Genomic DNA, 57,671 nt, shown 5'->3' on the forward strand with positions numbered 1-57,671 from the left:
ATTACAAAACTTCTTACCCGTATTGGACTTGTATTTCTCATTCTCGTCGTTTTTTCAATATTGATTTTATTGATAAACAAATTGAAAAAATATGGTACGCAACGTATATTGACGGAAAGAACACAACGGATCAAAGATATTAAGATCAAAAATTACGTACTTGTTACTTCTGTACAAAAAACGCGTATGTTTATTAATGCAATTAATATCTTGCGCTGGGCATTAATTATCCTAATTGCCTTTATTATGCTGCCGATTGTCTTTAGTGTTTTCCCTTTTACACAGAGCTGGGCATCCAACCTCATTGGACTCTTCACAAAACCTTTGAAGACAGCAGTTCTGGCAATCTGGGACTATATTCCAAATCTGATTACTGTATTTGTCATACTAGTTGTCATGCGTTATGCCGTTCGATTCGTAAAATACATATTTAGCGAAATCGACAAAGGGAAATTGGAGGTCAATGGCTTTCATCGTGATTTTGCCATGCCAACTTTTACCATTGTCCGCTTTCTGCTTCAGGCTTTCACACTCGTGCTTATTTTCCCTTATTTACCCGGAGCCAATTCAGATATCTTTAAAGGAATCTCCGTATTTATTGGCGTCTTGTTCTCTTTAGGATCATCGTCTGCAATATCCAACATCATCGCTGGTTTAGTGATCACTTATATGCGCCCTTTTCGTATCGGGGATCGCATCACTATTGCTGATAAAACTGGGGTTGTTATTGAAAAGTCACCGCTGGTAACGAGACTTAGAACAATAAAAAATGAAGAAATCACCATCCCCAACTCGTCGGTTCTTTCCGGAAATACGGTCAATTATTCAACCTTCTCGGAAGACGGAATTTGTTTCCAGGTAGAATTAACAGTCGGTTATGAAGAACCTTGGCAGCGTATACACGAGTTGTTGCTAAACATTCCACCTCGAATAAAACGTGTAAACCTCAGCCCAGCGCCGTTTGTCTTACAAAAAAAACTAGATGACTTTTATGTGTTGTATGAACTCAATGTCTATATCGCTAAATCTGCAGAAATTGAACTGGCAAAATCAGAGATTTTTCAATCGATCCTTGATGACTTCTTAGCTGCGGGAATTGATATGAATGGTCCACATATATTTGCCAAAGTGGATCACGTCCAGCAATACAATCCAAAAATGACCAACAATTAGTCTGCATTAACCCGAACATCACATTTGGGATTTTCAAGCAAAGCTATCCACTCCTCATCACTGTAGGCAGATTCCTTCTGATAATTGCTCCCGAAAACCTCCGGAGTAGAAAATAACGTCTCAGCTCATAGTTTTCCATATGCAACAAATTACGTGATCTTTTAACGTAAATATAGTTAAGAAAGCACAACATACTGCCACTGGACTATCTGCTTTATTCAATTTGGACTAGCTTTCTCCAAGCTATTGGCCGTAATTTTGAACTAAATCAAGAAATAGTTATTTGCATGTATGTACCCAAACATTTCCAATTTGAAGGCTACGCCGAGAAGATTGCATTTATGCAACAATATAGCTTTGCAACCATCGTATCGATAAAAAATGGCATTCCGATAGCAACACAACTTCCCTTCCATATCCGTATGGACAAAGACCAGCTGATTTTGACATCACACTTCGCCCGCGCCAACGAACAAGCAGATTATATCGAAAATTCACCATCACTGGTTATATTCTCCGAACCTCATGCCTATATTTCTCCGCAGCACTACGACAAAGTGGAAAGCGTGCCAACCTGGGATTACATCGCAGTACATGCCTATGGTCTTGCATCAATCCTAACAGACGAACAGGCAAAAAACAAAGTATTGGAGCAGATGATCCTCAGTTATGATGAAGCCTATCTGACACAATGGAATGAACTCTCCGATCGATTTAAAAGTGGAATGATGCGGGGTATTGTCGCATTTGAACTTGTCGTGACGGATTTGCAGGGACAAAAAAAATTAAGTCAAAATAAAAGCGAAACAGAAAGACTGCGGATCAGTGATTTTTTGGAAAATAGTAATAGAACGCACGAACGCGATATTGCAACATCGATGAAAAATCAATCCCATGAATGAATAAAAAAATGAAAAAAAATAACATCGACATCAATATCACAAAAGTAAAACTAACAGATATTGACCTTCTGCAGGATATAGGAAAAAAAACTTTTGTCCAAACTTTTTCGGATACGAATACCGAAGACAATATGAAGGCTTATCTGGCAGAAGGTTTTTCAAGGGAAAAATTATTGTCTGAACTCTGTAACGACGAATCGGAATTTTACTTTGCCGCAGCGGAAAATAAGATTGTTGGTTATCTGAAAGTAAATACGGGCCAGGCCCAGACCGAACAGCAATCCTCACAAGCGCTAGAAATTGAACGTATCTATGTATTACAGGAATTTCATGGAAGAAAAGTAGGACAATTATTGTATGAAAAAGCACTCAGCCTGGCACAGCGGAAAGAAGCCCCATTTGTTTGGCTGGGTGTCTGGGAGAAGAATCTGCGTGCAATCAATTTCTATCAGAAAAATGGTTTTGTCGCATTTGATCAACATATTTTTCAATTAGGTGATGATCAGCAAACAGATGTCCTGATGAAAAAAATAATACCGCCCTACCATGAATGAGACAATTACAGAAAATATACGCATAATTCAACAGCGTATAGACAAAGCCTGCAAGGCAAATAACCGAAATCCACAGGAGGTAAAATTATTGCTGGCAACCAAAACCGTTCCCGCCGAACGTATTGAAATCGCATTGCGCACAGGACAAACATTGATTGCCGAGAATAAAGTACAGGAACTGAAAGACAAATTTGAGTATTTAAATACCATTCCCCATATCAATCATTTTATTGGACATCTGCAAACCAATAAAATCAAAGATATCCTCAAATACAATGTATCCTGCATTCATTCGATAGACCGTTTCGATCTTGCTGAAAAATTGCATCAGCGACTTTTAAAGGAAAATAAAACCATGGAAGTGCTTATTCAGGTAAACACCTCTTTTGAAGAAAGTAAATACGGAGCTTCCCCCACGGAGGTGCTTGACCTCGTTCGGCAAATTGCCACATTAAACACGCTGCAGATTAAAGGGTTGATGACAATAGGTCTCCTGAGTGCAGAAGCAAAAAAAATACGACAGTGCTTCCAATTGCTCAAACATATTCAACAAGAAATCATAGCTTTACATATCCCTCAGGTTTCGATGGAAGAATTGTCAATGGGCATGAGCGGCGATTTAGAAATAGCAATAGCAGAAGGCGCAACAATTGTCCGAGTGGGCACGGCAATTTTTGGACAGCGACCGACGCCAGATAATTATTATTGGAATGAGCACATTTAACGTAAAAAAGATGCACATACATTTTATACAGCACGAAGTTTTTGAGGCCCCCGGAGCCTATTTGCATTGGGCAGAAAAGCGCCAACATCAGGTTACTTTTTCCCGCGTTTACCAGCAGGACCTTCTTCCAAAAGAAATCGACTCCATCGACTTTTTGATCGTTATGGGCGGACCTCAAAGTCCAGATTCATCCCAAACCGAATACCATTACTTTGACGCGAAGTCCGAAATTGCGCTTATCCGGCAATGCATTATCGCCGGAAAGGCTGTTGTGGGAGTTTGCCTGGGGGCTCAATTGATTGGCGAGGCACTCGCTGCGCCGTATGCGCATAGCCCGGAAAAAGAGATTGGAGTCTTCCCGATCAAGCTCACGACCGAGGGAATGAACGATATCAACATAGCCCATTTTGGCAATATATTGGAGGTCGGACATTGGCACAATGATATGCCCGGACTAACAGAAGAAAGTAAAATATTAGCAAACAGCGCAGGCTGCCCCAGACAAATTGTGCGCTATGCAAAGCTCGTTTACGGATTTCAATGCCATATGGAATTTACACCAGAGGTTGTCTCCCTTTTGATCGATTCGGAAACAGATCTTCGGCGCCAAAGCCAAACGCATCAATTTGTACAATCTGCTAATGAAATTCAAAGCTACAACTACAAAGAAATGAACAGCAAGCTCCACACTTTTTTAGATTTATTTGAATCCGAATATGTTGAAACCTTGATCAAACCAGAAAGTACACATTCCTAAACAAAGCTGTTAAATCCGCATAGTTAATTCATTAATCAGATAAAAATAGTAGCTTTGGTTATAACGTAAAAAACTATTGATGGACCTTAAGCGCAGTCGACTTTTAAAAATGGGCTACCTCTTTTTTTTGGGGCTGCTCCTATTTTCTTGCATTTCCAAAAAAGAAAACACAGATCTGGTCTGGTATCAGCACCAGGTTATTGAACAGGTTGTACGGGAAAATGACTCCATCTACAGGGTGCAGATCGGTATTATGGCAGCGTCATTCTGGTTAGATAATCTAGATGGCCAACTGAGCAGCGAATTAACTCTACTGCAGCAGAGCCTCACCCAACGCAACAAGGTGAACGTCGCCGTACAGCAGGGTACCAACAAAATCATTCGCGTCACTAACTCAGAGTAAAGAATGTTTTACTAAAAGTAACACAAATGATTTTGGTACCCACCACTTCAATTTTTATTTTAATACTTTCACATCCTTTCCACACAGACATCCCCCCCAGAGCTATTTCATCTGCAATACGTTCTTCAATAAAGTCTTTGCAGACGAAAGGGTCACTTATGCAAGTTTATTCATTAATAAAATTTGGGGCGCTTCCTGCAGTTTTTCTCCAGCAACTTTTCCGAATTCCACGATATAAGATTGTTGATTATGCGCATCCAGTCCAGCCTGGTCTTTCCAGATTTCATAAAAGATAAACTGGTTCTCATCATCATTCACCTGATGCAGATCATATTGTATACAGGCCGCTTCTTTCCTACTTGCTTCAACCATCTCTAGCAATAATGCCAATACCTCTTCGCGATGCGAAGGAACTGCTTTTAAAATTGCTGTTAAATATACTTTCATCGTTTTGATTTTGTTTTGGTAATAGTTGCTGTAATAATAACAATAAAGCCATGAATAAGCACTATTCCCTTTCGTTTAATTTTTAATTCAAGGTAGTTTCCAGTTGAAACACTTCTTCCAGATATTGCTTATACACTTTCTCGTAGTTAGCAACACGCTCTGCTGATGCACCTTTCTCCATATCATGAAAATGGAAACTGCCTATACGCTCCAACCCGGCAAATTGATTCATCTTATGAAAACCAAATAAAACTCCTTCATCAACAGAATGCTGATCGAAAAACTCATTTTCTAATGTAAATGCAGTGTCAGGCGCATTCCAGCTTGAGGTTACCATATATTTTTTACCTTGCATCAAACCTCCCGTACCATAGTTAATTGCCGGATTTTTACGTGATCGGCCATCACTTTTATAGATACCATTGTTGTGCCCTGCCGTAAAGACTTCATCGATATAGAGCTTTAGACGATTGGGAACCTGAAACCACCACACCGGAAAATGATAAACAATAATATCTGCCCATTTAAAGTTTTCAACTTCCGCCATTGGCTCAAAATCATCATTGATATTGGTAACCCGTGTTTCGAATCCATTTCCTGCCAGTGTTTCGACAGTCCAATTTGTTATTGTGGTATTAAAAGAACCACCTGAGTGAGCGAAGTTCTGTCCGCCATTAATGATAAATATGTTCATTTCTATAATTTTTCTTATTGATAACACAAATTTCTATCATATTTTTAAATAACACAAATAATTTAAATTGTATATTTGTATCATAAAAATAATAACTATGAAATGGAACTTAGAATGGCTTCGAACATTTAAGGCGATCTATGAAACAGGAACACTTTCAGCTGCTGCACAGGAATTATTTATTTCACAACCTGGAGTCAGCCTGCATCTAAATTCACTCGAAGCATTTACCGGGCATAAACTTTTCGATCGTTCCGCACGAAAAATGGTACCGACCGAAAAGGGAAAGATCTTATATAATTATGTTATTGACCCACTAAAGAAACTGGAAACGGGCGAGCAACATTTTCACAAACGCGCTTTGGACGAACGTGCTACAATTAGCATCGGCATGTGCTTTGAGACCTTTCAATATACGCTTGAAGAACATATTGCCCAGCTTCCGTTCAATCTGATCATTAAATTTGGGGAATATCCACAGATGCAGCAGGATCTTGACAACGGTTTGCTCGACCTCATTATAACTCCTCAAAAAGGGAACCAGCAGAATCTCCAGTATGAAGCTTTTTCAAAAGAACGCATCGTCCTGATTGCCGGCTGCCAAACCGATACTACCGAGCTAGAGAAACTCTTGGCGGGCAACAAGATTAAGGAAGCTGCTCAGCTGCTGAAAAAACAATTGTGGTATAGTACTGCTGCCGATATGGATCATTTAAAAAACTATTGGTCAACACACTTCGGTGAACATCCTGATTTCAGTCCCAATTATATTGTTCCAAATATAAGCTCTATTATACGTTGTCTGAGCAATAATACAGGCTTTTCTATTGTGCCGGACTTCCTTTGCGCCGAAGCAATAGCATCGGGAAAAATTAAACTGATCTGGGAAGGGACTTCCCCCGTGGAAAATATACTTTATTTTGGAACGAGAAAGAAAACCATGTACCAAGAGGAAATTGTTCAGTTAGAGGCCCTGCTCAAAGAGAAGTGGTAGATCATCGGGCTGCTTGACGTAATAGCCCGGTGTATATCACTGATGAAGCATTTTACTCAAAAATTCAGGCGTTACACCAATGTAGGCAGCCACTTGTTTTTGCGGCAAGCAATCGATCAATGTAGGATAGCGTGCGCAGAACTTTTCATAACGTTCCTTGGCGGCTAAACTGAGATTCTCCATCGATCGGCTTTGATAATAAACCAGTGCATTTTCGGCGAGTATCCGAAAATAAACATTCAATTTCGGAATCTCCTGATAGAGTCGGTTTAGATCCGTTTTGGAGATCATCCATAGTTCCGATTCAAATACCGCATCAATGTATAGGTTTCCGGGGTTGCCAGTCACCAGACTATACATATCTCCAATCCACCAACCGGCTGGAGCAAACTGCTGGATATATTGAAACCCATTCTCATCCACACAGTAACTTCTTAGACAGCCAGAAGCAACAAAGATAGCGTACCTGCTTAAATCCCCTTCCAATAGCAAATATTGTTTCTTCTTCACTTTCTTGGACTTCAGCACTGACAATAGGCCTACGATTTCGTCTTCAGTAAGTTTGATCTCTTTCTGGATACTGTCTAACAATAACTGCTGGTCCATAAATTTAAGTATGATACACAACAAACATAAAGAAATTGATTTTTGTATCCAAACTATTGTCTCTCCGAAAAATCAGTCTCATTTCTATTGGAGCTTCCACCTTCGCCTCCATTTTGAGCAACCTTGGAACCTTACACAAATAGCGTCTTTTCTACGAAATAAAACAAGCGATATTTTCCGTAGAAAAGACGTGCAATTTGTTTAGATATTAACCGATGGCCGTCCTGAAGCCAAGGTATGTGCCTCCTTCATTACTTCTGAATACGTAGGATGGGCATAAGATACCCTAGACATACTATCGGCAGTAATCTCATACTCCAAACCCAAAACACCCTGAGCAATCAGGTCGGCCGCTCGTGCGCCGATCACGTGAACACCCAATAATTCGCCATATTTTGGATCTGCGAGCACCTTTACAAAGCCTTGCGTATCCATTCCCGCACGCGCACGCGCATTTGCCGAAAAGGGAAACTTTCCAATAGTATAAGCGATGCCTTTAGCTTTGAGATCTTCTTCTGTCGCTCCCACAGACGCCACCTCAGGCCAGGTATAAACCACACTGGGTATCCGGTCATAATGTACCTTTGGTTTTTGGCCGTCCATATGCTCCACAACAAATATCGCCTCTTCCTCAGCCTTATGAGCCAACATCGCTCCACCTATTACGTCACCAATAGCATAAATGTGGGGAACTGCAGTCTGCAATTGCTCGTTTGTAACAATCATCCCTCTGGCATCCAGACGAACATCCGTATTTTCAAGCCCAAGTCCAGCTGTAAATGCCTTTCGTCCAACAGCAACCAGAATATAATCTGCCTGTAATTCTTGTTCCTTACCCCCTCGATCTCTAAAAAAAACTTTAGCTGTATTGCCCGTATTTTCTGTTTTGTAAACAGCCTGTTCAAGCAAAATTTTAATGCCATCATGCAGCAGTATCTTTTTCAAGGCGTCCCCCAATTCATGATCCATATTGGCAAGGAGGCGATCGGCATATTCGATAATAGTGACCTCACAACCCAATCTATTGAATATGGATGCCATCTCTACCCCAATTACACCGCCGCCGATAATAACGATTTTATCTGGCTTTTCTTTCAAAGACAACGCCTCTGTTGAGCTGATGATACGTTTTTTATCTATGGCTACTCCCGGAACTGTTGCTGGCTTGGAACCGGTCGCAATGATAAATTTCTTTGCCCCGAGTAACAAACTCTCATGGGCCGATGTAACAACCTGTACGCTTGAATTATCAACGAAAGAGGCCGTTCCATGAATCACTGTAACCTTATTCTTTCTCATCAGAAAATTTAATCCCTGCGTATTTTGCAGCACAACCTTGTCTTTGCGATCATATAAACGTTCAAAGTCCATCGATAGCCCCGCTACCTGAATCCCGTGTGCAGCAAAATGATGCTGTGCTTCATGATAGTGATGTGTACTATCCAAAATTGCCTTTGTGGGAATACAGCCTACATTGGTACAGGTACCACCCAATGTATCATATTTCTCTACAAGTGCGGTTTTATACCCCAATTGGGCACTGCGAATCGCCGCAACATAGCCGCCTGGGCCAGAGCCTATAACCACTAAATCATAGTGTTCCATATATAAATTATTTTTAGTTAACTGATTAATTCACATCCAAAACAGGCCTTCCGTTTATCTCCAGAATACCTTCTTTCCAAAAACCTCTTATAAAAACCGTCCTATATGCGCCAATCATAGTATAAAATAAAATACCAAAAGGTATATTTAAAAGCAATAAAATACATCTCATTTGCAGAAATTAAATACACAAATTAAATTACACACAAATCTACAAATAAAATACCAATCAGTATATTATTACAAATAAAAAAAATAGAAGGCTATAAAATAATATAAAAGTCAATTCTAGCGAACAGGCTTTCTACGCATTCTTAAATTCAAGCTATATTTTTTAACTTGTACCTAGATTGGCACAACAAGTCAAATAGCTACTTTTAGATGAAACAGCATAATTACACAGCCACCATTGAGTGGACAGGAAATCGCGGCAGTGGCACCGATCACTACAAAAACTATGAAAGAAGCCACCGCATTGTCATTGACGGCAAAGCCGATATTGAAGGCTCTTCGGACCCTGCATTTCTCGGAGATCCAACCAAACATAATCCCGAAGATTTATTGTTAAGCTCCCTATCCTCCTGCCATATGTTATGGTACCTTCATTTCTGCTCAGTCCATAAAATTATTGTGGAAGAATATGTAGACCAGGCAACAGGTATCATGGTCGAGGAAGAAAGTGGAAAAGGCTATTTTAAAGAAGTTACACTAAATCCTGCAGTCTGTGTAAAAGATTCTGCAATGATTGCCCTAGCCATGGAATTACATCAAAAGGCTAACGAATATTGTTTCATTGCCAATTCTGTAAACTTTCCGGTTTTGCACCGGCCCAAGGTCACTGCGAGCACATCTCAAAGATAATGAAATTAACTCCTCCAAATGATCTCGAACGGCCAATCCTATTTATTCGCTAGCCGCTCTTGCAATTCCCTGCGAAAAGTAATACCAACAGGTATTGATGTATTATTGATCTGCACCATTCCATGTTCATACTTACTGACCTTATTGATTGAGGCAATATAAGACTTGTGAATACGAATAAATTTTGATGCCGGCACCTGTGTGAGAATTTGCTGTGTGGTACTTGCCGTTAAAAAAGTCTGGTTTGGGGTGACGATTTTCACATAATTGCCAAAGCTCTGGATAAAATCAATCTGGGATAATTTAACATCTATAACACGTCCATCCATCCGGATACTGATGGATTTTGGTTCGTCCTCCTGTGGAGTCACGACCGTATTATTATAGGACAGAAAACGTTGCACGGCTTTAAAAAACCTGGGAAATGAGATCGGTTTAAGCAAGTAATCGACAACGCCATAATCATAGCTCTCCAGTGCATATTCGGAATAAGCGGTTGTCAAAATAGTTTTGGGCGGGTTATCCAGCATTTTCAGAAACTCTATCCCATTTATTTCAGGCATTTCAATATCCAAAAAAATTAAATCAACTTTGTTCTCCCGAAGAAACTCCAATGCCTCAAATGCATTATAACACTGGGCGACCAACTGCAAATTAGCACTTCTTTCAATATAATTTACCAGTACATAATGTGCGGCAGGTTCATCATCGACTACGATACAGCTATTTTTATTCATTGTTTAAAGATTGATAACCAATGACACTTCATACTCCTCTTTCTTGGAATTTGTGGTTAACTTATACCGATTAGGATACAAAAGCTTTAATCGTGCCATCGTATTTTCCAAACCTATTTTTGCCGAAAACACATTCCTTTTCTTAACAGGAACAGAATTCCGTACATGCAAATATAAGTTCCCTTTTTCAATCTTGATGGAAATATGTACAAAACAATCTTCGATACTGCACGTTCCGTGTTTAAAAGCATTTTCAACGAAAGTGATTAATAGCATAGGAGCAATCTGATAATTGATATCCTCCTCTTTTTGATAGTCAAACTCAATTTTGGTCCGATAGCCTAGTCGTTCCCGTTCTAACTCGATATAACTGGAGATAAAATCAATTTCATCGTCCATAGAAACAAATTCCCGGTCGCTGCTTTCCATCTGATAGCGAAGAAGCTGAGAAACTTTGATAATCAATTCGGAAGTACGTTCTGGATACTTCAGATTAATACCGTAAATGGTATTTAAGGTATTAAACAGAAAATGTGGGTTAAGCTGCTTTTTTAAATGGGACAGTTGAGTCTGATTTGAAAGTAGCTCACGTCTGGTCTTCAAACGCTGAAAACGGTAAAATTCGATAAATTGAATACTTCCCAAAATACAGATCAAGGATCCCAATAATACACCAAATTGATAATGGAAAGTTTTCTGAACAAGATTTTTATAAAGAAAACAATTTTTGTAGATCACGTTATCTGTCAACTCTTTTAATATCAGTGCAAATACCAAGAGTATTGCCACGGAAGCCATAATATACAACAGCGGTTTATTTTTTTTCAGCAGCAAGGGCAATAGGAAAAATCGATTCAATTGCGCATGCGCGTAAAGGATCAAGAAATAGAACACTCCCATCAAAAAAACCTTCCAGCTCAGGATCAAAATCCAATCGTTCAAAGTAAAGAGGATAAACGAAAAGATCAATAGGAGGGCCTCCTGTATGATCTTGTTCTCCAAAACCTTTCTCATAATCCTTTTTTTGTTAAAATTCTGTTACAAAGTAAAAGTTTTATGTTTATAACAGCAGAAAAATAAATGACGAATTAAATTGGTCATTTTTAAACGGCATAGATCATTTTAAACAAACGTCGCAGCTTAGGTCATCACTATCTTCGTGTCCATAAAATGATATATAACCTATGCTGAAATTGAATTTAGTGTTGTCATTGGCTGTATCACTTGCAAGCTCCATTTCCTTCGCCCAGACGCTCACGCTCCGCGATGCTGTAGAACAGGGGCTTGCGAATTATGGGAATATCAAGGCAAAGGAATATTATCTTCAGTCTTCCCTACAGACCAATGAACAAGTCAAACGCGACTTTTGGCCCAACCTGAACATCGTAGCCCAACAGGATTATGGTACAGTTAATGGACAAAATGGTCCGCTGTATGGATTCGGCGGATTGGGTGTAGCTTCTTCAGGAGCTCCTCTCCCCGAACAAAATTGGAATGCCGCATTTGGTGCGCTTTACTTAGCCAATGTCAATTGGGATATCTACACCTTTGGACGAAAAAAAGAACGTATCGAATTGGCTAAATCAGACAGCAAGCGATTGCAAGCCGACCTTGGACAGGAGCAATTCCAGCATAAGGTCAAAATTGCAGCAGCCTACCTGAATTTATTGGCCAGCCAAAGACTGGAAAAAAATCAGCAGATGAACCTCGATCGTGCACTGGTCTTTTTAAATATCGCTGCCACAAAAGTAAAAAATGGCATTTTACCCGGAGTAGATTCAACTTTAGCCTCTGCCGAAGTTTCACGCGCAAAAATCAGCCTCAATCAGGCCCGCGAAAATGTCAAAGAACAAAATAACAAGCTGACGGTATTAATGGGAATTCCGGCAAAAGACCTGCAGATAGATACTGTTCTTGTTCAGAAAACACCCCTGCAGCTAACTCCTCTTTCAACAAATTTGATAGCGAGTAATCCCATTTTGCAATTTTATAAAAGTAAAATTGACCTTGGTGAACAGCAATTGCGGCTATCTGGCAAAGAATATCTGCCCACTGTAACCGCATTTGGTGTATTTCAAACAAGAGGGTCTGGTTTCAAAAGCGAATACACCTCCGATTTACAGGCTTACACATCAAATTACTGGCAGGGAATACGCCCTAACCGTCAAAATTATCTTTTGGGATTAGGCATCAACTGGAATTTAACTTCGATTGCGCGTATCAATAAAAAAATCAGTGCACAACGCTACACAAATGATGCCCTGCGAGAAGAATACCAAACAGCCGAAGCACGATTGACTGCGCAGCTGGATGCCGCAGATGTTAAAATCCAATTGGCCAGAAAAAGCGATGTGGAAGCTCCGAGACAAGTTTCAGCAGCCCAACAGGCCTACAATCAAAAAATGACAATGTATAAAAATGGTCTAGCTACACTTGTCGATGTTACCCAGACCCTTTATACACTCAATAGAGCCGAAACTGATCGCGAGATCGTCCACATCAATCTTTGGCAGTCGCTTTTGCTAAAAGCTGCGGCAGCAGGAGATTTTGATATTTTCAATAAAGAACTATAAATAACATTCCATGAATTTAATACGTTTTGCCCTACGCAAGCCAATATCTATCCTCGTACTCGTATTGGGACTTATTGTCTTTGGCATAGGTGCCGTTCGATCGATCAAGGTGGATATTCTGCCGAAAATGAACCTTCCGGTTATTTATATTGCCCACCCATTTGGCGGCTACTCGCCAGATCAAATGGAATCTTATTTTGCCAAAAACTACGTCAATATCCTTCTTTTTGCCAATGGGGTCAAATCCATTGAAACCAAAAATATCCAAGGGCTGACCTTAATGAAAGTATCTTATTACGAAGATACCAACATGGCGCAGGCAGCAGCCGAGCTCAGTGCCTTGGCCAACCGGATCCAGGCCTCCTTTCCTCCAGGCTCACAACCGCCTTTCATTATCCGGTTTGATGCTTCGTCGCTTCCTGTAGGTCAGCTGGTATTGAGCAGCAATAAGCGTTCAAATAATGAACTGCAAGATCTTGCCAATGTATATGTCCGTGCATCGTTTACGTCGATCCCCGGTCTATTGTCTCCTCCTCCTTTTGGGGGAAGTCCACGCACGATTGAGGTAAACGTTGACCCAGACTTAATGCGGAGCCACAATATGACGCCCGATCAAGTCGTAGAAGCCTTACGTCTCAACAACCAGACTGCACCCGCTGGAAACGTACGTATTCAGGATAAAAATTATATTACTCCAACCAACAACACCATTAAGGAGGTCAAAGATTTTGAGAAAATTCCGCTGTTTAAAGGCGGTGTACAAAATCTTTACCTGGGTGATATCGCTACAGTAAAGGATGGAGCCGATGTGACCGCTGGATATGCACTGGTCAACGGCAAGCGCTCTGTATACGTTAGTATTGCCAAAGCCGGAGATGCCTCAACCTGGGAAGTCGTTCAAAATTTAAAAGCGGCACTCCCAAAAATTCAGGAGAATTTACCCGATGACGTCAAACTATCCTACGAATTCGATCAATCCGTATATGTCATCAATTCCGTAAAAAGTTTAATTACCGAAGGTGCCATTGGCGCTATCCTTACCGGGTTAATGGTTCTCTTATTTTTAGGAGATCGAAGAGCTGCCCTTATCGTTATCCTAACCATTCCGATATCCGTTATCTCGGGGGTTCTCTTCCTCAAACTCTTCGGGCAGACCATCAACCTCATGTCCCTGAGCGGACTGGCCCTAGCCATAGGTATCCTGGTTGACGAAAGTACGGTGACGATAGAAAATATACATCAGCATCTGGACATGGGCAAACCCAAAGCCTTGGCTATTTGGGATGCTTGTAAGGAAATTGCCTTACCTAAATTATTGATTCTACTCTGTATACTAGCCGTGTTTGCTCCGGCATTTACAATGACAGGAATTCCAGGATCATTGTTTCTTCCCCTGGCTTTGTCCATTGGATTTTCAATGATCATATCCTTTCTTCTTTCGCAGACTTTCGTTCCCATCATGGCAAACTGGCTCATGAAAGATCATGCGCATAAAGCTCCACATGCGACCGAACCGAAAGGCTTGAATGCAGACGAAGTCCAATTTGCCGCATCCGGATTGACCGTAGAATCCGAACAGGATACCCTAAATCAGAAAAAACTATTGGTGGAACGGGAAGACTTTAACAACGATGGAAAGGTCAGTATTTTTGAACGGTTCAGAAACAGATTCATGAAAATGATCGATCGTCTATTCAAAAGAAAGAAAACCATTACTGTAGTGTATCTGCTTGGAGCAATAAGTCTTGTTGTTATTTTACTTTCAACAATCGGCCAGGATGTATTTCCGAAAGTCAATTCGAGTCAGTTCCAAATGCGTCTTCGTGCCGCGGAAGGTACACGTATCGAACGTACCGAAGAAAAAGCAAAACTGGCGCTTGCCGAACTGGAAAAACTAGTCGGGAAAGAACATATTAGCATATCTTCGGTCTATATCGGACAGCATCCCGGACAATTTTCCGTATCACCGATCTATCTTTTTATGGCTGGTCCACATGAAGCTGTTTTCCAGATTGCTCTTAAAGACTACCATCACGATATGGACAGTTTCCGTGATGAATATCGGAAACGTCTGAAAGCAGCAGTTCCCGATGTACAGGTATCCTTTGAACCGATCGAACTTACAGATAAAGTATTAAGTCAGGGATCGCCTACTCCTATTGAAGTTCGGATCGCTGGAAAAAACAAAAAGAACAACGAGAAGTACGCTGGTAAATTGATTGAAGAGTTAAAAACAATCCCTTACTTTAGGGATGTGCAACTGGCCCAGTCCATTAAATATCCTTCGTACGATATTAAGATAGACCGCGTCAGGGCCGCACAATTGGGTATCGACCTAAGCGAAGTAACACGATCGCTTATCGCTTCCACTTCTTCTTCGCGTTATACTGAAAAAAATACCTGGATCGATGAAAAGGCAGGTCTCTCCTATAACGTCCAAGTTCAGGTTCCCATCGATAAAATGAAAGATGAGAAAGAAATCGGTGAAATCCCATTGTTGAAAAATTCAGCGCGGCCAATTCTGAGCGACGTCGCAACGATCACACCGTCCTTCACCTATGGTGAAAACGACAATTTAGGTGCAATGCCCTATGTGTCAGTTACGGCAAATATTGATCATACAGATTTAAAAACGGCTTCCAAAGATGTACAGCGTAGTATCAAAGCCCTCGGTGAACTTCCTCGCGGCTTGTCGATCGAGCAAATAGGACTTGGAAAAGTATTGTCAGAGACCATGAGCAGCCTCGAATCGGGCCTTGCTGTAGCTATCATCGTCATATTTTTGATGCTATCGGCTAACTTTCAATCGTTCAAAGTTTCTATGGTTGTGCTTACCACAGTTCCTGCAGTTGTGCTGGGGTCATTGATTTTGCTATTGTTGACCGGATCTACCCTCAACTTGCAGTCCTACATGGGGATTATCATGTCGGTGGGTGTTTCCATCGCGAACGCCGTTTTGCTCATCACCAATGCCGAACATATCCGCCGGCATCATGGGGACGCTCTGGCTGCAGCCCGTGAGGCAGCATCCTTAAGACTTCGGCCAATTATCATGACCAGTTTAGCCATGATTGTAGGGATGCTCCCTATGGCCATAGGCCATGGTGAAGGGGGAGAACAAGTTTCGCCGCTGGGCCGGGCCGTAATCGGAGGTTTACTATTTTCGACATTCGCTGTATTGGTCATTCTACCCCTTATATTTGCTTGGGCGCAAGAAAAAAGCAGTACACAATCGATATCATTAGATCCTGAAGACAAAGAAAGTAAACACTATATTGCCGCATTAAAACCTTTATCGTAAAAGCAGTATAATCTATAAAATATGAAAAATAATCTGTTCAAAATATTATCTATCGCCGGTCTGATCGCATCCTTAACAGGATGCCATTCGGCTGCCGAGGAAAATGCAAAAAAAGAGGCTCCAGAGGCCGCAGCCCCAGTGATGGAAACATTTGCTCCCACCAAACAAAAACTAACAAATAAAATGCAGATCCCCGGGGAAATAAGTGGATTTCAACAGGTGGAGATTTATGCCAAGGTCAGCAGCTATGTCAAGAGTCTGAATGTAGACATCGGAAGTAAAGTACATACCGGCCAATTGTTGGCTGTGCTGGAAGCTCCAGAATTAAGCTCGCAGCTTGCTGCAGCAAAATCGCGGTTGAAATCACAAGAGGCGGTCTATATGGCAACCAAAAGCACCTACGACAGACTCTTTGAAACCAGCAAAGTCGAAGGAACTGTGGCCAGACTCGATCTAGAGGTGGCCGAAGCGAAAAAGAATGCCGATTTTGCACAATACCAAGCAGCGAAAAGCGCGTACGCCGAAGTACAGAACTTATTGAATTATCTGGAAATAAGAGCACCGTTCGACGGTATCATCGCAACAAGAAATGTCAATCAAGGTGCCTACGTCGGGCCCGCTGGACGTGGCTCGGAGATGCCGATCATGACCATTCAACAACAACGTAAACTCAGATTAGCGGTAGCCGTTCCAGAACAATATTCCGGTTTTTTAGCGGAAAACCAACCCTTGCAATTTACGGTTAAGTCATTGCCAGGGCAAACCTTTTCGGGCAAGATTGCACGCAAGTCGGGAGCCCTAGATAGCAGGCTCAGATCTGAAAGAGTAGAAATTGACATTATCAATACGGACAACAAGTTATTACCGGGCATGGTCGCAGAGGTTGAATTGCCTTTAACCTCCCAAGACAGTACGTTTGTAGTTCCGAAATCAGCTGTATTTACATCCGGTGAAGGGAGTTTCGTGATTGCTGTCGTTGATAGCAAAACACAACGTATTCCTGTACAGAAAGGACGCAGCATAGATGGTCAAATCGAAATATTTGGTGATTTAAAAAAGGAGAGCAGATTGATCAGCAAAGCGGACGAAGAGATTTTAGATGGTACATCGGTCAAATAAGACGCTAATGAATTTAAAGGCTTCATCCATAATAAGAACCGAACCCGACTCTATCGGGTTCGGTTTTTATTTTCTTTAAAATACCCATAAATTTAAACGGCTGTACGAATCCAAAAAACGGGAGCACCTTTCTTATTGGTCAGTCTAGCTATCATCGCTGAGCTTGGATGCTATTTCCCTTCTTTAGGTTCAATTGCTGCAGCCACTGCGGTGAGTGCCAAAGCTCCCCCAACAATCATGGCCTCCTGTCCTTTTTTCTCTTTAACAGCCATCACATCCCCGCGCTTATTATACAGTTCAAGAATATTATTAAGCGCTACCGTACCAGTCTGCCAAAGCTGGGCGGCATAAAATTTTTGCTCTGTTGTTTTAGGGATCGCCTTACCCTCGTCTAAAATCGAATAACTTAGATAACTACGTAGAACATAAGGTGATTCAGTTCCTTCAAATCGAGCGAGTTTAACCGCATAACTCTCCCCATTCATATCATACATATACACTTTCTCTTTTGGGGATGATCGTACAATGGATTTAACATCATCTTTAAAATCAAAATAATGTCCGTCCACATACGCATGTGGCGGGATAAGTATCACGTCTTTCGGCAAGCTTATTGATCCTGTGATATAGCCGTTAACCCAAGTATCGTTGAATATCGAGGATTTACTCGCACCCATATCGGAAACCGAAGCATTCACCTTTCCATTGAATGCGGCCTGTTCAGCAGAATAGCTGAAAGTTTTACCGTTAATAATTAAGGCCGAACTTTTCATATCCCATAATACGGGTTTGTCTATGTTATTTTTGATCCGAAGATAAATTTTACCATCTCTATCCGCAAAGGAATAATCAATTTGTAACGTATCATTATTAAAAGAAAATGTTCCTTTTTCTTCATCTTTCGTTACATTTTCCCCATTGAATGTCATAAGATAGTTGGAAGAACAGGCTGAAAGAAAAACTGCACAATAAATCAGCATCAGAATTTTAAATATTTTTTGCATAATATCAGGATATGTTAGTTTAATCATAACGGCAATGGTGCCGTTTTTTAAAAATATAAAAACTACTCTAAAAAAAACAACAAAACGACATAAAATAATCCATTATTAGGGTATTTATCCCAAAGTATCGCTGTTCTTTATAAGGCAATAAATGATCTTCTTATACCTTAGTATAAATTTGTCTTTACCATTCCCAACCAAGGAATGTCCTCAACCGTTGGTCAGATTCGCCAACAAAAACGGTTAAACGAACAGAAGTTTTTTAACCGGAGAGCAAATGCTATATTTACAAGCAACTAAACCCAATCAAATGAAAGAGAAATTTATTGATAGAAAAGATCAGCAAGCCAATAAAATATTCGAACGAAGAACATTATCCTCCGATTATAGAACGATTATTCCGCTACTGTCTCCCGGAATAAAAATATTGGATGTGGGTTGCGGTACAGGAACACTCACCAAAGAGGTAGCGGCACATATCGGTGACGGGACAATAATCGGTCTGGATAACACAGCAGCTTTTATAGACAGCGGCAATGAATTATATGGCGGCACCAAAAATCTGAGCCTTATCTGCAGTAATATCTTCGACTACCTGCCGCCGCATCAGTTTGATCTGATTATTACAGCGCGCACCATGCAATGGTTAAGTGATATTCCCCGAGCATTGGGCTTATTTAAATCCTGGTTAAAGCCCGGAGGACAAATTTCTATTTTAGACTACAATCACACCGCCATTGAATGGAATCCCGCCCCTCCGGAAAGCATGCTCGAATTTTACCGTACTTTCCTGAAATGGAGAGCAGATGCCGGCATGAACAATCGTGTTGCTGATGAGGTCGCTGAATTGCTCCAGGAAACAGGTTTCCATTCGGTTCAGGTTATCAATGCCGATCAGACCTACAAAAAAGGAGAAGCTAACTTTGATACCAATCTGGCCATCTGGAACAAAGTCGCCCAATCGCGACAAATGGTTACCGAAGGGTATATCTCTGACGAACTTCGCTTGCAGGCTATCGAGGAATATACAAGATGGATAGAAACAGAAGCGACATCCATGACACTTAAAATGAATGATGTGAGGGGCTATGTATAAACTCCGTTTATTTATTCTAGTATGGCTAACAGCCTATGGACTCATTTTAAAAGCCCAGCTTCGGGATACCCTCATCAATGTAGGTAACCACAGCCTTCATTTTACTTTAATGGAGGGAAAAGGTATCCCGATTATCTTTGAATCTGGTGCAGGAAATGACGCTTCCGTTTGGAGAAAGTTAATGGAACCCCTGTCCAACAAACTGGGCGTCCCATTAATTACCTACGACCGAGCGGGCTTTGGAAAAAGTGAAATTGATACCGTTAATGTTAGCTTGACAAATGAAGTAAAGGATCTTAAAACTGCATTGCAGCAATTGGGATACCCGGATTGGTACTTTTTTGTTGCTCATTCTTTTGGCGGTAACTATACGATGAAATTTATAACGACCAATCCAGGTCAGGTTGTTGGCACGGTAATGATCGATATTGTATCCCCTTATTTCATGACCATGGAGCGATCCAAATCATTGAAGAGAGAATATGCAAGTGAGCTTGATAACATCAAGAAAGAAAGCTTAGGGTTCTATCATCTCGTTTTAAACTACGAAGCGTCAACGGCTGTTTTACATGAGGTTGCAGGAAAAATCAATGTGCCGATGACTGTCATTGGCTCAGGAAAATCACCTTTTGAAGAACCCGATCGCAGTTTATTTATTGCTGCCCTTAAAAAATTTGCTGATCAAAAAAGCAACCGCCGTTATCTTTTGGCTCAACATGCGGAACATCATGTCTTTTACGATGAACCGGATCTAGTCATTGATGAAATCGTCAAACTCTATCAACAAACTGCATTCGAGTAATCCAAAAGTCTATCCTTACCACGGATTTTATTTGTAGCTTAGCAAAGCTATACAATACATACACCAACTTATCTTATGGATCATCAGGCCCAAAATTATGGTCAATAGATCGTCTCCATCAACTATAATCGAGGTGACGATACTGGAGGGTTCAGCTACTTTTATTTATTCAAACTACAACATACAAAAAATGGAAATCACTATTTTTCAGCTCAATGACGAAAACATTGCTGAGGTTAAAGGCACCGGTCTTCTGATCAATAATCTCGAAGATGGTCTACAGATTATGGTCGACTGCGGAGCCCATGAAGCCTACAAAGCAATTATTTACCAAGAGAATATCACCGCTGATTTCTTTGAACTCAAAACAAAACTTGCAGGAGAAATCCTTCAAAAATATACACAGTACGGCTTTGACATCGCCATCGTTGGCGATTTCTCCATCTACAATAGTAAAAGCTTAGCGGATTTCATCTACGAAAGCAATAAATCAAAAAAAATCAATTTTGTAGGTACGCGTGAAGAAGCGATAGCCAGATTTTCAAAACGTTAAGCCATGAAGATTGACTCAGAAAGATTATTGATTCGGCCTATTCTTACCGAAGACAGTCGGGCTATTTTCAGCTACCGTTCAGATAAAGAGACCAATAAATACCAAGGCTGGATTCCGGCCACACTGGCCGAAGTGGAGCATTTTATTGCAAAAAATCCGACGTCCTTCGATCTTCCGGAAAGCTGGTTTCAGTTGGTTATGATCGACAGGACCTCAAACAGTATAATCGGAGATATCGGTGTGCATTTTTTTGGCAATGAAAATCTACAGGTCGAGCTGGGCTGTACGATAAAAAAGGAATTCCAGCAGCAAGGTTACGCCAAAGAAGGTCTGAAAATGGTCATGCAAGCACTCTTTAGTCAATACAATAAACACCGGATCATTGCTTCCGTAGCACCAGAAAACAAAGCGTCAATTCAACTTTTAACAAGCCTGGGATTTCGAAAGGAAGCTTATTTTGTAAAGAGCTATTTTCATAACGGCACCTGGGAAGATGATATCCTCTTTGCCATGCTTGCCGAAGAATGGAATGCCACACTGTGATTTGCCAAAAAGCAAATTACAGTGCGGTATGTTTCAGCCAATCGGCATACGAAAGTACGCCCAATTCAGGTATGCCCTCCCCTTCCAAAACTGAGATAAACTCCAATTGATTGCCATCCGGATCGTTAAAATAGATTGCCAATGCAGGCATCCACGCAAAGACCATCGGCGCTTCAATACCATCCCTTAAAAAATTATAAGGAGTCAGATCACGGGTTTTGAGATAATCCACGGCATAGTTCAGTATATCTTCCTTATTTGCCCTAAAGGCAAAATGTCTCGGCTGAAAATTTGCTTCTTCCTGCCACAGACCCAACATATAATCCTTGCCCGATCCTATCCACAAAAAAACAATAGGACGTGTCGGGTCACGATGGGCGACACGCAATCCCAAAACCTCCGTATAAAATGCCACAGCTTTCGCTAAATCCCGCACCTGAATATGCGTTTCGTATAAACCTTGTATCATATATTATATCATTTTAAAATTATTGCAATCCATTAACAGCTTTTTCGTGACGTAAATGCAGTATTGGGTAAGATTTCCCCATACCATCGACGGCCGAACGCTCCACGAGCTGGTATCCTTTTTTCAGATAAAAATCAACAGCCTGCTGATTTTGTTCATTGACATCCACCTGATAGACCTCAAGATGGTCTAAAACATAGCTCAGCGCTAAGCCCCCAAGCCTTTGCCCCCTGTACTCCGTATCCACAAATAGCATTTCTAGATTATCATCTGAGACAGCAAAAAAAGCACAGGGATGCGCATTGTTTTCGATGATGAACGCCTTTAATTGGGGTAAATATGCTGTTGGAATGAGTTTCTTATATAACTGAAGATCCTCCTCCTTCAAAAAATCATGTGTCGCCCGAACCGAATTTTCCCAAATTCTTAAAATCGCCGGATAGTCAGCTTCTATCGCCGCTCTTATTTCCATAACTTTGCCTTTCGCTCAAAAATATTTTGTCTGCACAGCATAGCAAGCTCCATACGCTGGCCCCAAAATGCTATGCTGGGCTGTACAGAACGACAATGTAAGTTAAATTAGGCAACTAAAATCATTGAAAAGTTAAATAAGACAGAAAGATGATGATTTGCGATGCGATAATTTGATTTAAGAGAAAACAACCTTATCTTGTAAATAAACACATTAGCCATGCACAACACACTTGTATTTAAAAAATACCTATTTGAAGATTTTGATTCCTTTTATGATTTGGTAAAAGAGGATGATGTCATGAAATATATCACTGGCAAAGGATTATCCGATGAGCAGGCCAAAAGAAAATTTGAGTCGATTCTCCAACTCAACCAAGATCCTGATTTAGGCTATTTCAAAGTAATTGAAGCAAATACGCAAAAACTTTTGGGAGACTGTAAGCTCGTAAACTACAAAAAAGATCCTACCGTATTTGAAATAGGCTATTTGCTCCGTCAGGAACACTGGGGGAAAGGTTTGGGAACTCAGATTTGCGAGTCAATGCTCGCATTAGCGACAGCGTTGAATCCAGATAGGGATGTCATCGGCATTATTGATCCCGATAACACAGCTTCGAAACGCCTGTTAAACAAATTCGGATTCAAGAGTTTTTTCGTCGGAATCGAAGACGATATTGCGACCGAAAAACTGATCCTCAAACGAACTGCAGCCAAATAAGCAAAGCCCATTCGTTTATTAGAAACAATCTTCTCAGCCTATGCCCGAGCCAAACAAAAAATCCATGAAGCTTAAGGTAAAGAAAAACTGCAGCGCACACGAAAGTCTTCAGGATACCTTATCGTTCTTTGGAGTAAACTGCCATCGCCCTTATTATATTTCTTCTGGAAATCCAATTTTTGAGTACCCAAGCAATGCTTTTCGCATCGACTTTTATGCCATCTGCATCTGTACTGCAGGCGACATCAATATCGAAGTCGATAATCAGGAATACCATATTTCTAAAAATAAGATTCTTGTATCCGCACCGACAACAATTATCCGGTTTTCCCAGGTCAGCTCAGACTTTAGAATGAAGCTGCTCTTCTTTGACAAGGCATTCCTGCTCAAACATATTGTCAATCCTTTCTTTATTGAACAATTGGGACTTTTCAAGAATTCGACGTTTACACTACTCAATTCCCAAGACAAGCAAATTAACAAATTGTTAAAATTAATAGATTACCTCAAGGAAGTTACGCTACGGACGACACGCTTTACGGCAGATATTATTCGAACAATCATCTTTAATCTACTTTTGGAGATTGCCGACGAACTAGCCTTGGCGGATCAAATCGCTTCAGACGGCACCCAAGAAATTAACAACCTTTTCTATAAGTTTACAGATTTGGTCCAGCGGCACAGCAATCAATACAGAGAGGTACAATATTACGCCGACCAGTTATTTATTTCAAACAAATACCTGATTAACATTGTTAAGAAAGCATCAGGTAAAACACCGCATGAAATTATCGATGAGAGTTTGCTGAAAGAAGCATATGTACTGCTCGGAAATCCCGAAAAGACCATCTCGCAGATTTCATATGAAATCGGATTTAATTCCGTTTCTGCATTCGGCCGTTTTTTCAAAAAATACTCCACCTTATCGCCATCTGAATACCGAAAGCGACAAAATATGTAGATAGAGGAAATTCGGTAGAACAATAGCGAATTTGAGGGCATACATGATCAAGGTGGTATTGGTAACTTTACTCAAGAATTAATAAAACACAAGAATCATGAAAGAAATCACCTCAAAATTCGACAAAGTATTAAATGCATCTGCTGAATATGGAAATGTAAATCATGAACCCGATTCAAGCAAAGAACAACAACGTAATACACCAAAAAAATCAATGCCTTTTTCCGATCAAATCGGAAATTATCAACGGAACAAAGGTATACCATCTAAATCATATAAAGACAGTAAAATCTACATCGTCGGAAGTGGTATTGCGGGTATGTCTGCCGCCTACTATTTTATCCGCGATGGCCATGTCCCGGCTGAAAATATCACCTTCCTTGAACAGCTTCATGTAGAAGGAGGATCATTGGACGGTGCTGGAAACGCAACCGACGGCTATGTTATTCGTGGTGGTAGGGAAATGGATATGACCTATGAAAATCTTTGGGATATGTTTCAGGACATTCCTGCATTGGAAATGCCTGCCCCCTACAGTGTACTGGACGAGTACCGTTTGATCAATGACAACGACTCCAACTACTCCAAAGCAAGGCTTATTCATAAACTTGGTGAGATAAAAGACTTCAGCAAGTTTGGATTGGGCAAAATGGATCAGCTGGCCATCATTCGATTGCTCCTCAAAAATAAAGAAGATTTAGATGACTTAACCATCGAAGACTACTTCAGCGAGTCATTTTTATCCAGCAATTTCTGGACCTTCTGGCGTACCATGTTCGCTTTCGAAAACTGGCATAGTTTACTTGAGCTGAAATTGTACATGCACCGCTTTTTACATGCGATAGATGGATTGAATGACCTCTCGTCATTGGTATTCCCCAAATACAATCAATACGATACTTTTGTGACGCCATTGCGCAAAGTGCTCCAAAGCAAAGGCGTAAACATACAGTTTAATGTGCTGGTCAAAGACCTGGATATCCAAAGCAATACCGAAGGAAAAGTTGTGGAGGCCCTAATTACAGAACAAGATGGCAAAGAGGTGAAAATTCCACTGGGAAAAGCCGATTTCGTTATTGTCACCACCGGATCAATGACCGAAGACACCTTTTATGGAGATAACAAAAACGCACCGATCATCGGTATCGACAATAGCAGCAGCGGTCAAAGTGCGGGCTGGAAACTATGGAAAAACCTTGCCGCCAAATCAGCTATATTCGGCAAGCCTGAAAAGTTCTGCAGTAACATCGAAAAATCAGCCTGGGAGTCTGCAACGCTTACCTGTAGACCTTCAGCTTTAGTCGAAAAGCTCAAAGAGTATTCGGTCAATGACCCCTATTCTGGAAAAACTGTCACCGGGGGGATTATCACCATTACCGATTCTGATTGGTTGATGAGCTTTACCTGTAATAGACAGCCGCATTTCCCGGGTCAGCCCGACGACGTCCTTGTCCTATGGGTATATGCTCTCTTCATGGACAAAGCCGGAAACTACATCAAAAAACCAATGCCACAATGTACCGGCGACGAAATTCTAGCTGAACTATGTCACCACTTGGGTATTATCGATCAGTTGGACGATGTCATCAAAAATACGATTGTACGTACGACATTCATGCCTTACATCACCTCGATGTTTATGCCAAGAGCAAAAGGTGATCGTCCGAGAGTCGTACCTGAAGGATGTAAAAACCTGGGCTTGATCGGTCAGTTTGTCGAAACCAACAATGACGTTGTCTTTACCATGGAAAGCTCAGTACGTACCGCACGTATTGCGGTATACGAACTGCTGAACTTAAACAAGCAAGTTCCGGATATCAATCCCCTACAATACGACATCCGCCATCTTTTGAAAGCGGCCAAAACATTAAATGATGACAAACCATTTGTGGGCGAAGGCTTATTGCGTAAAATTCTGAAAGGCACTTATTTTGAACATATCCTGCCTATCGGTTCTGAGGAACAAGAAGAGCATGAATCTTTCCTGACAGAGCAGATCACCAAATTCAAAGATTGGTTAAAAGGAATTAAAGGATAAGGATCACAACCTGCGCCATGGTTCCGTGGCGCAGATTTTTACGAATTGAAAAAACAATAATATCATGGGCTTTAAAAATATAACGATAGCTGGTAGTGGGGTTTTAGGTTATCAAATCGCTTTCCAAACAGCATTTCATGGCTATCATGTCACCGTATACGACATCAACGACGATGTACTAAAAAAAGCTGCAGCAAAATTTGATATTTTGGCGCAGGCATTCGAGAAAGATCTTCATGCGAGTAAAGAACAACTGGCTTCAACCTTTGATAGGCTCAGTTATAGTTCAGATCTGGCCGCGGCGGTTGCAATAGCAGATCTTCTTATCGAAGCCGTTCCCGAAAACCCAGCCATTAAAATTGGTTTCTATCAGGAGTTAGCGAAAGTCGCTCCGGAGAAAACCATTTTTGCCACAAACTCCTCAACCTTGCTACCAAGTCAATTTGCCCAAGAAACCGGCCGTCCCGAGAAGTTCCTGGCACTGCATTTTGCCAATGAAATCTGGAAACACAATACAGCAGAAATTATGGGGCATCCGGGTACAGACAAAACAGTATTTGATCAGGTTGTCAATTTTGCGAAGTCTATCGGAATGGTTGCCCTACCTCTGCATAAGGAGCAGCCTGGCTATATTGTAAACTCCTTACTTGTCCCATTACTTTCGGCAGCAACGGATCTTTTGGTCAACGAAGTGGCAGATGCCCAAACGATCGACAAAACCTGGATGGTTGCCACAGGGGCACCAACAGGCCCCTTCGGCATACTCGATATCGTTGGCATCACAACAGCTTATAATATCAACAAAATGAGCGCCGATGCGAGTAATGACCTCTTAAAGATCAAAACAGTGGCCTATCTCAAGGAGCATTTTATAGACAAAAACAAATTGGGCGTCGCTACTGGGGAAGGGTTCTATACCTATCCCAATCCGGCCTATCAATCGCCCGACTTTTTAAAATAGGTCTCTTCAGAAACAATAAATCGTCACGGGTGAAGCTGTGACGATTTATTGTTTATTCTTATTTCAATCCACTTCCCGCTTTCATTCATTCGCATAAACTCCGTTCAACCATGCAAAAGTTGACATAGATGGGGCGTTTAACACGGGTTTGCTGATACCCATTGTTTTAAGGATGGCATCAAAAGCTTCACCGATCATAAAATCATCACGATTGCTAAAAAGTGAAACCACAAGGTCTTTTTGTACATCGATATATACGATATGATGAAACCCAGTAGATTCACCTGAATGAAACAAGATTTTATGACCTGCATTTTTTTGAATAAACCATCCAAAATGATACGCTATTCCATCCTTTACCGGGTAGGCCATTTGATCTAACAATTGCTCCAGTCCCGGCTGTATTAACCGATCTTTTACCAAAAAATTGGCCCATGTATGATATTCATCCGCAGATAGATAAACACCGCCATCACCCTGTGTCGCACTTGTCACACTCTGATCAGCAAACAGGTAGGAACCTTCATTCGGATGATAACCGTAGACTCTTTCATCAATCGTCTTGCCCTGTTCATATACCAATCCCTTGCTAATGCCTATGGGTTCAAACAATTGACTTTTGACAAATGAAGCAAAGGATTTTTTTGCAACATGCTCGACAATCAGCGATAAAAGACAATATCCTGTATTGCTATAACGAAATTGACTTCCCGAAGGGAAATATAAACGATCGGTCTGTCTGATATACTTCAGTATATCCGTATCCGATACCTGATCTTTCCTCTCTTTCGGAATAAGTTCTTCATAGTCCCAGATTCCGGATGTATGTTGCAGAAGCTGCGCAACAGTAATATCTTTCAGCGCGACTGGCAAATCTTCAAAAAAAAGGGCCAATGGGTCATCTAGTTTTAAACGCTTTTGGATCACTAAGGTATATATCGCTTGTGCAGTCACCTGTTTGCTTACCGATGCCAGGCGAAAATGTGAACTGGATGTGATTGCACGTTTCTCCTTCAAATCTGCACGTCCAATTGTATAACGATAAATAAGACCGCCGTTCTGACTAACTGCACAGCTAATCCCCGGAGCTGCCGGGTCCTTGTAAAAGTCCGCAATCGTACTATCCAATTTTGATTTATCAATTTTTTGCCCCATAACAACACTTGTTACACAGATCAAAATAAAACTCAGTTTTAGGTTTATCATATTTTATACCGCACATTTCGGTTTATATTGTCAGCCTCCTGAAAGGCACAGCGTTTTAAATCAATTTGATCTTATTGCTTTTCAAAAATGCACCCTTCAAAAATCGAAATTTTCTTGCAATGCCTGGGGCTTTTTATTGATTTTTATTTTTTTCTTTTAAATTTGCGTTTCAGGCTTCATTTCTCTTGAGGTCGAATTGGCCCGGGATATTCCCTCCAGTTCTTCATTTAATAATCACGACAGACTATGTTTTTTATTTACAGTATCTACGATTTTGTATTAGCAGAAAAAAAGGTAACAACAACTCTAAAAAAAGAAACCTCCCCACGAAATTTCACCTTACAGATTATTACCCCGGCCCGCAGGTTTATTGGTCTGCCCTTTGGCGGTGGCTTTGTCAAACTTTCCAGACTTTATGACGAACAAGGAAAACTAATCCACGCACGCAATTATTCGGATGAATTAAAGTCGGAAATTAAGGCTTTCAAAAGTCAGTATAGCATTCCCTATTTCCAGCTATGGAAAGGATTCCTGATCGTAGCTGCCGCAATCCTTATCTGGGCAGTCATTTATGGTGTAAAAAATAAAATAGGCAACCAACAGCGCGAACAAGAAGCTGGCCAGATGATCGATAATCTGAAGCACCTAAAAGCTGGTCAGCTATATGGCGCGACTTTTTTTACAGACCAGGATGGCAACAGCATTGATGGGCTTCCTGCAGGTTGGATAAAAATCGATAAAATCGTAGGCGATACTGTTTTCATAAACCGCTCAAAGAAACTCGATGCATCCGCTGCGCTCTTTGACATGAAAAATATAGCTTCAATCAAACCTCAATCAATCGATGAATGGCAAGATAAAACAGAAAAAATGGATTTAAAGCTATTGAACGAGCAACTAAAGAAAGCTGGTACAAAAAAAGTCGATCTGCTTTATATCGGTAAAGACCACGAGAAATATTCAGGTGTTATATTGACTATAAAAGGTAGCGAATAATCCTTGTTCCCTGCTAAAATCAAGGTATTGACTTTTCAGCATAGACACATCATGCGACCAGGTTCATACTTAAAAAACTCAAGATCAGACGTTTTAACCAGCGGCCGATCTTGAGTTTTAATTTTTTAATACTGGATTTTTTCGTCAATATCATATTTCATACCCGGATAATTCAGCAATCTTCGCATCAATGCGATCTGACCGGCAAGATAATCCTCTCGTCCGATACACATTCCAATAAAATTCAGTTTATTTTCCTCAATAAAAGGGATATTCATATTAATCTTAAATATCTCAGCCAGCTGCGTGTCATCCACCTGCAGCAAAGCAGCATAAACCTTAGCTGATATTGATTTAAAATTTTCTTTTAATTCTTTAACGCTGGGATATTGATAGCTTTCATCGAGTGTCTTTCCCATAAAGAACAAATCCTGATAAGGATCATTTTCCTGAAGACCAAGAACATGTGCCATCGCATAACGTACATTGACAAAATTACCTGCCATCCATACGATATGGTTGGTCTGTCCATCAATTCGTTTTAATGCATCCTCTTCCGAAACGCCATCCAACGCATTCAAAAAAATTTGACTGTGCATGCGATAAGCGGGAATGATGATTTCTAATTTCAATGATTTCGGTGTATCCATTTCTTTTTGATTTATAATTTTAAACAGCTGATTTATAATAAAATTACACCTTTTAAAACAGATTACCCTTGTCGTATGACAAGAAATAAAAATGAACTAAAGGTGATCAATCATGGCGAAATAAATTTTAAATTTTTACTAAATAGAATTCTATCTTTACTACATGAAGATTTTGATCATAGAGACAAACTGGAAACCGCGACAGTAACTTCTGGCTGAGACCTGTGCGTGACCCCATGAAATCCTGAAAGTTTTCTTTCCATATACCTGTAAATTTAGCTTAGTTTGATACTTTTGTATAGCTGAAGCATGGACAAGCCACGCTTTGGTATCAGATATGAACTTCGATTCGTCGAAGCTTTTAACGTTTTTCTTTATATGAAGATTCTCCTAGTCGAAGATGACGTACGTGTTGCAGGATTGATAAAACGCGGACTTGATGAAAATGAATTTCAAACGGATATTGCGTACGACGGCCTATCTGGAAAGAAAATGGCCCTACAGCACGACTTTGACCTTATCATCACCGATATTGTACTGCCTAAGATAGATGGATTGGATCTCTGCAAAGAAATTCGTCATTTCAAACCCGATGTTCCGATTATTATGTTAACAGCCTTGGGCACGACCGACGATAAAATTGAAGGGTTTGATGCCGGAGCGGACGATTACCTCGTCAAGCCTTTTGAAATGCGCGAACTGCTTGCACGAATACGAGTTCTGCTCAAAAGATATCAAAAACGGGATACACTTACGGGCACACTATTGCGGTATGGTGACCTGGAGATGAATCTCCATACCAAAAATGTCAAAAGGAATAACATTGAAATCCATTTGACACCCAAAGAGTTTAAACTGCTCCATTACTTATTGCAGCACCCCGAGCGCGTACTTTCTAGGATAGAAATTGCCGAAAAAGTGTGGGAAACCCATTTTGATACGGGGACCAACTTCATTGATGTTTACATCAATTATCTGCGCAAAAAAATCGACAAGGATTTTGCAACGAAATATATCCATACCAAATCCGGCATGGGTTTTATTTTAAAACAGGACTAATGCGTATCAGGACCCGGATCTCCATATTATTCACACTGATTACAGCGACAATATTGCTGGTATTTGCCAGTACCGTTTATTTTTCGGCCGTGGAGAATCGGGAAAAAGAATTTTATGCCCTATTAAAAAAAGAAGCTTACACCAAAGCAAACCTTTTTTTGAACGCAAAAGTAGACAAAAAGATCTTAGAAGATATTTATCATAATAATCGAAAAATCCTCAATGAAGTAGAAGTTGCCATTTACGACACCCGTTTTGAACTCCTGTATCATGATGCCGTTGATATCGACTTTGTCAAAGAGACACCAGACATGCTGCGGGATATTCTAAAAAATAAAGAAATACGTTTCTATCAGGATAAATGGCAGGTCATTGGGATAACTTTCCCTTATAAAAACAAAAGCTACCTCATTACCGCTGCTGCCTATGATCAATATGGCTACAATAAACTCAATAGCCTGCTATCAACCATTCTCCTAGTTTTCATTTTGTCTATCTTTCTGATCTATGCAGCAGGAATATTCTTTTCGAAAAAGGTCTTTCAACCTATCTTGGAAATGACACAGCGCGTAAAAAGCATTTCCGCGACCAGTTTAGACTCCAGACTCGCTAGCAACGGAAATAAAGATGAACTTTCCGAACTGGCAAGTACATTCAATTCGATGCTCGACCGGTTGGAAAATTCCTTTGATGCCCAAAAACATTTTGTATCCAATATCTCCCACGAGCTGCGCACACCCTTGGCTGCAATGATTGCAGAACTTGAAATTTCTGCCAATAAAGACCGCAGCATACTTGAATATAAAACAGTCATCGACAATACGTTAAATGACGCACAGAAACTCAAAAAGCTATTTAATAGCTTACTTGATTTTGCAAAAGCAAGCTACGACAGTTCCGAAATTGCCTTCAAAGCCTTACGTATAGACGAAATACTCATTGATGCATGCCAACAGGTTCTTCAGGCAAATCCGGGTTATAAGCTTGACATTTTTGTGGATCCGAAGATTGAAGATGAAAATCTCATTTCTGTACATGCCAATGAATATTTACTTCAGGTTGCCTTTGTCAACTTAATTGAAAATGCCTGCAAGTTTTCCTCAAATCAAAAATGTCTCATTGCTATCAGATCAGACGAAAACCAGGTTCACCTCGAATTTAAAGATGATGGAATAGGCATTGCCCCAATAGACCTCCCGCATATATTTACACCATTCTATCGCGGCAACAACAAAGACTACAGCGAGGGAAATGGTATAGGCCTGTCGCTCACCAGGAAGATCCTACTTCTCCACCACGGCGAGATCAGTGTCAGGTCGACAAAAGGCGTCGGTAGTGTTTTTAGCATTGATCTCCCCCACCTTTCCACATTCTAATAAAATTCTAATTTTTTTCTAAAGGACTTCTAACCTGCTTATCAGCAGCTGCTGGATAGTTTTGCGGTATGATTAACCGTACAATTAACTATTCGATCCAGCCCCTAGGTTATATGAGCTGGATCCTCATCCTGCTGTTGATGCAGGCTTGCAACCGTCATTCTGATGCCCCCACTGGCCTATCGCCAGGGATCAGCGCGCATGGAGATACCCTGACCGTCGATCAAAATGCGCCTCTGTTGACGAAGTTAAAATTTGTGACGACAGCCAATGCACAGCATGCACTGAAACTAAATACCGCTGCAATGGTGAAGATGATTCCCGGCAGCTATGTGGAGATTCCAGTACCTTTTGCTGGACGAATTGTCAAATCCCACACCAAACTTGGTCAAAAAGTAACCGTTAATACGCCTTTATTTTCAATTAGTTCATCGGACTATTTTGAGGCACAAAGGGCCTATCTTGACGCTAAACAAGCGGCTTTACTTGCGGAAAACAAATTAAAACGTGAAAAGGATCTGATTGAGCACGGTGTTGGAACAAAAAAAGATCTTGAAGAGGCTGAAACCAATTTTTTAACGAGTAAATCAGCGCTCGGCAATGCCACTGCAGCGCTAAAAATATTCGATAATAACCTGACAAATATTGTCCTCGGTCAACCTCTTCTTGTCCGTTCCCCCATACAAGGAGAGATTTTAAGTAGTTCAATTGTCCTTGGCCAGTACACAAAAGAAGATGCTCCGGCATTACTCCGTATTGCCGAACTATCAAAAGTATGGGTATCGGCCTATATCAAGGAAAAAGACTTACCTACCATCAATCAACTTGCCCGTGTTAAAGTCCGTCTGGATGCTTTGCCCGATAAAAAAATACAAGGGGAAATTATTCATGTCAACCAGTTTGTCGATGAAGCGAGCCGGAATATTGAAGTCCTCATCGCATGCGAAAATGGCGACCGTACATTAAAACCGGGGATGTATGTGAGTGCCGAATTTGAACAGCAGCTCATTTCGACGCTGTTCATTCCCGCAAAAGCTGTACTTCAATTTAACGACAAGAGTTTTGTATGGGCAAAAATAGCGGCCAATACCTTCGTCAAGCGCTTTGTAACCACGGGTGTAACAGAAGGAGATCATATCCAGATTTTAACAGGTCTGACCCCACAGGAAGAAATTATCAGCGAAGGAGCTTTTTACCTCATGGGGCTAAATTAAATCGGTGAATAAACAAATCGTACGCACCGGCTACATGCATTCAATTTAAAATAAACACTGATCAATAAAAATTTGAATATGAAACAATTTATTGTCCATATCATCGCAAAAAGATGGGTCATCGCAGCATCCTTTCTATTAATTGGCTTTTTCGGCTACTATGCCTGGCGGCAACTTTCGGTTGAGGCCTACCCTGATATCGCTGATGTATCGTCGCAGATCGTAACCCAGGTACCGGGCTTGGCAGCCGAAGAGATGGAACAACAAATCACCATTCCCATTGAACAGGCCATCAACGGCTTGCCCGGCATGGAAGTCATGCGCAGCAAAACGACCTTTGGTTTATCCATGGTCACGATTGTCTTCAAAGATGGTGTTGAAGATTATTGGGCAAGAGCTCGTATACAGGAACGTCTTGCCGATCTATCCCTTCCATATGGTGCCAGCCCGGGATTGGATCCGCTGACTTCACCTACTGGTGAGATCTTTCGTTATATACTCGAGAGTAAAACCCACGATCTACGGCAATTGACTGATCTGCAAAACTTTGTTATTATCCCCAAAATCAAACAGGTTTCGGGCGTTGCTGATGTCACCAATTTTGGCGGAATAACGACCCAGTTTCAGGTGGAGCTGGATCCTAAAAAGCTCGATCAATACGAGATCTCACTCGCAGAGGTGGTCTCGAAAATAGAAAGCAATAATGCCAATGCCGGCGGCAGCGTGATGAACCGGGGTGATCAATCTTACGTCATCCGGGGCATTGGCCTTGTCAAGACATTGGATGATCTGGGCAGCATCGTCGTCAAATCGACCGATGGAAACCGGATCTATATGCGAGATATCGGTCAGATCAAACTTGGAAATTTAGCACGCAAGGGCGCTTTAGGATATTCCGATAAACGGGGAGCCAATTATTCAGACAATATCGAAGGTATTGTACTCCTATTGAAAAATGAAAATCCCTCCACTGTCTTAGCTGAGGTAAATGCAACGGTCGACGAACTAAACGAAAAGATTCTTCCAGAAGGTGTAAAGATTCATGTTGTACTGGATAGAACCAGTTTAGTCGACAATACCTTACATACCGTTTCCAAAACCCTTTTGGAGGGGATGATTCTGGTTATTTTTGTCCTCATCATTTTTCTGGGAAGTTGGCGTGGGGCACTCCTGGTTGCCATAACGATCCCTTTGTCCTTGTTGATTGCATTTATACTCATGCATTTCACCCATATCCCCGCCAACCTACTGTCCCTGGGTGCAATTGATTTTGGAATCATTGTAGACGGAGCCATCGTTATTCTCGAAACCATTCTTAAAAAAAGAGAAGATGAACCGGAGGGGTTGCTGGAGGAAAAAACCGTCGCCCAGAAAATTGCCGAAGTCGCCAAACCGATCTTCTTTGCCACCCTGATTATTATTACGGCCTACCTTCCCTTGTTCGCCTTTGAGCGGGTCGAAAAGAAACTTTTTACACCGATGGCCTATACCGTAGGTTATGTCCTCTTCGGCGCGCTGACAGTGGCTCTTTTGCTTATCCCTGGATTAGCTTATTTGATCTATCACAAACCACAGAAAGTATACCACAACAAATGGCTGACAAAGCTGACCCAAGCCTATCATACTGCGATTGAAAAAGTGATGGCAGTTCCGAAACGCGTTTTTATACCATTGGCGATTGTATTACTTGCCACAAGCCTACTCACCGCATCTGTCGGCAAAGACTTTCTTCCCACTTTAGATGAAGGTTCGATCTGGCTCCAAGTGTCGCTTCCCCCAGGCATCACGGTAGAAAAGTCAAAAGAAATGAGTGATACACTACGCGCACGGACACTTCAACACGAAGAAATTTCCTATGTCATGGTGCAAGCAGGGCGTAATGACGATGGTACCGACGCCTGGACGCCCTCCCATTTTGAAGTGAGCGTAGGATTGAACCCCTACAAAACATGGAAATGGGGCAAAACCAAAGAAGACCTGATCAATGAGCTTGCTGCAGAATATGCGAAAATTCCGGGCTTCAATGTTGCTTTTTCCCAACCCATGATCGACGGTGTCATGGACAAAATAGCCGGTGCACATAGTGAGCTTGTCGTCAAAATATTTGGTGATGACTTAAAAGAAAACCGCCGAGTTGCCGAGGAGCTTATCACCACACTTAAACAGGTAAAGGGAGCTGTCGATCTCGCTATTGACCAGGAGCCGCCACTGCCGCAGTTGCAAATTATTGCCGATCGGGATAAAATCGCACAATACGGTTTAAATGTCGCCGATGTCACTGACCTGATCCAGATTGCCATCGGCGGAAAAGCTGTCGCCCAGGTCTATCAAGGGATCAAAGTATATGATATTACCTGTCAATATCAGGAGGGAAACAGAAATTCTCCTGAAAAGATCGGCAACCTAATGCTATATCCCGAAAATGGAAACCGTATTCCGCTAGCCCAAGTTGCAACAATTAAGCTCAATACCGGAGAAAGTATGATTTCACGTGAACGCAACAACCGCCAGCTGACTGTCCGCTTAAATGTACGCGGACAGGATCTCGGCACATTCCTCGCCGAAGCACAGCAGGCCATTGCCAAAAATATACGCTATGATCAACATAAAATCACCTTAAAATGGGGCGGACAATTCGAAAATCAACATCGGGCCTACACGCGGCTTGCCATTATTGTTCCATTGACATTAGCCATTATATTTATCTTACTCTACGGTACATTTGGTTCATTTAGGCAAGCAGGTCTCTTAATGGGTATCGTTCCATTGGCGCTGTTTGGCGGGATGCTTGCCCTCAATGTCCGTGGCATGACGCTAAACGTATCCTCAGCAGTCGGTTTTATCGCCCTATTCGGAGTCGCTATACAAAATGGTGTTTTAATGCTTTCTCAGATGAATGTATTGCGTAAAAATGGGCTATCGTTACATAAAGCTGTCACCCAAGGGGCATTTAGTCGCTTTCGCCCGGTTTTAATGACCGCCACAGTAGCTATTCTCGGTTTGCTTCCGGCATCACTGGCAACAGGAATCGGATCAGATATACAGCGCCCTTTGGCCACAGTTATTGTTTATGGCCTGTTATTTTCGACGATCCTGACCCTGTTTGTGCTCCCACCGCTCTATTTTCTTTTAGAAAGTAGATCCTCAAAAAACACAGCAGATTAAACAGATGGTCCAACAATGGATGAACGACCTCTGAACACGCTTGTTTCAAAAACTGACCATTCAGAAAATAGATGATCATGAACAAACAGCATATGAACAAACAGCATATGAACAAACAGCATATGAACAAACAGCATATTTCAACAAAGAAACGCCTGACGCTTTTTCTTTTCATACTCACTTTGTCTCCTACTGCGATCGCACAGGATAGAGACAGTTTAAGTACAGCCCAGAAACTTGATTATTCAACATTTATAACGGCTGTTGGTCAACAGAACCTGGGTTATGCAGCTGAAAAATTCAACCTCAATATCGCAGAGGCCAATCTCATCAGCGCCCGGGTATTCCCTGATCCCGAATTTAGCGTAGGCTTGTTTGATAACAGTGAACGGACAAAACAACTTGGCCGCGGCTATAATACCGGACTTGCATGGACATTGGAGCTGGGATCTAAACGAAAAGCTAGAATAAACCTGGCTAGCGATGAAGCAGAAGCAACCCGTCTATTGCTTGAAGACTATTTTAGGAATTTACGCGCCGACGCTACGCTTGCATTTCTGATGGCAAAACAACAATTGCTACTGGTAAAAACATACCAAAACTCTTACCAGCAACTCAGGCAGTTGGTGGTATCAGATAGTATTCGCTATCAATTGGGAAGCATTCCTGAGATCGATTTCCGTCAATCTAAACTGGAAGCTGCCAATATGCGCAATACCCTCCTGGCAACAGAAGCAACCTGGAAGGCTTCGGCTGTAAACCTGGCTGTATTTATGGGGGAACAAACAGCTACGGGTATAAAGACGCCCCAAGATCCTTTTGTTCAATTAGACCGGGAATACCGCTTAAATGAACTGATCAGGATCGCACAAAATGATCGTAGCGATTTGAAAGTTGCCGTACAGAATAAGCAACTTTCACAGCGCCTGCTCCAATTGGCCCGAGCAAATAGAGTAATCGATCTCGGTATTTCATTGGGTTTCACCTACAATGGGGAAGCGAGAAACGAAACTGCACCAACACCGCAATTTACAGCAATAAATGCAGGCCTGTCCATACCACTCAAATTCTCGAATCTGAAAACGAGTGATCTCAAGGCGGCCAAGTTTAAGATCGATCAGGACGAAACTGCTTATCAGGAAGTCCTTTTGCGTATTCAGATAGAGGTGACACAAGCCTTCTTCACCTATCAGGCTGCTCAAAAACAAGCACAGCTATTTGACAGCGCTATGCTATTGGAAGCAAAAGCAATTTTGGAAGGAAAGGTTTACAGCTATAAAAGAGGAGAAACCTCCCTAATAGAAGTTTTAAATGCTCAGCGGACCTACAACGAAACCCAATTGAGCTATTACGAAGCCCGCTACAATTACGCCGTGGCTTTGGTTGAACTTCAACGCACAGCCGGAATATGGGATATTCAGGATATCTAGGCCGGCGAAATCCTGTTTTTTCTCAGCCTTTTATACATGCTTTTTAATGAAGGTGAAATCAGTATCAGCAGCAATATGCTGATACTGATCATGGACATGACCTCATAATAATCCATCGCATACCGTACAAAGGATTGCTCTTTGACCCGCTCCGTAACGAGCTTTAAGGCCGCCGTATGTTCCTTGTACTGCAGTCCATGCTGCAAGATGCTGGTAGATTCCTGCTGCAGGTACTCCCGAAACAGCGGATTCCCCACTTCCGTTTGACCACTAAAGACCTGTTGGTGCTGGGCATGTTCAAACAACCTAAAAAAATTCTGTAAACCAATACTGCTCGTGTAGCCCAGGTACCGGATAGCAAGACAGACCGCAGCAGCTGAAGCGCCCAATTGCGGCGTAACACTCGTGATGCAAAATAATATGGTAGGAACCATGATCAGCCCTACTCCTAGCCCATGAACAAATAATGGAAGCCAAAAATGAGCATCATTTCCCTGGCCCTCAAAGGAAAAATACATCCATTGATGAAATAACAGCAAACAGCAATAACCCGAAATCCATATCCACTTTACCGGGCGTTGCCACAGCATCCAGTACAGCGACCCCAGTACACCGGCAACAATCCCCCCAATATTAAACCACTGAATATAAGACAAATGAATAGGATCAAGCTGAATAACCTGTACTAAATACTGATTTGAAATCGCCAAAGAGAATCGTTCTACGTACATCATATACAAAATCAGCAGCCCCAAGAGAAATTTCTTGTTTTTAAAAACCGACAAATGAATATACACCCGTTTGAGCACCATTTGCCGAATAATAAAGAGAATAAGTAGCGTCATCCCCAGCGCAAATACGCTAAATAGCTGCTGATCGTTAAACCAATACACTTCCTGCCCATATACCATTAAATAACCGAAGCTGACAATGACAAGACTATAGAAAATACAGCTTGCCCAATCTAATGAAAACAAGGGGTAAGGACGTATATGCCGTATGGAACGCATCGATAGCATAATCAACAATAAACCTGGTACAAATGATAAAGCGGCGTATAGATATAACTGATCAAAATTAAATGAATCGATAAATTCAGCAGTTACGAAGGTGTTAAACGGAGAGCTGCACAGTAACATACCAAAAAAGACAGCATAACTTACTTCTTTGGCCCGATCACTCTTCAACCGGGAGAATATCATAGAGATCGACAGGTTTACCGACGAAGCAAACAACATCCCCTGACAAAAACGTAGGCCATACAGCCAGCTGATATCGGTGATACTATACATCAAAAAGCAATTCAAAATCTGCAGCAGATTGAAGAGGATATAATACTGCTTAATGGGGAAATATAAAAAAAAGCGTCGTTCCAAAACGTAGAACCCCACAAAACCAGCATAGAATAGAATAATCAAAAACTGGATATCGCTGGGTTGAGCACCGTAGAATCCTGCGGTAACATTCGTATTTGCTCCGGGCAGGAAAAACAAGACCATACTCGGCATCAAGCTACTGAACGAGATCAATTTGATCAGCCACTCGGGCACCCATTCCTTAAAAATTCCTTTCACTATTGCTGCTTTTTTGATACCGAGACATTCACATTCATTCCCGAAAGAAGCTGGTTTGCCCCCGCTTGCTTATCCAGCTCAATACGTACAGGTACCCGTTGCACGATCTTGACAAAGTTGCCCGTCGCATTATCCGGGGGCAACAGCGAGAATGCAGATCCCGTAGCCGGAGAGACCGAAATGATTTTGCCATAAAATTTCTCATCCGGATACGCATCAGCAACCACCTCTACCCGATTGCCAAGATGCAAATAACGCAGTTGTGTTTCCTTAAAATTAGCCGTTACCCAGGTGGGGGTTTCTCTATTGACGATAAAGCCCAAAACTTCGCCAGCACTTATCATTTGACCTTTTTCAATCGTGCGTTTGCCAATCTGTCCATCATAGGGGGCCCGGATAACGGTATACCCGACGTCCAATCGCTTGCGGCCAGCAGCGGCAGTCAGACGAACCCGTTCGGCATCAACCACACCTTTTTTTACGTCCACATCATGCACACGTTCCTGTGAAGCCTGCAATTTATGTTTTAACGAAGCCAGCTCACTCTTATACACATCCAAAGTCGCTTTCACATCCTCTAGTTGTTGTGCCGTTGCAGACTTTTCTTGAAACAGGTAATTGTATCGATCATACTCCAACTGTTGCTTGGTTACCCGAGCCTCCCCGGCAGCAATTGAGGTGCGTAAAGATTCATGTTCCGCCTGGAGAATTTCCTTTTGACTATGAAGAACATTGATCTCTGCAGCTTCCTTATTGACGGATGCAACCACCTGATCCGCCTCATATTTATACTCCTTATTATCAATAAGCAACAGGGTATCACCTCGTTTGACCAATTGATGATCATGATAATGCACGGAAACCACATAACCTCCTACACGGGAAACAATGGGATTGATATACTGCGTAACTTGTGCGTCATTTGTATAAGTATACCGCATGCGCATCCATAATGTCTTAGCGCTCCATAGCAACAATGCCAACAAGACAATTCCGGCCAACCAATTGGTGATTCGAGTGAGCTGTACTTCCACAACTGATCTACGTGATTTAGGTTTCATTAGATAGTGCCCTTCAAAAATTCAATAAAATAATAGTGTTTCTGTATCGCAATATGTGCGGTTTCAAGATCAAAAAGTGTTTTTAGGTATTGCATATCCGCATCTAAAAGGTCCGTAATCAAAGCCGATGATTTGAAGTACCTGTTCTTGATAATACGTGCATTTTCCTGTGCCAGCGATTTATTGTTCTGACAGACCTCTTCCTGTTTGACGGCTAACTGATAATCCAGAAAAGCCTGTAACAGCTGATTTTTCAAAATTTCCTCTTCATGATGGTGTTTCACCTCTTCTCGATCCAATGCGATCTGTGCTCCGCGCACCACGTTTTTATTGAGATAAATTGCCGAGATTGGTATGTTTAATTTGAGTCCTGTGATACTCAGATTATACCAAGCCGGATTATAGGGATACAAGAAGACCTGTGGATTGGCAAAGGTAAATGTGCTGGTCAACCCCAACTCAGGAAGATAATTTGATCGCGCCTGTTTGACTGACAATTTCTTCAAAACAACTTCCTGTTCGGATTTTAGGAGGGAAAAAGCATGGCTTCGCGCTTCGGCAACAAGCGCTTCATAGCTGGGGCTTTCCACTTGAAACTGCTCGGGCAGAGGCACAATCTCCGCTGTAATACCGCCAATAAGCTGCAGCTTCTGATTTGCAGCCTGAATATCATGACCGATCTGCACGAGCAACAATTCCCGCTTCGAAAGCTCCAACGAAATACGCAAGACGTCACTGTGTAACACCACGCCCGCCTTATACAGATGCTCAATCTCTTTAAGCTGTACCCGTTGATCAGCAATATCCTGCTCGATTAAAGATCGGTTACTATACGACAGTTCCAAATCCAAAAAAAGATTGCAAACCTCCAATTTCGTCTGCGCTGCGGCGTTCTTCCAATCGATTCTAGCCAGCTCATTTTCCAATTTTTTGGACTCAATTTTCATCAGATCCCGATGCCCATTGTAAAGGTTCAGATAAAAATCCAGGCCGCTATCGTACAAGTAATGAATAATATCATGCTGAGCGGGTTTATTTAAAATCCCCTGGTCATACACAGGCATATTACTTGCATAACTAGCAGAAGCTCTGGCGGAAATCTTGGGCAGCAATTCCATGCGTTGCTGCTGTACTGCCACCTCACTTTCTTTGAGCTGCAAATAAGACTGCTCGATATATTTACTGTTCTGTAGCGCTTTGTCGATCATGTCTTTCAGGGACATACGCAAAGAGTCGAGGGCGAAGGTGTCCGAAATAGTGAATACCAACAACCCCATGGTTAGTATTCCTTTTGCCCAATAGGGAGGAAAAAAGTTCACGTGTGCTCTATTATTTTTTTGCGTTGCAAACTTAGACACTTATTAGAACTTGGATTTCTTCACAAACGCCAATATGTTATGGAAAAAAGACATTTTTTCATCAATATCAGAAAAAAGACTATAATCCGCCACACCGCAACGCTAATACCCTATTTTTACAATGCACAAAAAAGCCTCTCAAATTATAATTTGAGAGGCTTTTTCTGATGATAAAACAGCATATTATCTGTATCGCGTATTATCTATATAGGGAGTCTTCTATTGCATTCCACAATTGGATTCTTTTTTGGAGTGCAATTTTACTGATCTCTTTCATTTCAGTCCATTTAACTTCATCATCCTTCGCAAGATCTGTGATCATCTGCATCGCCAAAGGTCCATGCTCGTCACCATCCAAATCAATATGACGCTGGAAATAATAAATAAAGCTATCCAGATTTGCTGCTGGAAAATTTGTTTTTATTTCCTCCAAAATCGATGTAAACATTCCCGGAATAAGATCCTCACGTCCGAAAGTAAAGGCAGCAGCAATTTTATGCACTGCACCCTCAGCGATCACTTCGAATGTAAAGTTCAAAAAGTCCTTAATCCGTGCATCGAGGGTTGTCATTGCTATCGCGTCGAATATACTGCTCGAATTTTTAGCATTAACAATAAACTTATTGATCAAATGAAGATCGGCGCCCATAGCGTCCATGGCGTCCAGATACATCTCAAAATGACTCAAACGACGGCCATCAATATATTCATCCGACTCCTCAGCCAATACAATTTCATTAATCAGATAACGCGTTGAAGGGTGCTCACTCGCAAACCATGGCAGCGTGGTACAAGTTAATTTGATCTGCAATGCTTTTAACAGCGACATAAAATCCCAAACCGCATACACGTGGCCTTCCGTAAAGGCCCTTAGATTTTTGATCGTCGTGATTTTACGGTATAAAGGATGTTGCAATAATACCTCGCGTTCGTCGGCAATGTATTTATTAATTTCCGCAATTCTATTCATGCCGCAAAAGTATCGTCTTATCTTTATTAATTAAAGTATTTTAAATGAGATTACAGTACCATGATAAATTTCCCATCCAGCTATCCGCTTCATCACCAAAACACAGACAACAACCACTCCACTTTTGCTCTCGCTATTCCTGTTGTTTACACTCATTTCCCCTTAAAAACAAAAATATTTTTTATAATAAAAAATAATCTACTATATTTGTAGAGTATTCAGAATTGCATGATGCAATACCAACCGAGTGGAGTCACCGCGGTGGTAAATTAATACGGGTTTCGACCAAAATAAACGTTGAAGAACGATTATTTTCCCAAAAAGATCTGGATACAGTTTATGGTTTAATCCTTTAAATTTTTAAATTGTATGGCTACAACAACAAATCTTTACCAGCATTTACTGGAAAAATTCAGTTATTATTCGACCGATGAGCTGATACAGCTCAACAACGACACCATTTTGGGACAAGGATGGGGATCATCCAAAGCGACCTTTAGAACAGCTTTGATCAGTACGTTCTCCAAAAGAGGACTGGATCTTTCCAACATCATTTCCAAGGAAGATGGCTTTACCTCCGTAAAGTATGTCCCTGTACGCTTGGAACAGAATATTTTGATCCCTTTACAGTAATCGTTAACACCGCAAAAATAGCGCGCATCGAAAGGATTTCGTGCGCGCTGCTGTTGTTGGTTTAGGAAATTGCCGATCAGAAGAAGGCAATAGTCTTGTTATTTATAGTTCGGATTCTGCACCAGTACCCCCGCGCTCTTCTCAATCTCAGTCTGCGGCAATGGCCAGCGATAGAATTTGTCTTCGAAATGATAAGGCACCTTACTATCTTTCACCTTATTAAGCACCTCGCCGGCAATATGCCAACGGATTAAGTCATAATGACGTAATCCTTCGAACGCCAATTCCACGCGTCTTTCATGGCGTATCCGCTCGCGCATTTTTTCCTTGGTATAGCCGACAGGAAACGCAGGCATCTGAACACGATCACGTAATGTTTTCATCGCAGCATAAACAGACGGATCTGGACCGGCTATTTCATTCTGTGCCTCAGCATACATCAACAGAACTTCTCCCAGCCTAAGTATAACTGCGTCTTGCTGGCTCAATGTTGAAAAACCAAAAGGTAAGTTGGCCGGATCAAGAAACTTCAATACACCATATCCGGTTGGCCTTGGGTTAGAAGGCGTATGTATCTTGCCGCCGCCGAAATCGGGATGATCCACAAAAATTGTTTTACTCAACCGCGGATCTCGATCTTTAAAAGGATTTGCAAGATCAGTATACGGCGACTCTCCAAAGGGCAATCCATCCTTACATTCGTAAGCATCCACCAAATTCTGTAAGGGTGAAGCCGCAATCCAATCGCCCAAATACATATCCCAAGGAGCTGTATTATTGGGAGCAAGGAAATTGACCGAAAAAATAATCTCCGTATTATTCTTCTGCGTAGCATCACGGAAAACATTTTCAAAACTTGTGCTCAAGGTGTATTCCTTCATGACCTCTGCACACAAATCCTTCACTTCTTTCAATATGGCCAAATCTGGCACACCATTGTTTCCATAGGCAGCAAACGTAAGCACGCGAGCTTTCAAAGCTTTTGCTGAACTGGCAGTTGCATGCCCGCCGTTATTGAAATAAGGTTTGGATTCTAAATTTGCGATCCCAAAATCGAGATCTGCCCTGATTTGTTTCAAAATATTTTCGGCACTTTCTTTAGGCTGGCGCTGATTCTCCAAATTCAATGAAACCAATACAAGCGGCACTTCGCCATAGATACTGTATAATTGAAAATAAACAAAGGCACGTATAAATCGAGCTTCAGCTTCCATTTTCTTCTTTTCCGCATCGTTTAGGTCGGCTCCCGCATAACTCTGCAATTTCTCGATCAAACGATTTGCTCTGCCTATTGCTACGTAAGCATCATTATAGATCCCCGTTTCATATCCGCCAGTCGTCGGATTTAAATTGCCGCCAACGATTTCATTCACACTTCCCGAATTGAACTGATTATAACCATTATCAGTCAGACAGTCCCTAAAAGGCATGCCATAGGAGAAAGTTTCACTTTGTAACGAAGCATAGACGCCAGCTAGTGCGTTTTCAAAATCAGATTTTTTACTAAAATAATTGTCGGAGGCAATCTGATCCAATGGATTCAAGTCCAACGCACTATTGCAAGCTCCAAAAGATAGGCTTGAAATAACCAAAGCTGTTAAAAATTTCTTTTTCATACATTAAAAATTAACTTGTAGGCCGAATGAATAGATTTTGTTTTGCGGATATTGCACCAAATCTCCGCTTCCATAACGTTCAGGGTCAAGTCCTTTGAATTTGGTTGACGTCAAGAGATTGTCTCCTGAAAAATAGATGCGCAATCGGTCAATTTTGTATTTTTTCAATAGGCCCTCAGGTAAGGTATACCCCAGTACAAAATTTTTCAACCTAAAGTAAGAGGCATTTTGCAAGAAGTAACTGGATGCACGGCTAAATTTTTCGGGTGCACTCCATCCCCAGTAAATGCGAGGCATTGTTGTCGATGGATTTTCAGGAGTCCAGCGGTCCAGCCAATCCTTGGTTGGCGGACTGCCCTGCACAAAAGGCGTGACTCCCCATCCAGATACATAAGATTTTACGCCATAAACTCCTTGCAGCATTGCTGAAACATCAAAGCCCTTAAAACTAGCACTCAAATTAAAACTATAATTCAATTTCGGATCAACACCACCAATAATTGTGCGGTCATTTGCATCAATCTTTCCATCGCCATTGACGTCCCTATATTTAAGATCACCGGCTAATGTATTGTCATTGAACTGTTTTGGCGAACTAGCAACTTCTTGATCAGACTGGAATATGCCAATGACCTCGTAGGTATAAAAACTATCCATTGCATAACCATTCTTCTTAATGGTATAACCGCCGATTTCGGGTTCTCCAAACTTCACCAGCCTGTTTTTGAAACGGTCAAAGTTTGCTCCCAGCTGATATTGTAAGCCGTCCAATCCACCGCCCGTAATTTTGTTGTGATAAGTGATCCCCAATTCAACACCTTTATTTTCAACAATTCCGTCATTGATATTGGGAGCTCCCAGTCCGACAATGGCTGTAATTTGAGAAGGACGCAGGATGTCAGTTGTACGTTTTTTGTACCAGTCAAAAGTAAAATCTAGGTTTTTAAATAAACTCAAATCTATACCGACATCCGTCATCGTCGTTGTCTCCCATTTAATCAATGGATTGGTTAGCCGCTGCTGAGCGACACCAGATTGAAGCGTATTATTGTCAAATGAATAATTGCCTGTCAAACCCAAAACCGGCTGATAAGGATAATTTAAGGAATAACCATTCACATCGACCACATTCTGATTTCCTAATTGCCCCCAGGATCCACGGATCTTCAAATTATCCAACCAACCGGAAGCGAATTCCTTGACAAAGGATTCTTCAGATACACGCCAGCCGGCAGAGAAAGAAGGAAACGCTGCCCAACGATTTTTACCGTAAAACTTGGAACTACCGTCGTAACGCATATTGGCTTCCAAGAGGTATTTCCCTTGGTAATCATAGTTCAATCGGCCGAAATAAGAGATCAGTGCCCATTGGTTGGCTGTTCCGTTTGCCCGTTGAATATCCGATCCCCCTGCATTTAATTCTGTTAGCGTATCGTCGACAAAATTCTGTCTAAAGCCCTGGAGGTAGGTATACTTACTTTTTTCAATGCTATAACCTGCCTGAGCTTTTAAATGATGATCTCCAAAAGCGCGGTCATAATTCAAATAGGTAAACAAACTGGTATAGATTGTTTGCTGATCTTGATCTGTGAGTCCTTTACCAAGATCCAACACTGTTCCAAGCGTCCCTGAATGGTAGTAATATTCATCCAAGGTCGATTTATAATCCTTGTACTTGTCCATATTGAAATTATAAGCACCTTTGGTATACCACGAGAGACCTTTAAACAGCTGAACCTCCATCCAGGCCTGTAAATTAGCCGCATAATCGTCGGTATTGTACGTAAATTTCCGATCCAATACGGCCATTGGGTTTTTATTATTGTATTCCCAATCGTAAGCTTTGTAGGTATACCGCCCACTTCCATCCGGTAAAAATGGCCCATAGGTTGGCGCCTGTGACATTGCCGACAGGAATAAGTCTTTGGATCCGCCGGGAATAGATTCGGTATGACCGGTTTTGAGCAAGATATTTGTTCCAAACTTTATCCCTTCTGTTACCTTGGTCGTCAAGTTGACACGCGCCGAATAACGATCATAATTAAAACCTTTGATCATGCCATTCTGGTTCACGTACCCGAGTCCGATATTAAATGTCGTCCTTTCGTTCCCGCCCTGAATTCCTAAATTGTGATTATACGTTGGTTTTGTCTGAAATATAAGCCCCAACCAGTCCGTATTTGGGTATTTTATTCGATCGCTACTATTTCTATAGGTATCAATGATATCGGTAGGATATAGGCCGTCGTTAAGATTTGAATTCTTTCGCGCTTCATTATAGAGTTCCATGTACTGTGCGGAATTGGTGATCAGGTCGAACATTTTTGTCGGTTTGTAGATTCCCACGTTACCGTCATACTGCACCGTTGTCTTGCCCGATTTCCCTTGTTTTGTGGTGATTAAAATCACACCATTTGCTGCACGTGACCCATAAATTGCTGCAGACGCGGCATCCTTAAGCACACTCACATTTTCGATGTCGTTGGGGTTGACATCCGAAAATTTACCTTGAACGCCGTCGATCAGCACCAATGGGTCCGATCCGGCACCACTAAAAGTGCCCTTACCCCGAATACGGATAGATACGCCTTCATTGCCGGGTTCACCCGACCCCTGATTGACTTGAACCCCTGGGATTGCCCCTTGCAGCATAGCTGCCGGATTTACTACCGGCCGTTTAACCATATCTTTACCACTAACCGTCGCTACCGCACCGGTTAGATTTACTTTCTTTTGTGTACCGTAACCGACCACAACGACTTCCTCCAAACTTGAAGACGAGTTATTGAGTACAACATTCAATTGTTGGTCGTTACCATTGAAAACGATTTCCCTGGTTTCAAAACCCACAGATGAAAATATGAGTACAGTTCCGACATCGACGGACTTGAACTCATAATCGCCCAATCCATTTGTTCTTGTTTCTGCAGCGGAATTTTTAACTCTTACCGTAACCCCTTCTAGCGGTTTCCCATCAGTATCCCTTACCTTTCCTTTCACAGCACGCTGGAGCGTCCCCAATTCATTATATGCACCATGCGGTAAACTCTCCAATGATCGACCAGCTGTTGTCCATAACGATTTTGCAGACACCGCAGCCGGTATCGCAATCGAAAGACAAAGTGCCATCATACTGACCTCTGGAACAAATGGCACCCGTTTTTCGGGCCATTGTCTTGTCTTTTTTGTTTTCATTGTTTACTGTAGTTATTTATAAAATATTTCTTGATTGATATTTTAGGGACAAAAAGATCCCTCATCATGCAAAAAATTGCATAATCATAATTCGTTTAGACGTGATATTTTCTAATTACTTCTTACTTGTTCGATAGGCTATCTAATTATTTTTCATCAGCAGGATGATTTACATCGATTATTTATCCCACTGATCGGTACGGAACGGAGAGGCAGGCAATGCGGCATCGTTATAGAGCACCAGATCAGGATTGTCAGCCCATCCGTAGCGCACGGCGACGGGCCGGTCCACCTCTTTGGCCGATAGGATAATTTTATTTCCTTCTTTGCGCGCCTGAGCTGGATAAAAATGTTGATCGCTGCCCGCAATGGTAAATCCACCAATCTTACGATCGGAAGTTTTCAGGACGAGCTCCTTTCCCATGGGCTTAAAGCTGAGCTGGGCTTCTTTTCCCTTAATTACCCAACGGTCTAGCTGAGGACCGCTAAAGGAATTTTTCTGTCCATACAAGTCATGGGCTGCTATCCAAGCTAAGCGCTTTCCGACATCTTGCTTATTTTTAGGATGTATATCTTTGCTGTCGCCGATATCGGCAATAACGGCCATTCCCGTGTTGGGCAACCGCAATGTCTGACGCTGTGCCTCCCGCAACATCGCCCATGACGAAGGCTGCGCTGTCGGCTGTTTCTCTTTGAAATTGGCCAGCTGAACAAAATAAAAGGGCATCCTGTCATTACGCCATTGCTGTCTCCAATCCTTAATCAAGGCCGGCAGTAAGTCGATATAAGGCGCGTCTTTTGAATCCGCATTACTCTCGCCCTGATACCAGATCGCTCCCTTTATTTTAAAATCAACAAATGGCTGCACCATCGCATTATACAATACGGTCGGTCTATTGGGGCCTTCCATGAGATTAGGTTTGACTGGCAGCTTCCCTAAATCATACCCTATTTTGCACTTCCAGTCTCCGGCCAATGAAATCACCTCGCCATTGGGACCTTCCAGTCGGGGCTGTTCTTTACCGCCATATATTCCACCGTCTCCTGCACCGTCAAATACCCGCACCGCAATACGGAGTACAGTTTGATCATTTGTCGCTGCCGGTATGGTATAATTTCGGATCTGATCATAACCATTCGTCTCCCCTACTTTATCACCGTTGACATACGTGATGTCATTATCGTCAATAGCACCCAAAATCAGCTTGATCGGTTTTCCAAGCCAATGCGCCGGAAGATTGACATCTTTACCAAAATAGACTACGCCATCCATTCTAGGAAATAAGTTCTGGTCAAAAAAACTGGGAATTACAATATTGCTCCAGGCGCTTTTGTCCACCTTGGTCGCATACCATTCGCCCTTGTTTTCAATCTTCACCTGATCCTGCTTGTCGGCCATATCATTCCATTCCGCAATTTCGCGATTATAGATTTGCTGGGCATCGGGGCGCTGAATTTTCTCGATAATATTTGTATATATGGAAAAAGGGGCTAGTGCCTGCCTGCTCATCCAGGCTTCTATAATCGTTCCGCCCCAGGAGGAATGGATCAAACCGATTGGAATCCCGGTTTTCTCGTAGAGTTCACGTGCAAAAAAATAAGCCGTAGCCGAAAATTCCGCAATGTGCGCCGGTGTTACGGAATTCCAGCCCCCCGATTCTACCTTCACCTCTTCAGTAGGCATATTGGCTGTCGCCTTTGGAATTTGCAGCAAACGAATATTGGGGTAATTAGCGGCATTTATTTCTTCCTGAAAGTTATTGATCTTTCCCCAGCCCGCCAAAGGCATTTCCATATTGGACTGCCCCGAGCAAAACCATACTTCGCCGATAAGAATATTATTGAGGGTCAATTGATCACCGTCGTTGATTGTCATTTGATAAGGACCGCCATAATGCGGTGTTTCAATAGACAGCTCCCATTTTCCATTTTGATCGACCTTGGTCTGATATTGTTTCTTATTCCAGCTGACGGTCAGCTGTAGCTCTTTAGCCAGAGCGGTGCTGGTTCCCCATATCTTCACCTTTTCTTTTTGCTGAAGAACCATATTGTCTCCAATAAAAGCGGGTAACTGCACTTTGGCTTGGACAATCGATTGGCCCCCAACCACCCCAAGCAGCAGGGCCAATAAGATTCGTTTACACTGTTTAGATTTTATCATCATAATTTTTTGGGGCTCTTGCCCATTTGGTTTATGTGTTGTCTGCAATCCTAGCTCAAGGAATCCAAGAGCTAGGATTGGAATTTTAGACTGCTAAAAGGCACTAATTTTAAGAATGACACTCGGGCGGTTGCTATTCAAATCTGGATTTAGCCCTATTTTCATCAAATAATCGCCCGAATAGACCTGCCCTTGATTTAAGCTCGATTTGCTACCCGGATATATGTTTATCTCCTCTACCTGATATTTTTTCTGAGGATCAAGCCCCTTCAGCCGCATAGGGTCGGTTGTTCCGGCACCATAGCGATTATTGATGAGATAATTAAAAACTATCGCTTCAGTCTTTTGGTCATTGACATAACTTACTGCGGCAAAATCTCCTTCTCTCGGATCAGCCAGACGGTACTGGTCACCATGCCAGATCGTGCCCTTGATCGCATCATAATTTTTCACCGCTTGCTGGCCGAACAGCAAATCCTGTTCTTTCAGATGACTCACAACAATATCAAATCCCAGCTTGCCCATCATAGCCACGTCGGTCCGGAATTTGAGCGATTGTTTACCCCAGTCCGTCACGTGGTTTGCCGTACTTATCGCCGGAAAGAAATAGGAATATTCATATTGCATAAATATGCGTTCCAATGGATCAGTATTATCGGATGGCCAAAATTCCGTAAAATACCGAAGTGCCGCATAGTCCACACGGCCACCTCCGCCTGAACATAACATCATCGGCACTTTCGGATATTTCGAACGTATGCGTTCAAGGACCTTATACAGTCCCTCCACATAAGAGATATAGAATGCCCCCTGATCCTTTAAAAATGCCGAATGGGCATTGTAGATAACCGCATTACAATCCCACTTAATATAAGCCAATGCTGGATTTTTGGTAAAGAGTTCATCCAATATATTGACAACAAAATCCTGTACTTTAGGATTTGTCAGATCCAGGATCAGCTGATTTCGAAAGTAGTGTTCTGCTCGCTGCGGCTGTTTGACGACCCAATCGGGATGCTTCTCATAGAGCTCAGATTTGGGACTTACCATTTCTGGTTCCACCCAAATACCAAATTTCACCCCTTGTTTCGTTGCTTCTTCAACAAGTGTTGCAATACCATTGGGTAATTTCTTGCGGTTAGGCTCCCAGTCGCCCAGACTTGAATGGTCACTGTTGCGTGGATACTTGTTGCCAAACCAGCCATCATCCAATAAAAAAAGGTCAACTCCGAGTTTTTTGGTATCCTGCAGCAGCCCTTTCAGCTTTTGTTCGTTAAAATCAAAATACGTTGCCTCCCAGTTATTGAGCAGAGTCAAACGGTCGCCATTGCCATCGAGCAACTGATACCGTCGCGCCCAATTATGTAAATTACGGGAAGCTGTCCCCTTTCCCTTGGTCGATAGTGTATAAATCAGCTTGGGGGTCGTAAACTCCTGATTGCTGGCTAATTTTACGTGCGAAGCATAATTATTAATTCCAGCTATGATACGCAGGTTATTCAAATAATCTACCTCAAAATCAATCTTAAAATTTCCGCTATAGCCCAGACTCGCCATCAATACCGTACCTTCATCCTCCGATGCTGCTTTCCCCAAAGACACCATAAAAGAGGGCGGCTGAAATAAATTCGCCCGTGTTCCGAGTTTGCTATCCAGAACTTTTATGCCGTGTGTCAACGGTGTTTCCTCCACCTGCATCTCTTTGGCCCAATCGCCATGATATTGACGCAGCCAATAAGAACTGGAGCGAAGGGTTAAATTGGCAGAAGCAAATTTCTCTACCGTAACCTCTTTCTTTTCTTTATTTTGGATGGTTGCCCACTGTTCAATGATATCTTCATTCGAAAAAGATTTATAGTGCAGTACGACAGTAATAGCATACACAGGATCCTTTAATGTGACATCCAGCTGCTTGACATTTCCATCTAGATTTTTAAGTTCATGCTTTTCGTAGCGCAGATCCAATGACCTATTGCCGTCGCCATGCACAATGCTGATAGCCGGCTCGAGCAGGTTTTTTGATCCCGATGCTGTATAGGCCGCATTGGACAATCCGCTATAGTCTGTCAATTGCTTGTATCCACTTGTAAGGGCATTGTATTCTTTTGCATCGTTCAGCTTTTCGCCATAGTAAAGCATCTTAAGTGTCTTTGTGGAATCATATTCCAACACTAGCGCATTTGATCTGGTTTCAATGGGAATTTGCTGAGACTGCGCCTGAGCATCTAAATGGACAAGGCCCTGAGCCATCAACAGTCCGAGTACAACATGTTTAAAATGATGAGTTGGCATAATAATAAATAGATTTAGGGTTTCTTAACGATCTTGATTATTTTATTTGCTTTTAATCGGAGTTGATAGAGGTACTTTCCATTGATCTCCTGTTTAATATCCAAGCCGGACAATACATTTGGGCTCAGTAGCTCTATCGTCTGTTCCAGCGGAGAAGAGAGCTGAAGCTGCTCAATTTGTTTATTTTTCCACTTCATTTCTGCGATAAGGATATTTCCGCGTGCTTTTAATCCTTTCACACGACCATCGCTCCAGTTGTCTGGCAATGCAGGCAGCAATTCCAATATGTCGGTTTGGGACTGCAGCAGCATTTCGCTCAATGCGGCAACATAACCCAAGTTTCCATCAATCTGAAACGGCGGATGTGCACATAAAAGATTTGCGTATACACCACCACCGTTATTATAGTCTATACCGTCCCCGCCCACAAGATTGATAAAATTATTCAGGATTTTGTAGGCATGGTTTCCATCCTGGAGCCGGGCCCAGAAGGCAACCTTCCAAGCCATGGACCAACCTGTAGATTCGTCGCCACGGGCGGTGAGGGTAACTCGTGCAGCTCTGGCCAGTTCCGGTGTCTTTAAAACAGAGAATTGGTTACCGGGGTACAGACCAAACAGATGCGAGACATGGCGGTGCTTGTCCTGTGGATCATCACGATCCGTTTCCCACTCCTGCAGCTGTCCCCATTTACCGATCTTGGGTTTGAGCAGCGCATCGCGAAGTGTCGTGATATGCTTACGGTAATTGTCGTCCAACTTCAGAATTGTGCTCGCCTGGATGTAGTTGCTAAAAAGATCGTAAATAATCTGATGGTCATAGCTTACGGCATCCTCTGTCGGGCCATGTTCGGGCGACCAGCCCTTTGGCGCCACCACAGTTCCGTCTGCTCTTCGAACCAGACGATCATCCCAAAACTCACTTATTTCTTTTAAAATCGGATACGCAAATTCGCGTAGGTATTTATCGTCCTTGTTAAAGGCATAATGCTCCCAGAGCGCCTGTGCATACCAGGCACTTCCCGGGGTATTCCAAAGGAAGCTCTCCCCACCGAAGATATTATTTTCGGTCTTGACGGTCCAGCCCCTCACGCCGGGAAATTCCTTTTGTGTATTTATTTTCTTTACCGCGCGCATGCTGTTGATATAATCGAGATAAGGCCAGGCCGATTCATGCAGATTAGCGACTTCTGCAGGCCAATAGTTCATCTGTACATTAATATTGGAATGGTAATCTGAGCGCCAAGGAGGATTGTTACTGTTGTTCCAGAGTCCCTGTAGATTTGCAGGCAAACCGCCTTTCCGTGAGGAAGTGATCAGCAGATAACGTCCATATTGGTATGCCAATGCTTCCAAAGCCGGGATCGGCTGTTTTTTATACGCTTCCAACAGCGCTTTTGTTGTTTGCTTGGCGTCCAGCTGGCTATGGTCGAGATCAAGCTCAACGCGGTTGAACAGCGCTGTATAATCTGCAACGTGCCGTGCCAGGAGCTTATTTACGCCATATTTTTCCGCTTGCTGCAGATAACGTTCATTGACCTTCATCGGTTCTTCGGCCGACTTCCATTTGGTCGCCCGTGTATTGGCGTAATCTGTTGCGGCACTCAGCAGCAGAACAATCCGATCGGCAGATTTTACGGTAAGCACAGCCTGTCCTTTTTTATCTGTCGTTTTGGAAAGTGAACCACCGACGACCTGCACGCGTACCTGTGCGGCATACCGCATACCATTGTCGAGCGTTCCCTGAAACCACAGGTGACCATCTTCTGCCTGCACCGCCTGCCCATGTGCATCCTGAAGTGCAATCTGGGCATTGAGTTTCCCTTTTTTACTGTTTGTATACTCAAATACCATAACCTGATCGGGCTGACTGGCAAAATAGCGGCGCTTTAGTGCCTGCCCATTTTGCTGAAAATCGATCTCGTGAAGCCCTTTATCTAAATTTAATTTGCGGCTGTAAGATGAAAATGATTGATTCTTTTGCTGATCGAACTGAACAAACAGATCGCCGAAGGCTTGGTAAGCACCAGTTTCCTGTTCATCACCTGTCCATAGGCTATTTTCATTAAATTGAATATGTTCTTGCTGTACATCGCCAAAGATCATGGCTCCTATTCGTCCATTTCCGATCGGATAAGCCTCGGTCATCCAATCTTTGGCAGGTCGATCATCCCAGAGATAATAACGCTGGGCATAGGCGGAACCAAAACAAATAATCAAGAGTGTTAAGAGAACGTATTTCATTTTTGTGTGCATCAACATAGCGGTTTATACAATTTTATTGAGCAATGCCCAAGGGTGAAAAAACAAGATATATGACAATCATCAGGACAATCAAAATTGCGCCCACACCATAGCGACCTTTCCAATAAGCTTCTTTATCCTGGCCCGAAAACTCAAATTGATACTGCGATAGATAATTTGGCTGACTCAGTTTACTTCCCCCCCAGATGACCAGGGCCACAGCAATAAACAACAGCGCGAACAGGTGTAGATAGTGTAGTTCTGTTTTCCAGACAAACACCAGAAAAAAATAACTGAACATGTACAAAAACAGTCCAATCTGTGCCATGCGTGGTGTCACACGGCGGGATAAAATCCCCAAGATCATAATGGTGAAAATGGGCATATTAAACAATCCAGATACGGTCTGCAAATAGGTATAAAATCCATCATGGGCAAAAAGGATAAAAGGAGCAATAAACATCGCTGAAACTGAAATAATCAGCTCGAACAATTTTCCTTTTCGCACCAGTTCCTTTTCACTATGTGGCCTTTTCTTATAGACCAGATAAGGTTTGTAAATATTAAATATAAATAAGCTACCACAGCTTTGCAGCCCTGCAGTGTACGTTGTCATCGCTGCACCAAAGACCAGGGCCAAGGAAAAACCGATCAGGATATCGGGAAAAATTAAAACAATAAGCTTCGGGAAAACAGAAGCCGTAGGCTGAACATGCGGCAGTAAATGCACAGCCAAAAGTCCAGGTAGATTGATTAATAGCGGCATCAACAATTTACCGCCAGCAGCCAGGGTCATCCCCTTTTGGGCCTCCTTTAAATTACGGGCACTCAAAGCCTGCTGTGCAATATAGGGTTCCATCCCCCAGTAATAGAAATTGATCAGCAGCATGCCTGTAAATAAGGTCGAAAATGGCACCGCATCATGTTTTCCGCCAACGGCGTTGAGGTGCTCTTTTTTTTCATGCAGTAACTGCGTCAGGCCAGACCATACATCCCCAGCACCAAGATGCCAGAGCGCAAAGACAGGAATGAGCACAGCAAGTAAAAACAGACATAAGCCTAAGCTTAAATCAGATAAGGAGATTAGTTTGAGCCCACCTAAAATACTGTACAAACTACCGATCACACCTAGGGCCCATACCAGTAGCCAGATGCTCTGCCAATACGTAATATGCAATAAGCCCGGGACATCAAACATAGTCGCAAGGCTCAGTGCTCCACCATATAATACCGGAGGCAACAAATTGACAATATAGCCTATCAAAATGAGGACTGAGACCAGCATTTTTGTTTTAGCGTCAAATCGCAAAGCCAAAAAATCCGGGACCGTCCGAAAACCATGCTTAAAATAAATAGGCAACAGAAACTCCGATACCAAAAGCATGGCCACAACCGAACTAACGCCCCAGCCGATAACTGAAAGATTATTGATATACACCGATTCGTTTTCGCCTATAAACTGGTTGGCGCTCAAGTTTGTCAAGAGCAAGGCCGACCCCACCATCCAGAAACTATTGCTTTTTCCTGCCAGAAAGAAACCGTTGAGCGTGGACGAATAAGTGGTCTTAAATTTCCATAAGGACCATAATGCAACCAAGCCGGTAAAGAGACAAAAGCTAAAAACTATCATCGTAAAACTTTTCTTTTTTTTTATACAGAATTACGGTCTGCCAAGGTCGTTGGCACTACTTCCTTGATCAATGTTCTTTCCAGCACAAACTTGGCTGCTTGCGATCCGATACGTGCAAAACTTGTCGAAAAGGTGGTAATACCGCCGCTGATAATCTCTTTAATGACATCATCATTATGGGATAAAATCCCCAGATCCTCGCCCAAGGTCCAGCCCTTTTGCAGCACCTCTTTTAACATCTGATAGAGCTCCGGATTATGTATGGTAAAATACAGTTTTCCCTTTTTTAGGTCGCCCACATGGTATTGCTTTTCGATACGTCCCTTTATCTTATAGTCTTTCAGAAAGCGTAAGAAAGCATTTTTGATTTCATTGGGTTCGGCAGTATTTTCCCTAAAATAGAAGATCACTTCTTTATACTTTTTGATCTTTGGTTGTAGTTGCTGGAATACAGCATAGGTGGCTGCTTCAAATTCCTGAGAAACATAAGAATATTCCGCACCCAGATCCATCAGCCGATCGATAATCAATAGTTTTGATACCGGAATATTGCGCAACAAACGCTCAGAATCGGCATTTTCTATCGGTGCGACAATATATACCGTATAACGGCCTTGAATACGGTTAAAGATATCCTCAAAGGTTTCCATATTGTTGTGATGGAAAAAAAGATCGACCGTCACTTCCTCCGGAAGATTGGCCCGCAATTCGGATACTAAGGTATCCTGAAAAGTATCGTAAGCATATAACAACACGGCAACTTTCTGTTTCAA

The 57,671-nt window shown here is 42.0% G+C and carries 48 protein-coding genes and 1 riboswitch (2 of these 49 cut by a window edge); of the genes, 26 read left to right on the forward strand and 22 right to left on the reverse strand.

Going from position 1 to position 57,671, the window contains the following annotated elements:
- The 6 genes from B3C94_RS00440 to B3C94_RS00465 all read left to right on the forward strand — a co-directional run.
- Window positions 1-1,173: the 3' portion of a mechanosensitive ion channel family protein gene (locus tag B3C94_RS00440; RefSeq protein ID WP_293897359.1), read on the forward strand. It extends 630 nt beyond the left edge of the window; 1,173 of the gene's 1,803 nt are visible here — the last part of the coding sequence; its start codon lies off the left edge, out of view; the stop codon is at window positions 1,171-1,173.
- 287 nt (window positions 1,174-1,460) lie between these two features.
- Complete coding sequence (locus B3C94_RS00445; RefSeq protein ID WP_293897361.1) at window positions 1,461-2,075, forward strand: FMN-binding negative transcriptional regulator; 615 nt, start codon at window positions 1,461-1,463, stop codon at window positions 2,073-2,075.
- Between the two features lie 8 nt (window positions 2,076-2,083).
- Window positions 2,084-2,629, forward strand: a complete 546-nt coding sequence (locus B3C94_RS00450; RefSeq protein ID WP_293897363.1) for a GNAT family N-acetyltransferase — start codon at window positions 2,084-2,086, stop codon at window positions 2,627-2,629.
- Window positions 2,622-3,353 (forward strand): YggS family pyridoxal phosphate-dependent enzyme, encoded by a 732-nt coding sequence (locus B3C94_RS00455; protein WP_293897365.1) that lies wholly within the window; start codon window positions 2,622-2,624, stop codon window positions 3,351-3,353. Before B3C94_RS00450 ends, B3C94_RS00455 begins: the two co-directional genes overlap by 8 nt.
- 10 nt (window positions 3,354-3,363) lie before the next feature.
- The gene (locus B3C94_RS00460; protein ID WP_293897367.1) at window positions 3,364-4,110 is read left to right on the forward strand and encodes a glutamine amidotransferase-related protein; all 747 of its coding nucleotides are present in this window, start codon (window positions 3,364-3,366) and stop codon (window positions 4,108-4,110) included.
- A 109-nt stretch (window positions 4,111-4,219) separates the two neighbouring features.
- Complete coding sequence (locus B3C94_RS00465; protein WP_293897369.1) at window positions 4,220-4,513, forward strand: hypothetical protein; 294 nt, start codon at window positions 4,220-4,222, stop codon at window positions 4,511-4,513.
- Window positions 4,514-4,669: 156 nt separating this feature from the next.
- Here B3C94_RS00465 and B3C94_RS00470 read toward each other — a convergent pair whose 3' ends face one another.
- Together B3C94_RS00470 and B3C94_RS00475 are read right to left on the reverse strand one after the other, a co-directional pair.
- Window positions 4,670-4,960 carry a putative quinol monooxygenase gene (locus B3C94_RS00470; RefSeq protein WP_293897370.1) on the reverse strand — a complete coding sequence of 97 codons (291 nt, stop codon included), beginning with the start codon at window positions 4,958-4,960 and terminating at the stop codon, window positions 4,670-4,672.
- Window positions 4,961-5,042: 82 nt separating this feature from the next.
- Complete coding sequence (locus B3C94_RS00475; RefSeq protein WP_293897372.1) at window positions 5,043-5,654, reverse strand: NAD(P)H-dependent oxidoreductase; 612 nt, start codon at window positions 5,652-5,654, stop codon at window positions 5,043-5,045.
- Window positions 5,655-5,751: 97 nt separating this feature from the next.
- Between B3C94_RS00475 and B3C94_RS00480 the strand changes: the two genes are divergently transcribed.
- A complete protein-coding gene (locus B3C94_RS00480) occupies window positions 5,752-6,648 on the forward strand; it encodes a LysR family transcriptional regulator (protein ID WP_293897374.1) in 897 nt (298 codons plus the stop codon).
- 36 nt (window positions 6,649-6,684) lie between these two features.
- On the opposite strand, the gene B3C94_RS00485 is transcribed toward B3C94_RS00480, so the two are convergent.
- Window positions 6,685-7,254: a Crp/Fnr family transcriptional regulator gene (locus tag B3C94_RS00485; RefSeq protein ID WP_293897376.1), complete on the reverse strand. Its 570-nt coding sequence runs from the start codon at window positions 7,252-7,254 to the stop codon at window positions 6,685-6,687.
- Window positions 7,255-7,455: 201 nt separating this feature from the next.
- Window positions 7,456-8,859: a dihydrolipoyl dehydrogenase gene (gene lpdA / locus B3C94_RS00490; protein ID WP_293897378.1), complete on the reverse strand. Its 1,404-nt coding sequence runs from the start codon at window positions 8,857-8,859 to the stop codon at window positions 7,456-7,458.
- Between the two features lie 381 nt (window positions 8,860-9,240).
- Here lpdA and B3C94_RS00495 point away from each other — a divergent pair, with 381 nt between their 5' ends.
- Window positions 9,241-9,720, forward strand: coding sequence for an OsmC family protein (locus B3C94_RS00495; protein ID WP_293897380.1), 480 nt, complete (start codon window positions 9,241-9,243; stop codon window positions 9,718-9,720).
- Window positions 9,721-9,758: 38 nt separating this feature from the next.
- Here the strand turns inward: B3C94_RS00495 and B3C94_RS00500 are convergent, their stop codons facing one another.
- Both B3C94_RS00500 and B3C94_RS00505 read right to left on the reverse strand, forming a co-directional pair.
- Window positions 9,759-10,457, reverse strand: a complete 699-nt coding sequence (locus tag B3C94_RS00500; protein WP_293897382.1) for a LytR/AlgR family response regulator transcription factor — start codon at window positions 10,455-10,457, stop codon at window positions 9,759-9,761.
- 3 nt (window positions 10,458-10,460) lie between these two features.
- The gene (locus B3C94_RS00505) at window positions 10,461-11,471 is read right to left on the reverse strand and encodes a sensor histidine kinase (RefSeq protein WP_293897384.1); all 1,011 of its coding nucleotides are present in this window, start codon (window positions 11,469-11,471) and stop codon (window positions 10,461-10,463) included.
- A 170-nt stretch (window positions 11,472-11,641) separates the two neighbouring features.
- Here B3C94_RS00505 and B3C94_RS00510 point away from each other — a divergent pair, with 170 nt between their 5' ends.
- Genes B3C94_RS00510 through B3C94_RS00520 form a run of 3 tightly spaced genes read left to right on the forward strand, consistent with a single transcriptional unit; the run spans window position 11,642 to window position 17,450 of the window.
- A complete protein-coding gene (locus B3C94_RS00510; protein ID WP_293897386.1) occupies window positions 11,642-13,030 on the forward strand; it encodes a TolC family protein in 1,389 nt (462 codons plus the stop codon).
- 10 nt (window positions 13,031-13,040) lie between these two features.
- Window positions 13,041-16,331, forward strand: a complete 3,291-nt coding sequence (locus B3C94_RS00515) for an efflux RND transporter permease subunit (protein WP_293897388.1) — start codon at window positions 13,041-13,043, stop codon at window positions 16,329-16,331.
- A 21-nt stretch (window positions 16,332-16,352) separates the two neighbouring features.
- A complete protein-coding gene (locus tag B3C94_RS00520) occupies window positions 16,353-17,450 on the forward strand; it encodes an efflux RND transporter periplasmic adaptor subunit (RefSeq protein ID WP_293897390.1) in 1,098 nt (365 codons plus the stop codon).
- A 170-nt stretch (window positions 17,451-17,620) separates the two neighbouring features.
- Here B3C94_RS00520 and B3C94_RS00525 read toward each other — a convergent pair whose 3' ends face one another.
- The gene (locus B3C94_RS00525) at window positions 17,621-18,454 is read right to left on the reverse strand and encodes a hypothetical protein (protein ID WP_293897392.1); all 834 of its coding nucleotides are present in this window, start codon (window positions 18,452-18,454) and stop codon (window positions 17,621-17,623) included.
- Between the two features lie 310 nt (window positions 18,455-18,764).
- Here B3C94_RS00525 and B3C94_RS00530 point away from each other — a divergent pair, with 310 nt between their 5' ends.
- The 4 genes from B3C94_RS00530 (at window position 18,765) to B3C94_RS00545 (ending at window position 21,448) form a co-directional block, all read left to right on the forward strand.
- The gene (locus B3C94_RS00530) at window positions 18,765-19,550 is read left to right on the forward strand and encodes a class I SAM-dependent methyltransferase (protein ID WP_293897394.1); all 786 of its coding nucleotides are present in this window, start codon (window positions 18,765-18,767) and stop codon (window positions 19,548-19,550) included.
- On the forward strand, window positions 19,543-20,352 hold the full coding sequence (locus B3C94_RS00535) for an alpha/beta fold hydrolase (RefSeq protein WP_293897396.1): 810 nt from the start codon (window positions 19,543-19,545) through the stop codon (window positions 20,350-20,352). The genes B3C94_RS00530 and B3C94_RS00535 overlap by 8 nt, the downstream gene beginning before the upstream one ends.
- Window positions 20,353-20,449: 97 nt before the next feature.
- The gene (locus tag B3C94_RS00540) at window positions 20,450-20,905 is read left to right on the forward strand and encodes a DUF4180 domain-containing protein (RefSeq protein WP_293897398.1); all 456 of its coding nucleotides are present in this window, start codon (window positions 20,450-20,452) and stop codon (window positions 20,903-20,905) included.
- Between the two features lie 3 nt (window positions 20,906-20,908).
- The gene (locus B3C94_RS00545; protein WP_293897400.1) at window positions 20,909-21,448 is read left to right on the forward strand and encodes a GNAT family N-acetyltransferase; all 540 of its coding nucleotides are present in this window, start codon (window positions 20,909-20,911) and stop codon (window positions 21,446-21,448) included.
- Window positions 21,449-21,464: 16 nt separating this feature from the next.
- Here B3C94_RS00545 and B3C94_RS00550 read toward each other — a convergent pair whose 3' ends face one another.
- Both B3C94_RS00550 and B3C94_RS00555 read right to left on the reverse strand, forming a co-directional pair.
- Window positions 21,465-21,917 carry a VOC family protein gene (locus B3C94_RS00550; protein ID WP_293897402.1) on the reverse strand — a complete coding sequence of 151 codons (453 nt, stop codon included), beginning with the start codon at window positions 21,915-21,917 and terminating at the stop codon, window positions 21,465-21,467.
- 19 nt (window positions 21,918-21,936) lie between these two features.
- Window positions 21,937-22,389 carry a GNAT family N-acetyltransferase gene (locus tag B3C94_RS00555; RefSeq protein ID WP_293897404.1) on the reverse strand — a complete coding sequence of 151 codons (453 nt, stop codon included), beginning with the start codon at window positions 22,387-22,389 and terminating at the stop codon, window positions 21,937-21,939.
- A gap of 219 nt (window positions 22,390-22,608) precedes the next feature.
- On the opposite strand from B3C94_RS00555, the gene B3C94_RS00560 reads away from it, so the two are divergent.
- The 4 genes from B3C94_RS00560 (at window position 22,609) to B3C94_RS00575 (ending at window position 27,069) form a co-directional block, all read left to right on the forward strand.
- The gene (locus B3C94_RS00560; protein WP_293897406.1) at window positions 22,609-23,109 is read left to right on the forward strand and encodes a GNAT family N-acetyltransferase; all 501 of its coding nucleotides are present in this window, start codon (window positions 22,609-22,611) and stop codon (window positions 23,107-23,109) included.
- Window positions 23,110-23,173: 64 nt separating this feature from the next.
- A complete protein-coding gene (locus B3C94_RS00565) occupies window positions 23,174-24,070 on the forward strand; it encodes a helix-turn-helix domain-containing protein (RefSeq protein WP_293897408.1) in 897 nt (298 codons plus the stop codon).
- Between the two features lie 97 nt (window positions 24,071-24,167).
- Window positions 24,168-26,108, forward strand: coding sequence for an oleate hydratase (locus B3C94_RS00570; protein ID WP_293897410.1), 1,941 nt, complete (start codon window positions 24,168-24,170; stop codon window positions 26,106-26,108).
- 64 nt (window positions 26,109-26,172) lie between these two features.
- Window positions 26,173-27,069 carry a 3-hydroxyacyl-CoA dehydrogenase gene (locus tag B3C94_RS00575; protein WP_293897412.1) on the forward strand — a complete coding sequence of 299 codons (897 nt, stop codon included), beginning with the start codon at window positions 26,173-26,175 and terminating at the stop codon, window positions 27,067-27,069.
- Between the two features lie 81 nt (window positions 27,070-27,150).
- Here the strand turns inward: B3C94_RS00575 and B3C94_RS00580 are convergent, their stop codons facing one another.
- Window positions 27,151-28,275, reverse strand: a complete 1,125-nt coding sequence (locus B3C94_RS00580; RefSeq protein ID WP_293897414.1) for a serine hydrolase domain-containing protein — start codon at window positions 28,273-28,275, stop codon at window positions 27,151-27,153.
- Window positions 28,276-28,521: 246 nt separating this feature from the next.
- Between B3C94_RS00580 and B3C94_RS00585 the strand changes: the two genes are divergently transcribed.
- The gene (locus B3C94_RS00585) at window positions 28,522-29,271 is read left to right on the forward strand and encodes a hypothetical protein (protein ID WP_293897416.1); all 750 of its coding nucleotides are present in this window, start codon (window positions 28,522-28,524) and stop codon (window positions 29,269-29,271) included.
- Between the two features lie 125 nt (window positions 29,272-29,396).
- Here B3C94_RS00585 and B3C94_RS00590 read toward each other — a convergent pair whose 3' ends face one another.
- On the reverse strand, window positions 29,397-29,921 hold the full coding sequence (locus B3C94_RS00590) for a DinB family protein (protein WP_293897418.1): 525 nt from the start codon (window positions 29,919-29,921) through the stop codon (window positions 29,397-29,399).
- A 378-nt stretch (window positions 29,922-30,299) separates the two neighbouring features.
- On the opposite strand from B3C94_RS00590, the gene B3C94_RS00595 reads away from it, so the two are divergent.
- From B3C94_RS00595 to B3C94_RS00615, 5 genes are all read left to right on the forward strand, one after another.
- Window positions 30,300-30,980 carry a response regulator transcription factor gene (locus tag B3C94_RS00595; RefSeq protein ID WP_293897420.1) on the forward strand — a complete coding sequence of 227 codons (681 nt, stop codon included), beginning with the start codon at window positions 30,300-30,302 and terminating at the stop codon, window positions 30,978-30,980.
- Complete coding sequence (locus B3C94_RS00600) at window positions 30,980-32,356, forward strand: HAMP domain-containing sensor histidine kinase (RefSeq protein ID WP_293897421.1); 1,377 nt, start codon at window positions 30,980-30,982, stop codon at window positions 32,354-32,356. The genes B3C94_RS00595 and B3C94_RS00600 overlap by 1 nt, the downstream gene beginning before the upstream one ends.
- Before the next feature lie 68 nt (window positions 32,357-32,424).
- On the forward strand, window positions 32,425-33,570 hold the full coding sequence (locus B3C94_RS00605; protein ID WP_293897423.1) for an efflux RND transporter periplasmic adaptor subunit: 1,146 nt from the start codon (window positions 32,425-32,427) through the stop codon (window positions 33,568-33,570).
- Between the two features lie 78 nt (window positions 33,571-33,648).
- Window positions 33,649-36,735, forward strand: a complete 3,087-nt coding sequence (locus B3C94_RS00610; RefSeq protein WP_293897425.1) for an efflux RND transporter permease subunit — start codon at window positions 33,649-33,651, stop codon at window positions 36,733-36,735.
- Between the two features lie 77 nt (window positions 36,736-36,812).
- Window positions 36,813-38,165, forward strand: a complete 1,353-nt coding sequence (locus B3C94_RS00615; RefSeq protein ID WP_293897427.1) for a TolC family protein — start codon at window positions 36,813-36,815, stop codon at window positions 38,163-38,165.
- Here B3C94_RS00615 and B3C94_RS00620 read toward each other — a convergent pair.
- From B3C94_RS00620 to B3C94_RS00635, 4 genes are all read right to left on the reverse strand, one after another.
- A complete protein-coding gene (locus B3C94_RS00620) occupies window positions 38,162-39,739 on the reverse strand; it encodes a hypothetical protein (protein WP_293897429.1) in 1,578 nt (525 codons plus the stop codon). The genes B3C94_RS00615 and B3C94_RS00620 overlap by 4 nt on opposite strands.
- The gene (locus tag B3C94_RS00625) at window positions 39,739-40,800 is read right to left on the reverse strand and encodes an HlyD family secretion protein (protein ID WP_293897431.1); all 1,062 of its coding nucleotides are present in this window, start codon (window positions 40,798-40,800) and stop codon (window positions 39,739-39,741) included. Before B3C94_RS00625 ends, B3C94_RS00620 begins: the two co-directional genes overlap by 1 nt.
- On the reverse strand, window positions 40,800-42,119 hold the full coding sequence (locus tag B3C94_RS00630; RefSeq protein ID WP_293897433.1) for a TolC family protein: 1,320 nt from the start codon (window positions 42,117-42,119) through the stop codon (window positions 40,800-40,802). The genes B3C94_RS00625 and B3C94_RS00630 overlap by 1 nt, the downstream gene beginning before the upstream one ends.
- A 238-nt stretch (window positions 42,120-42,357) precedes the next feature.
- Window positions 42,358-43,128, reverse strand: a complete 771-nt coding sequence (locus B3C94_RS00635) for a DUF3050 domain-containing protein (protein WP_293897435.1) — start codon at window positions 43,126-43,128, stop codon at window positions 42,358-42,360.
- A 209-nt stretch (window positions 43,129-43,337) separates the two neighbouring features.
- Window positions 43,338-43,431, forward strand: a riboswitch (SAM-I-IV-variant riboswitch).
- Between the two features lie 66 nt (window positions 43,432-43,497).
- Between B3C94_RS00635 and B3C94_RS00640 the strand changes: the two genes are divergently transcribed.
- Window positions 43,498-43,761 (forward strand): 5-oxoprolinase, encoded by a 264-nt coding sequence (locus B3C94_RS00640; RefSeq protein WP_293897437.1) that lies wholly within the window; start codon window positions 43,498-43,500, stop codon window positions 43,759-43,761.
- A gap of 98 nt (window positions 43,762-43,859) precedes the next feature.
- Here B3C94_RS00640 and B3C94_RS00645 read toward each other — a convergent pair whose 3' ends face one another.
- The 7 genes from B3C94_RS00645 to B3C94_RS00675 all read right to left on the reverse strand — a co-directional run.
- Window positions 43,860-45,377: a RagB/SusD family nutrient uptake outer membrane protein gene (locus B3C94_RS00645; RefSeq protein ID WP_293897439.1), complete on the reverse strand. Its 1,518-nt coding sequence runs from the start codon at window positions 45,375-45,377 to the stop codon at window positions 43,860-43,862.
- A 3-nt stretch (window positions 45,378-45,380) separates the two neighbouring features.
- Complete coding sequence (locus B3C94_RS00650) at window positions 45,381-48,572, reverse strand: SusC/RagA family TonB-linked outer membrane protein (RefSeq protein WP_293897441.1); 3,192 nt, start codon at window positions 48,570-48,572, stop codon at window positions 45,381-45,383.
- 178 nt (window positions 48,573-48,750) lie between these two features.
- Entirely contained in the window at window positions 48,751-50,736 is a 1,986-nt protein-coding gene (locus B3C94_RS00655) for a sialate O-acetylesterase (protein WP_293897443.1), read from the reverse strand.
- 90 nt (window positions 50,737-50,826) lie between these two features.
- Window positions 50,827-53,025 carry an alpha-galactosidase gene (locus B3C94_RS00660; RefSeq protein ID WP_293897445.1) on the reverse strand — a complete coding sequence of 733 codons (2,199 nt, stop codon included), beginning with the start codon at window positions 53,023-53,025 and terminating at the stop codon, window positions 50,827-50,829.
- Between the two features lie 14 nt (window positions 53,026-53,039).
- A complete protein-coding gene (locus B3C94_RS00665; protein ID WP_293897447.1) occupies window positions 53,040-55,268 on the reverse strand; it encodes a glycoside hydrolase family 95 protein in 2,229 nt (742 codons plus the stop codon).
- A 34-nt stretch (window positions 55,269-55,302) separates the two neighbouring features.
- Complete coding sequence (locus B3C94_RS00670; RefSeq protein ID WP_293897449.1) at window positions 55,303-56,898, reverse strand: solute:sodium symporter family transporter; 1,596 nt, start codon at window positions 56,896-56,898, stop codon at window positions 55,303-55,305.
- Between the two features lie 20 nt (window positions 56,899-56,918).
- Window positions 56,919-57,671, reverse strand: partial view of a GntR family transcriptional regulator gene (locus tag B3C94_RS00675; protein ID WP_293897451.1) — the 3' portion only. The gene runs 288 nt beyond the window's last position; the window shows 753 of its 1,041 coding nt (coding positions 289-1,041); its start codon lies off the right edge, out of view; it ends in the stop codon at window positions 56,919-56,921.

It is taken from the genome of Sphingobacterium sp. UBA5670 (assembly GCF_002420705.1).
Taxonomy (GTDB): Bacteria; Bacteroidota; Bacteroidia; order Sphingobacteriales; family Sphingobacteriaceae; genus Sphingobacterium.

Coding starts and splice junctions, on each gene's coding strand:
- B3C94_RS00445 (WP_293897361.1), top strand. CDS start 1,461: ATGTATGTACCCAAACATTTCCAATTTGAAGGCTACGCCGAGAAGATT.
- B3C94_RS00450 (WP_293897363.1), top strand. CDS start 2,084: ATGAAAAAAAATAACATCGACATCAATATCACAAAAGTAAAACTAACA.
- B3C94_RS00455 (WP_293897365.1), top strand. CDS start 2,622: ATGAATGAGACAATTACAGAAAATATACGCATAATTCAACAGCGTATA.
- B3C94_RS00460 (WP_293897367.1), top strand. CDS start 3,364: ATGCACATACATTTTATACAGCACGAAGTTTTTGAGGCCCCCGGAGCC.
- B3C94_RS00465 (WP_293897369.1), top strand. CDS start 4,220: ATGGGCTACCTCTTTTTTTTGGGGCTGCTCCTATTTTCTTGCATTTCC.
- B3C94_RS00470 (WP_293897370.1), bottom strand. CDS start 4,960: ATGAAAGTATATTTAACAGCAATTTTAAAAGCAGTTCCTTCGCATCGC.
- B3C94_RS00475 (WP_293897372.1), bottom strand. CDS start 5,654: ATGAACATATTTATCATTAATGGCGGACAGAACTTCGCTCACTCAGGT.
- B3C94_RS00480 (WP_293897374.1), top strand. CDS start 5,752: ATGAAATGGAACTTAGAATGGCTTCGAACATTTAAGGCGATCTATGAA.
- B3C94_RS00485 (WP_293897376.1), bottom strand. CDS start 7,254: ATGGACCAGCAGTTATTGTTAGACAGTATCCAGAAAGAGATCAAACTT.
- lpdA (WP_293897378.1), bottom strand. CDS start 8,859: ATGGAACACTATGATTTAGTGGTTATAGGCTCTGGCCCAGGCGGCTAT.
- B3C94_RS00495 (WP_293897380.1), top strand. CDS start 9,241: ATGAAACAGCATAATTACACAGCCACCATTGAGTGGACAGGAAATCGC.
- B3C94_RS00500 (WP_293897382.1), bottom strand. CDS start 10,457: ATGAATAAAAATAGCTGTATCGTAGTCGATGATGAACCTGCCGCACAT.
- B3C94_RS00505 (WP_293897384.1), bottom strand. CDS start 11,471: ATGAGAAAGGTTTTGGAGAACAAGATCATACAGGAGGCCCTCCTATTG.
- B3C94_RS00510 (WP_293897386.1), top strand. CDS start 11,642: ATGCTGAAATTGAATTTAGTGTTGTCATTGGCTGTATCACTTGCAAGC.
- B3C94_RS00515 (WP_293897388.1), top strand. CDS start 13,041: ATGAATTTAATACGTTTTGCCCTACGCAAGCCAATATCTATCCTCGTA.
- B3C94_RS00520 (WP_293897390.1), top strand. CDS start 16,353: ATGAAAAATAATCTGTTCAAAATATTATCTATCGCCGGTCTGATCGCA.
- B3C94_RS00525 (WP_293897392.1), bottom strand. CDS start 18,454: ATGCAAAAAATATTTAAAATTCTGATGCTGATTTATTGTGCAGTTTTT.
- B3C94_RS00530 (WP_293897394.1), top strand. CDS start 18,765: ATGAAAGAGAAATTTATTGATAGAAAAGATCAGCAAGCCAATAAAATA.
- B3C94_RS00535 (WP_293897396.1), top strand. CDS start 19,543: ATGTATAAACTCCGTTTATTTATTCTAGTATGGCTAACAGCCTATGGA.
- B3C94_RS00540 (WP_293897398.1), top strand. CDS start 20,450: ATGGTCAATAGATCGTCTCCATCAACTATAATCGAGGTGACGATACTG.
- B3C94_RS00545 (WP_293897400.1), top strand. CDS start 20,909: ATGAAGATTGACTCAGAAAGATTATTGATTCGGCCTATTCTTACCGAA.
- B3C94_RS00550 (WP_293897402.1), bottom strand. CDS start 21,917: ATGATACAAGGTTTATACGAAACGCATATTCAGGTGCGGGATTTAGCG.
- B3C94_RS00555 (WP_293897404.1), bottom strand. CDS start 22,389: ATGGAAATAAGAGCGGCGATAGAAGCTGACTATCCGGCGATTTTAAGA.
- B3C94_RS00560 (WP_293897406.1), top strand. CDS start 22,609: ATGCACAACACACTTGTATTTAAAAAATACCTATTTGAAGATTTTGAT.
- B3C94_RS00565 (WP_293897408.1), top strand. CDS start 23,174: ATGAAGCTTAAGGTAAAGAAAAACTGCAGCGCACACGAAAGTCTTCAG.
- B3C94_RS00570 (WP_293897410.1), top strand. CDS start 24,168: ATGAAAGAAATCACCTCAAAATTCGACAAAGTATTAAATGCATCTGCT.
- B3C94_RS00575 (WP_293897412.1), top strand. CDS start 26,173: ATGGGCTTTAAAAATATAACGATAGCTGGTAGTGGGGTTTTAGGTTAT.
- B3C94_RS00580 (WP_293897414.1), bottom strand. CDS start 28,275: ATGATAAACCTAAAACTGAGTTTTATTTTGATCTGTGTAACAAGTGTT.
- B3C94_RS00585 (WP_293897416.1), top strand. CDS start 28,522: ATGTTTTTTATTTACAGTATCTACGATTTTGTATTAGCAGAAAAAAAG.
- B3C94_RS00590 (WP_293897418.1), bottom strand. CDS start 29,921: ATGGATACACCGAAATCATTGAAATTAGAAATCATCATTCCCGCTTAT.
- B3C94_RS00595 (WP_293897420.1), top strand. CDS start 30,300: ATGAAGATTCTCCTAGTCGAAGATGACGTACGTGTTGCAGGATTGATA.
- B3C94_RS00600 (WP_293897421.1), top strand. CDS start 30,980: ATGCGTATCAGGACCCGGATCTCCATATTATTCACACTGATTACAGCG.
- B3C94_RS00605 (WP_293897423.1), top strand. CDS start 32,425: ATGATTAACCGTACAATTAACTATTCGATCCAGCCCCTAGGTTATATG.
- B3C94_RS00610 (WP_293897425.1), top strand. CDS start 33,649: ATGAAACAATTTATTGTCCATATCATCGCAAAAAGATGGGTCATCGCA.
- B3C94_RS00615 (WP_293897427.1), top strand. CDS start 36,813: ATGAACAAACAGCATATGAACAAACAGCATATGAACAAACAGCATATG.
- B3C94_RS00625 (WP_293897431.1), bottom strand. CDS start 40,800: ATGAAACCTAAATCACGTAGATCAGTTGTGGAAGTACAGCTCACTCGA.
- B3C94_RS00635 (WP_293897435.1), bottom strand. CDS start 43,128: ATGAATAGAATTGCGGAAATTAATAAATACATTGCCGACGAACGCGAG.
- B3C94_RS00640 (WP_293897437.1), top strand. CDS start 43,498: ATGGCTACAACAACAAATCTTTACCAGCATTTACTGGAAAAATTCAGT.
- B3C94_RS00645 (WP_293897439.1), bottom strand. CDS start 45,377: ATGAAAAAGAAATTTTTAACAGCTTTGGTTATTTCAAGCCTATCTTTT.
- B3C94_RS00650 (WP_293897441.1), bottom strand. CDS start 48,572: ATGAAAACAAAAAAGACAAGACAATGGCCCGAAAAACGGGTGCCATTT.
- B3C94_RS00655 (WP_293897443.1), bottom strand. CDS start 50,736: ATGATGATAAAATCTAAACAGTGTAAACGAATCTTATTGGCCCTGCTG.
- B3C94_RS00660 (WP_293897445.1), bottom strand. CDS start 53,025: ATGCCAACTCATCATTTTAAACATGTTGTACTCGGACTGTTGATGGCT.
- B3C94_RS00665 (WP_293897447.1), bottom strand. CDS start 55,268: ATGAAATACGTTCTCTTAACACTCTTGATTATTTGTTTTGGTTCCGCC.
- B3C94_RS00670 (WP_293897449.1), bottom strand. CDS start 56,898: ATGATAGTTTTTAGCTTTTGTCTCTTTACCGGCTTGGTTGCATTATGG.